This window comes from Streptomyces sp. NPDC006739 (assembly GCF_042869815.1).
Lineage (GTDB): Bacteria > Actinomycetota > Actinomycetes > Streptomycetales > Streptomycetaceae > Streptomyces.
In genome coordinates, this window is sequence record NZ_JBIAGM010000025.1 from 1 (window position 1) to 57,671 (window position 57,671).

The window sequence follows — 57,671 nt, forward strand, 5'->3', positions numbered from 1 at the left end:
GAGGCCCTGTTCGTATGCGCCCAGCACCCCGCGACCACCCGATCGGGACTCCCGTTCGACGCGCATCTCTCAAGATCGAAAAGACAACAGCTACTCAGGCCCCCGACGACAGGGCAGCTTGGGGCGGTGCGCGAGGGCCACTTCGCTTCTGGCCGACCGTTCCGGCAGACGCAAATTCTTCGCATTAAGCTGCATGCATGAGTTCCCGAGTGACCACACGCCCCGGCGGGCGCAGCGCCCGCGTCCAGCAGTCCGTGCACCAGGCCGTCCGTGATCTAGAGGCGGAGGTGGGGCGGGATGCGCTCACCGTGCCGCTGATCGCCGCCCGTGCTGGAGTGACGCCGTCCACCGTCTACCGGCGCTGGGGGGACCTGCGGGAACTGCTGTCCGACGTGGCCGTCGAGCGGTTGCGCCCCGACGCCCCGCCGGCCGACCACGGCAGCCTGCGGGCGGACCTGGAGGCGTGGGCCGTGCAGTTCGCCGAGGAGATGTCCTCGACGGCGGGCCGCACGTACATCCGCGACGCCCTGCTGGGCGACCCCGGGCAGGGCAACGCGGTCCGTTGCTCCGACTACGCCGCCGAGCAGTTGAAGGCCGTCGGCGTGCGCGCGGCCGGGCGAGGGGAGGCCGTGCCCGGTGTGGAGACCCTGCTGGACGTCGTCGTCGCCCCTCTGATGTACCGGATCCTGTTCCGCCCCTCGGACCTGTCCGGGGCCTACACCGCCCGCCTGGTCGCGGCGGCGCTCAGCAGCGCCGTGCCCCCTCCGACCAGCTAAAAGCTAATAATTTGCGTTATGGGGCTCCGGGCGCCTAAAGTGCTTAATGCAAAAAATTTGCCTTAAGGCTCAGAGGTGCTTCCATGACCAGCGTCACCGCCCTGCCGTCCAGCCCCGGCCGCCTGCCCGCGCTGTGCCGCCGCGGCGCCTTCCCGCTGTACGCCTCGGTCCTGGTCGCCCTGCTGGCCGCGTCCAGCGCACCGCCCCCGCTCTACGCGCTCCACCAGGCCGCCTGGCACTTCTCGGCCATGACGCTCACCGTCGTGTTCAGCACCTACGCGCTTTCCCTGCTGCTGGTACTGCTGACCGCCGGAACGCTCTCGGACCACCTCGGCCGAGGCCCGGTCCTCGCCGGGGCGCTGCTGGCCGAGGCCGTCGCGATGGCCGTCTTCGCCACCGCCCAGGGGGTGCCCGGGCTGATCGCCGCCCGGATCCTGCAGGGCCTGGCCACCAGCGCCGCCGGAGCCGCCCTGCTCGACTTCCCCCGCCGCCCCGGCCGGGCAACGGCCGCCAACGGCATCACCCTGGTGACCGGCATGGCGCTCGGCGTGCTGGCCGCCACCGCCCTCGTCCAGTACGCCCCCGCCCGCACCGTCTACCTGCTGCTGCTCCTGCTCTTCACCGCGCAGGCCGCCGCACCTCTGCTCGCCCCCGAGACGGCCCACCCCCACCCCGGCGCCCGGCGCTCACTGCGCCCCGCCGTCACCGTCGCCCCCGCCTCCCGGCCGGCCCTCGCCCTCGCCACGCCCGGCATCGTCGCCGCCTGGGCCCTGGGCGGCTTCTACTCCTCCCTGGGCCCCTCGCTCGCCCGGCTCATCGCCCCGCACGCCGCCCGCGCCACCGGCGGCCTGCTCTTCTTCACCATGACGGCTGCGGCCGGCCTCGCCGCCCGGGCGTTGCCCGCCCGTGAGCCTCGCCGGTGCCGCGCTGCTGATCCCGGGAGCCCTGCTGACCCTGAGCGGCCCCCAAGTGCACAGCCCGCTCTCGCTGTTCGCCGGCGTCGCGGTGGCGGGCGCGGGCTTCGGCGCCGTCACCCAGGCAGCTCTGCGCCTGCTGCTGCCCCTGGCCGCCCCGGCCGAACGCGCCGGCATGCTCGCCGCCACTACGTCCTCAGCTACCTGGCCATGAGCATCCCCGCCGTCCTCGCCGGCCTGCTGACCCACGTGTACGGCCTGCAGACCGCCGTCTCGCTCTACGCCGTGACCGTCGTCCTGCTGGCCCTGACCGGCCTCACCCGCGCCGTGCGGCGGCCCCGCACCACCTGACCGGGTGCCGCACGCCCCTACCCCGCCCACCCGGAAGGGACCCACCGATGAGCACCACCACGCCCCGTCAGAGCACCCCCCTCACCACCACCGGATGGACCCTCGGTGACATCGCCGTGCGCCGCGTCGACGAGATCGAGCTGCCACGGGAGACCGGACCCTGGTTGCTGCCGGACGCCACCCCGGAGGTGCTGGACGAAGCGTCGTGGCTGCGGCCCGACTTCGCCGACGCCGACGTCCTGCGGCTGGCGAGCCACAGCTTCGCGGTGGAGGCTGGCGGGCTGCGGATCGTCGTGGACACCGGCATCGGCAACGCCAAGACCCGCGCCAACCCGGCCTGGAACGGTCTCGACACCGACTTCCTGCAGCGCCTGGCGGCGGCCGGCTTCCCGCCCGAGTCCGTGGACCTGCTGATCACCACGCACCTGCACACCGACCACGTCGGCTGGAACACCCGCCTCACCGGCGAGGACTGGGTCCCCACCTTCCCCAACGCCCGCTACATCACCAGCCGCACCGAATGGGACCACTGGGCAACCACCGACCTGGACGAAGCCCGCACCCAGATGTTCCGCGACTCCGTCCACCCCATCCGAGACGCCGGACAGTACGACCCCGTGGACGTGCCCGAGCAGGGGCACGAGGTGGCGCCGGGCGTCCTCCTGGTCCCCGCCCCGGGCCACACACCGGGGCAGGTCGCCGTCGAACTGCGCGGCAGCGACCGGCGGGCACTGATCACCGGTGACAGCATCCACCACCCCGTGCAGCTGTCCCACCCCCACGTGCACAGCTGCGTCGACACCGACCCAGCCCAGGCGATCCGCACCCGCGCCCGGCTGCTTGACCGTGTGGCGGACACCGACGCGCTGCTCCTAGGCACCCATTTCCCGCGGCCCACGGCCGGCACCATCCGCCGGGAGAACGGCCGCTACCGGCTGCTCGCCGAGCCGGGCGTCGAGATCCCGGCCACCGCGGCCTGATCACGCGGCCGGTGCCGCCCGGCCGCCCCGCGCGGGCCCCCGAGCAGCCGCAGCGCCTGCAGCTACCTAAAGCAAATCATTTGCCTTTAATCTCGGCTACTCCGCCGCTCCAACCTCGACCGAGAAGGAGAACATCCATGTCCACCGTCGAACTCACACCGCCGGAGGTCGCCCGCTGGGCCGCCCGCGCCGGACTTGTGCTGCCTGCCGAACGCCACGCCGCGGTCGCCGCGGTCGCCAACCACATCCACGGCGTCGTCGCGGTCCTGCGCGAGCTGGACTTCGCGGACGTCCCGCCCGCCGCCGCCTATCGCGCCGGACAGGAGCCGCACGATGCAGCCGTATGAGCTGTCCCTCGCCGCCGCCGCAGACGCGGTCCGTGCCCGGCGACTGTCCCCCGTCGAACTGGTCGACTCCGTCCTCGATCGCATCGAGAAAGTGGAACCGCACCTCGGTGCCTACGTCACGGTCACCGCGGAGGGGGCACGCCGGGCGGCGAGCGAGGCCGAACACGAAGCGGCGCACGGCCGTTACCGGGGACCACTGCACGGCATCCCCATGGGACTCAAGGACCTGATCGACGTCGGCGGGATGGCCACCACGGCCAGCTCCCGGGTCCGCGCAGAGCATCGCGCGACGGCGGACAGCACGGTCGCCGCGCGTCTGAGCGCGGCCGGCGCCATCCTGCTCGGCAAGACCCACACCCACGAGTTCGCGTTCGGCCTGACCACCCCGCAGACCCGCAACGCCTGGGACCACGGCCGGGTCGCCGGTGGCTCCAGCGGCGGATCCGCGGTCGCCGTCGCATCGGGCACCGCGACCTTCGCCCTGGGCACCGACACCGGCGGGTCGATCCGGGTGCCCGCCGCACTCAACGGGGTCGTCGGCCTCAAACCGACCTACGGCCTCGTCCCCCGACACGGCGTCACCTCCCTGTCCTGGTCGCTCGACCACGTCGGCCCGATCACCCACACCGTCGAGGACGCCGCCCTGGTCCTGACCGCGCTCGCCGGACACGATCCGCGCGACCCCGCCTCGCTGACCGAGCCCGCCACGGACTACCGGCCCGGCCCCGGCACGGACCTGACGGGGCTGCGCATCGGCCTGCCGCGCACCTACTACTTCTCCAACGTCGACCCGCGCGTGGAGACCGCCGTCCGGAACGCCATCGGGCAACTGGAAACCCTGGGCGCACGGGTCGTCGAGGTCGACATCCCGATGACCCGTTACATCCAGGCCACCCAGTGGGGCCTGATGGTGCCGGAGGCCGGGGCCTACCACGAGAGCAGCCTGCGCACGGTCCCCGAGCTGTACCAGGAGGACGTCCGCATCCTCCTGGAGGCAAGCGAGTTGATGAGCGCCGGGGACTACGTACGCGCTCAACGCGCCCGCACGCTCATGCGCGACCAGTGGGCCCGGTTGCTGGATCAGGTCGACGTGATCGCCGCGCCGAGCGTGCCGATGACCGCGGTCGGCGCCGACGAGGCGACGGTCACCTGGCCCGACGGCACGGTCGAGGGCGTCTCCGACGCCTACGTGCGCCTCTCCGCCCCCGCCAACATCACCGGGGTGCCCGCCCTGACCGTCCCGATCGGCCACGACCCGGCCGGCATGCCGATGGGCATGCAGCTGCTCGGCCGTCCCCTCGGCGAGCCCACACTCCTGCGGGTCGGCCACGCCTACGAGCAGACGCAGCCGGCCCGGGAACTCGCCACGGTGGCCTGAGCGTGGCGCACGAGCGCGCCCTGGCACTCCAGCCATACTTCGGGATCAGTTTGGCAAGTCGGCGCTGGTAGTACCTATGTGGGCCCGTCCCTGGTGCGTCCGGTCCCATAGCGACCAGCGCAGGGGGACCTGTCCCGGGGTGGTGGACACCTCTGAGCCCGGCCCCGGCAGGGGCCGGGGAGGAGGGATCTCTTATGGTGATGAAGGTCTACTCGTCGGCGCAGGAGCGCCAGCGGTTGGCGAGGCGGACGACGTGGTCGATGTCGACCTCGGTGGACGGCCTGGTGGAGCCCTTTCCGTCGTAGGCGCTCACCCAGGTCCCGGAGACGGCGCGGCACTGGTCGTCCTGGACGACGTCCTGGCCGTCACGTTGCAGGACGACCTCGCGGGTGTCTCAGGTGCCGTACTGGGCGATCCAGTGCGGGAACTTCGAGCGTGAGTAGCCGGTCATCGGATGCGGGGCGGCGACGGTGAGTTCACCGAGTTCCTTGCGGACGACCTCGGCCGGCGGCGGCTCGGGAAGATCCCGGCGCACGCTCGGAGCACCAACCGCGTGGGTGGCGGGCCTGGAGGACCCGGGAGGAAACGTTCGGCGAACGGTCATAGTGACCGCACCACGAACGCATCCGAAACCCAACGTCGGTCAGATCCCAGGCACCCGCCCCCGCGAGAGCATCTCTCACGGGGCAGGGGACGTGGAGCCGGTGAACCCGAAGTGGGCCATGCCGAAGCCCGTCGCCGCGAAGAACAGCCTATGATCACGAACACACCGAGGAACGCCAGCGGCAGCAACATCAGCGCGGACGATCCACCGGAGGCGGCGTCCGCGGTCACCGCCCGCTCCGGCGCCTCGGGCAGGTAGCGCACCAGGACCCGATCTCCCGTCCTCGCTGCCGCCGATCGCCGCGCCCAGGGAGGCCGACGCGTAGCCGTTGGAGGCCAGCTGGGCGGGGCCCGATCACGTCGCACGCCGTGGACGGCTGGTCGCGCGGGGTTGGCTGGCCGAGCGGCAGCCGGGCCGGATCAGGCCTCGGCGATGGCACGCGCCCTGTGCTGGATGATCGAGCGGACCTTCTACTCCCCGACCGGGCATCCAGGCCGGCACCGGCAGCAGCGGCCGGACCTGGGCCCATTCCGCGTCCGTCATGTCCGAGGGGGCATCGTTCGTTTCCTGACCTGGCTCAACGACACACCGAGGATCGAAAATGGGCACTGAAGGAGATCGCCGAGCGCCGCTACCCGGCCAGCGCGGAGGTATGGAAGACACGCTGCAGGTAACGCCGGGGGCCGTTCAGACTGCCGCCTGCTTCTGGTTCTTCTGCTGGCTCTGATCCTCTTCGGCGCGGTCGCGGATAAGAGCCCACCGAACGTTGACCCGTCGCCGGGCCTGCGCGAGCACGGCTGGGCATCGGAGTCAGCCGACAGCCGCACCATGTTCTGCCGCCCCCTACTCGTCCTGCTCGCAACCGCCGCACCGACCTTCGGCGCGACGGCCGGAGCGGCGGCGCCGACGGGGGAGGAGGCGGACACGGGCATCGCACCCTCCCCGGCGCGTGATCAGCTGTCAGATGGAGTCCGGGGCCAAGCCCGGGGCATCCCCGCACGGGGGCAGGAGGGCCGCGATCTCGTCTGCCGGGCGGGCTGTGTGCAGACTGAGCAGGTCGGCGATCAGGTCGTCCAGGGGTGGCCAGGGAATGTTCCCGTGGTCGTTGTAGAGGCTGACCAGGCCGTGCAGCGCGGTCCAGAGCATGAGGCCGGCCTGCCACTGCTGCTCCGCCGAGGGCTGCCTGCGCTCTCCCTCGGCGGCGGCCGCCAGGGAGGTCACGACGGCCTCGAGCGGTTCGGCCCCGGCGCCGTGCGCTGATCCGGGGACAAGGTCGTCCGGCATCCGTCCGCCGAAGAGAGTGCGGTAATGGCCGGGCTGGCCGATTCCCCAGCGCACGTAGGCCGCGCACCGGGCGACGAGGTCGGCCAGTGGATCTGAGGCCGACTGCGCGGCCTGGTCCATCAAATGGGCCAGTTCCTCATAGCGCAGCCGCAGCACGTGCTGGATCAATGCGCTCAGGTCGGGGAAGTGGCTGTAAATGCTGGCAGGTGCCACCCCGACCTCACGCGCTACCTGCCGCAGCGTCAGCGTCTCCGGCTGATCAAGGGTGGACAGCAGCTTCGCCGCGGCATCCACGAGCTGGGCCTTGAGAACCTGCCCCTGCCCGCGTGGATTGCGGCGACGGGGAGCGGAGCGCTCCTGAGACGACATCTTCGCCCCCTTCTGAGCGGTGCGAACAATTGAGCAACAGATGTTCACCGTACAGGCAGCTCACGCCTTGACATCACTAACCAACGGTTGTTTGCTTAAGTAGCCAACAGTTGTTCAGTTAAAGGGTGAATGATCATGCGCATAGCCGTACTCGGAGCGTCAGGGCGGACCGGCAGCGCGCTCGTCGACAAAGCGCTGGAACGGGGACACGAGGTCGTGGCCCTGGTTCGCACGCCGGCTAAGGTCACCGTGCCTGCGCCGCGGCAGGTCGAGGTCCGGAAGGCGGATGTCACCGTCCCGCAGAGCTTCCCCGACCTGACCGACGTCGACGTGGCCGTCTCTGCCATCGGTATCGGTAAGGGCGACGGCCCGGGCGCGCTGGTCGCCGGGGCCAAGCTGCTCGCGGCGGCCGACGTTCGCGCGACGGTATGGCTCGGCGCACTGGGCTCGGGCGTGTCGAGTCGATCGGGTGGGCTGATCTATGCGGGGGTGATGCGGATGTTCGTCGGCTCGGAGCTGGCCGAGAAGGTCGAGGCCGACCAGATCGCCCTGGATGCCGGCGCTACGGTGTTCCACGCCCCGGACGTCACTGATGGCCCTCTCAGTCCTACCCGCCACATCGTGCCACTGGCGGACCTGCGGCGTCCGCTGCTGCCGCCCCGAATCTCCCGGGTCACGCTGGCCTCCTTGTTGCTGGACGAGGCGGAGACGGGCCGGCACGGTACCGGAATCGTCGTACCCCTGAGTTAGTCATCGGTCGACGCGGCAGCCCCCGTTGCCCCCAGGGCGGGTGCGAACCACCATCGGCAACCGCGATCGCGGTTGTGCAGACGGCCGCGCCCGCACCGACGCGTGACAGGGGGCTGCCCCTCGTCCGGCACGCCGAGGTCAACGAGCACCGGCCGTCGCGGTACCCCGAACAAGGTCACCTGGGCGAATCAGGCACCGCCTGGTGCGAGTAACTGCATTGGAAGGTCATCATGAGCAACTTCTCTGGAAAAATCGGACTCGTGACGGGTGCTGGAAGCGGACTCGGCCGCGCGACGGCGATCGAGCTGGCCCGGCAGGGCGCCACCGTCACCGTCACCGACATCAACGAGGCAACAGCCGTCGAGACCACCGAATTGATCAGGAAGGACGACGGAGAGGCACTGGCACTCAGCGTCGACATCGCCGACGAGGACGCGGTGCGGACGGCCGTCGAACGCACGGTCGAGGCGTACGGCGGCCTCGACTTCGCCGTGAACAACGCGGGCCTCGACTCGCACCACCGGCAGCTCGACCAAATGAGTCTGGAGGAGTTCGAGCGCGTGACCCACGTCAACCTGGGCGGGACCTTCCTCTGCATGAAGTACGAGCTGCCCGCCCTGCGCAGCCGCGGCGGCGGCGCGATCGTCAACGTCGCCTCCAACGGCGGCCTGTACGCGATCCCGACCGCCCCCGCCTATGTGGCAGCCAAGCACGGCATCGTCGGGCTCACCAAGGTCGCCGCCGTGGACTACGCGCCGCACAACATCCGCGTCAACGCCGTCTGCCCCGGCCCGACCCGTACACCCGGCTTCGAAAGGGTGGCGGCCGGCACCGACTTGATCGCGATGCAGGAGGCGATCACCCCGCTCGGCCGGATGGCCACATCGGAAGAGGCCGCCGCAGCCGCTGTCTGGATCTGCTCGGACGCCGCGTCCTACATCACCGGGAACGCGCTGTCGGTCGACGGCGGACGGCGGGCATAAGGGTCCTCGCGGTCGAGGAGTACACGGCCGCCGAAGCCCTCAGCCTGCCCGGCCTCGGAACGTCCGTGGCACGGTGAACAATTCCACCGATACAGGAGAGCGGGAGGCCGCCGTCCCAACTCAAGGAGCGCAGATGAGTGTCAGGAATGTCCCTGCCGACGCCGGCCAGGGCCCCGACAGCGTACTGGTCATCGACGACGACCCTGGTATCCGTCAGTTGCTGATCTCCGCGCTCACCTTCGCCGGATTCACCGTGGACGTGGCGGGCGACCTGACCGAGGCGCTGGCCCAGGTCGCCCGCCGGTCGCCCGACGTCGTCGTCCTGGACGTCATGCTCCCCGGGGCGGACGGCTTCGAGATCCTTCAGCTTCTGCGGGAACAGGGCATCACGGTCCCCGTGCTGTTCCTCACCGCACGTGACGCGGTGGAGGACCGGGTTCGCGGCCTGCGCCTGGGCGGCGACGACTACGTCACCAAGCCGTTCAGCGTCGTCGAGGTCGGCGCCCGCCTCCAGGCACTTCTCCGCCGCGCCCGAGGCGGCCCGCCCACCGCGGAGGAGTCCACACTGTGCTGCGCCGACCTCGAGATCGACGACCTGCGTCACGAGGTGCGCCGCGGCGGCGACGTCATCGACCTGTCGCCCACCGAGTACCGGCTCCTGCACCACCTCATGTCCCACCAGGACCAGGTGCTTTCCCGGTCGCAGATCCTCGAAGCCGTCTGGCAGTACGACTTCGGTGGCGATTCGGTCGTCGTCGAACGCTTCGTCTCCAACCTCCGCCGCAAGATCGACCAGGGCCGCACCCCGCTGCTGCACACCGTGCGCGGCGTCGGCTACACCCTCCGACAGCAGGCCGCCCGATGAACCTCGCCGGTCTCCACGGTCGCCTGCACTTGTCCCGCGCCAGCGTCCGACTGCGCATCCTGGCCGGACTCGCCATCCTGCTCGTGGCTGGGCTGACGGCCAGCTCGGTGACCAGCGCGCTGCTGCTGGAGGACTTCCTCCACAAACGCTACGCCCGCACCCTGCAGGACACCGCCGGCCGTATGCGGGCCGTCATCGCGCAGGGCCCCCAGGTCGCCAACGGCGACCAGCTCTCCGCTCTGGTGGGCCCGCCGCTGGGCAGCATCGCCGTCGACGGGCACGACCGGATCCTGCTGTCCACCGGAGCGGCCGACCTCGCTCCCCAAGCGCTGGTACGCGTCACCGCCGCCGTCCCCGTGGGTCGCGTCGTCGCTTACGACAACGTCGAGGGCCTGGACGACCTCAGCGCCATCCGCATCCCCAGCCCCGGCATCACCCTGGAGAAGGCGGACGAATCCGTGAAGCCGGCCGCGTTCATCCTGGCCATCGACACCTCCGTCGACGACTCCACCACCGACGCCCTGATCGCCCGCCAAGCGGCCATCGTCGCCGGCGCTCTGGTCCTGCTGCTCGCCCTCGCCGTCCTCGTGCTACGGCTGGGCATGCGGCCGCTGGCCAAGATGGCCGCCAGCGCCGACGCCATCGCCGAAGGACACCTGACCGAACGCCTTCCCACTCGCGGAAACCGCAGCGAGAGCGACCAGTTGGCCGAAGCCGTCAACCGGGCCTTCGACGCGCAGGCCCGCGCTGAGGCCACCGTCCGCTCACTGGCCGCGGACACCTCGCACGAACTGCGCACCCCGCTGTCCACCATCTCCGGCTGGCTCGACCTGCACCGCCAGGGCGGACTCACCGGGCCGCGGCTGGAGACCGCCCTCGGCCACATCGAGAACGAGGTCGGCCGCATGCGGTTGCTGGTCGAGGACCTCTCGCTGCTCGCCCGCCTCGACGCCGGCAGGCCCATCGAGCAGGACCCTCTCGATCTGACCGCGCTGGCCGCCAGTGTGGTGGAGGACGCGCAGGTCATCTACCCCGACCGCAGCATCACGCTGACCGCCGGTGGACCCGCCCCGGTGACCGGCGATACCGCCCGCCTTCAGCAGGTGCTGCGCAACCTCGTCGGCAACGCTGTCCAGCACACCCCGGCACAGACCGCCGTGCAGGTCGCCGTCACCACCACCCCCGGACACGCGCAGGTCGAGGTGGCCGACGACGGCCCCGGCATCGCACCCCAGGACCTGCCGCGCGTCTTCGAGCGCTTCTGGCGTGCCGAGGCCAGCCGCAGCCGCGCCTACGGCGGTTCCGGCCTGGGCCTGGCCATCGTGGAGGCGATCATCCATGCCCACCACGGTCAGGTCTCGGTGGAGTCCGCCGTGGGCGTCGGCACCACCGTCACCGTCCGACTCAACGCGCAGTGCACCGGTACCGCGCCGCGGGACTGACCGTCAACCCCCGCCTGGCGGCGCGTCCATCAGTGGATTTCCGCTGCACTGCGGCGTGCTCGTCTCCACGATGTTGCGGCCCTTGTAGTCCTCGGCACCGAAGCCGATGGGTCGCCTGGGGTGTATGCGGCGGTGGGCGCTCGAGAATGCCTTCCGGTGTAATCGCGGAATCAGCGGCCCACGCTGCGAGAGTGGCGTCGACGCACCCGAGCGCGGCCGCGATCAGCGAATGCGGCGCGGTTCGGCGGCGTCAGACGCATCCGTCCCCAGTCGCCGCGCGATCTCCGGTCGAAGCAGCGGATATCAGCGGGCGTTCTTCTCGTGGTGCGCCGCGGCCAGGGCAAAGTGGTTGGCGAGAAGCGTGACCAGCTTGTGCCCTCGGTCCGCGTCGTCGGTGTAGCGACGAGTGATGGTGCCGAGTGCATTGACGGCCGGCCGGATCCCGCCTCACCGTCTCCGAAACGGTCCACGCGCACGGCCTGCGGCACCGCCGCTACCGCGGCCTGGCGAAAACGCACGTCCAGCACGTACTCGCCGCTGCCGGGGCCAACATCATCCGCCTCAGCGAACAGTTCCCACCAGGCATTACACCAGCATCGCCGCCTCGACCACCCAGCCACTTCCAGCAGCTCTGCCGAAGGCTCCCACCTAGAGATCACCAACAGCGTCCAGAAGATGAGCCAGAGCCGCTGAACGTGAACAAAGCCAGGTGGGTGAACGTCAGCGGGCCGAGTGGGCCCCGGCCATCAGCGCGGCGAGGTCCTCGGGCTGCAGGAAAGAGGGGGGAGGGGGCGGGCCCCAGCTGAAGAGGCTCTTGGCTGCCTCCCAGACCTCGGGCTTCCACAGCGCGTCGTCTACGACGCAGTCCATGTCGGAGTAGTACTCGGAGAAGTTGCCGGCCGGGTCCTTGAGGTACCAGAAGAAGTTCGAGCCCACGTGGTGGCGTCCCAGACCCCAGATGTGGCGCTCGGGGTGCTCCCGGAGCATCGCCGTGGCGCCGCGGCCGATCTCGTCGACGTCGTCGACCTGCCACGAGGTGTGGTGGACGAAGTTGACGGGCGCGCTTGACACCAGGATGTTGTGGTGCTCGGTCGAGCAGCGCAGGAACGAGGAGAGCCCGGGTACCTCGTCGCTGATCTTCAGGCCGATGCCCTCGGCGAAGAAGCGCTGGCTGGCCTCCTGGTCCGTCGAGCCGATGACGACGTGTCCGAGCTTGCGCGGACGGACCCTATCCTCGCGCAGGATCCCCGGGGCGCGGCCGGTGCCGCGATCCGTGCGGCCCGGCCCGTTGTACGCCGTCGCCGGCGCCGCCGGTTGCTCGATGCGCGGGGTGACCGTCACCTCGACCTGTACGCCGGTGATCGGCTCGACGGCGGCGACGCGCGTGTCCGAGGCGTCCGCCTTCAGGTCGAGCTGGCGCAGCCGGGACTCGATAGCGCCGATGTCGTCGGGGTTCTCCGCGCCGATCGACAGCGCCACGAGTCGACGGGCGGGTGAGGCGACGAGGCGGAGCTGGCGGCCTCCGTCGGCGGTGGAGAGCCAGCCGTCGTCCTCGCGGGTCAGCCCGAACTCCTCGTAGTACCGGGTCGTGGCGTCCAGGTCGGGGACGCCGATCGTGACCGAGCTGAGTCGGTGCAGGACCATCAGGGGACCTCCTTGGTCGCCTCGGCGACGAGGCGCTGGCGCAGCTCGCCGATCCCGTCGAATGGTGTGCCGCGCAGTTGACGGATCGTAGGCGGGGGCGGACGCGGGACCGGGGTCGACCCCGGCGGATCGCGGGAACCGGACCTGCCCGCCGATCCACGGTACGGACATCAGCCGCCGACCTGTGCGAACTTCTCAGTACGGCTGCTCACCCCGCAGGTCTCCGCCGCCTTGACAGCGATAACCTACACTTGTTTACTCATCTCGCCAACAGTTGTTCAGTCACGAGTTGGGCCGGGACTGCACCGCGGTGGTCGGCGCGACCGGAAGGACCGGTCGTCGGCTCGTCGACTCCGCCCTGGACTCCGCGCCGGACCGCTCGCGGATCTACGACGCTCCGTCCTGTCGCCGCGCTCATGCCGGGCGCGGTGCGGGTTCTTTCGAGGACCGGTGCCGGACACCGGGGGTGATCCACGCGCTTCCCCGTCGGACGCCGGGACCGCTCCGGTCCCAGGGGCCGGAGCGTTCGTGACGTCGGGGCGGTACCGCACACGAAGGGCGCGGACCGTCAGACAACCGTCAAGCGCAGCGCGGGCCGGCCGTCAAGTGGGCCGGTGAGGATCACTGTTGGCACTTCCACTATCTGAAAGGGATTGAGTCATGGCTTCGCTCCTGTACCGGCTGGGCGCCTTCGGCGCTCAACGATGGCGGACGATGACGGGCGGCTGGCTGTTCGTCCTCGGGGCCGTCGTCGGCCGGGGAGCGGAGTTCCACGGATCGTTCCAGAACAGCGGATCCGTCCCCGGCTCCCCGGCCCAGACCGCGCTGACGAGGATGGGCCGGCCCTGGCCGGACCCGAACGGCATCGGTGATCCGGACGCGAGGCGCTCGGGCGGGTCCCGCGCTCGATCCGCGTGGACGAAAGTTTGCTGACGGGCGATCACCCAGCTGAACACCGAAGGATCCCGCGGCCGCGGGTCGCCTTCCAGCGGATCACGTCCGTTGCCCGACGGCCGACGGACGTGATCCGCCACCGCACGGCCGAGCGCGTCTTCGGTGTCGGCCAGGCCACACCATCGTCCCCCTGTGGACGTCACCGCTCGCTGTGTGCCCTTCTTACCAGCGACTGAGCAGAGAGAACGGATCATCATGCGTATTGCAGCGCCCGGCGCTCGGACATCAGCCGCCGCGTCCGCGGGACGGCTTGCCGTCAAGGTCCCGGAAATCACGGCCCTGTTCTGGGTCGTCAAGATCCTCACCACCGGGATGGGCGAGACCTTCTCGGATTTCCTTGTCGGCCACCTGAATCCGGGACTCGCCCTGGGCTCGGGCGCGACCGCGTTGGCGATCGCGTTGATCGTCCAGTTCCGCAGCGACCGCTACCACCTCTGGATCTACTGGTCGGCCGTGACCATGGTGGCCGTCTTCGGCACCATGGTGGCCGACGCCCTCACCTTCCTGGTCGGGCTTCCGTACCCGGTGACGACGGTGGGGTTCTCGATCGTGCTGGCCGTCATCTTCGTCCGGTGGTACGCCCGGGAGAAGACCCTGGATGTGCACAGCATCACCACGCCGCGCCGGGAACGCTTCTACTGGTCGATGGTGATGACCACCTTCGTCCTCGGCACCGTCGCCGGCGATCTGACAGCCGACATGCTGCACCTGGGGTACCTGGGTTCGATCGTGGTGTTCGCCATCGCCATCGCAGTCCCGGCCGCCGCGCACCGCTGGGCGGAGCTGGGCACCGTTACCGCGTTCTGGTCGGCCTACGTCATCACCCGCCCGCTCGGCGCGTCGATCACCGACTGGCTGTCCTCGTCCCGTCAGGACGGCCTGGACCTGGGGTTCGGCTGGGTCAGCCTCGGCGCGACGATCGTCATCGTCGCGCTGCTCGGACTGCTGACGACGCGCGGCGATCGCCCGGCCGCCAGCCTGCGCTCCGACGTCGTCCGCCCCGCAGAAGCGGACGCCTCGCTGTAGGTTTCCATCGTGCTGGTGACGACGTGCCGTCGCGGTCGGTCGCGCGCCGGAAGGGACTCGGCATGGAGATGGTCGCGCCGCAGGAGCCGATCAGTCCGGGCGGCGGGCACGGCCGACGCTTCGGTTGCTGGGGGAGGTCGGTGGAGCCGATATCGCCCAGCGTCGCCGCAGGCACCCGTCATACGGTGGCGGCTGGCGGCGGAGGCGGGGCAGGCACCGGGGCGGGAGTCAGGCTCACGTCGGCGCCCTGGCGGCTCACCGGGGGAGACCGTCGCCTGGCGTGCTCCCCCTCCGCACCGCCTGCACTCTTCGAACAGCGGTCGCGTGCTGAAGTCGACGTGCCGGCTGAGCGCCGCGACGGCACCCGGTACCCCGGGTGATGGCCTACTCGCAGACGATCTTGCACATGAGGAGCGCAGGCCTGTTCGCGCCCTTCCGGGGCATTGTCGGCGACGCTTGAAATGTGAGCCGATTCCGGAAACCAAGCGCCGCCCCTGGAAGGGGCTTGCCCGGATCAGAAGGAGCCTGTCGTCCAGGTCCTGTTCCGGCACCTCGACAAGTTCGCTGCCGAACGCGAGGCACGTCCGGCGCTCAGAACTCAGATTGAGCGGGACACCGGCCGAGCCTCCGTCTCGCCCAATCTGCACCAGCGCTGATCACAGCCCCGAGGTGGTTCACCTGCAGCGAGACGGGTCACTCTGCGGTTTGCGCCACCACACGGCCTCACCTCATCGAAGTCGACGCCTTCGCCACCACGCAGCGAACCGGACCACTCCCGTCCGTCCAGCCGCACGGACAGGGCGGGCGGCAGAAAACAGTGCCTGTGGGCGAGGACGGTGCCGTGCCGACGCCTGAGCCGGTCCAGACGGCGGTAGCTCTGGAAGGCGACGGCGGCTTTATCGCTCAGGCGCGGCAGGTGGCCGCCTCGTCCATGGACCTGACCCGGCTGGTGGTGAGCGAGCTGGTCACCAACGGCCGAAAGTACGCACCGGGCCCCGTGTTGATGGAGTTACGGATCGTCGGGGACCTGGTCGAGGTGAGCGTGTGGGATGCCTGGGAGCGTGTCCCAATAATCAGCGCCAGGCCTGTCATCGGGCGATCGCACCACCTGTCCGAAACGCGATGTCGGATTACCGCCAGCGTTGGCGTGTCGCTCACGAAAGAGTCAGCGACGGTTCGTGTTCCTGTTCGCGGACCTGTCCGTCCGGCACTTTGCGAAAGGCACAGCGCATGCACGTCGTCCCAGGGCTCAAGGTCCTGTACTTCGGAACTCCGGTGGTACTGATCAGCTCACTCAACGAGGACGGCACGGCGAACCTCGCGCCGATGTCCTCGGCATGGTGGCTGGGCCAGTCCTGCATGCTCGGTTTCGACAACAACTCCCAGACCACCGCGAACCTGCTTCGGGAAGGCGAGTGCGTGCTCAACCTGCCCTCGTCGGCGATGGTCGATACCGTCGACCGGATTGCGCTCACCACCGGAAAGCCTGTCATGCCGGACTACAAGGCGAAGCAGGGCTACCGGTACGAGCCGGACAAGTTCTCGACCGCGCAACTGACGGAGCAGGCATCGGACCTGGTCCGGGCCCCCAGGGTTGCGGAATGCCCGGTCCAGATGGAATGCAGGGTCGTCTCAACCCATCCTTTCGGCGGTCCCGAATCATACGCAACCGCCTTCGAGGTCGAGGTGCTTCGCGCCCATGTCGAGGAAGACCTGGTCATCCCGGGGACGCACTATGTGGACCCGCTCGGCTGGGACCCGCTGATCATGAAGTTCTGCGAGTTTTTCGGCGCAGGACGCAACGTTCACCCGTCGAGACTCGCTGAGGGCTGGAACATGCCGCACCAACTCCAGTCGACGACCGTCTGAGTAGGCATCCGGCGGCCCTCACCCCGCATCTCGCGCGTACGAGGGGTGTGTCAACTTAACGGCCCTGTCTCACATTCGGTGGTGACGGAGCGTGCTGTTATCCGAGGAGGATGCGGTGCCGGAGCAGGGTGAAGCCTGCTCGTCCGTGCATCTGGCGCGCGATCCGTTTGGTCTTGGTGTTGACGCCCTCGGTAGGGCCGTTGCTGTACGGAAGCGTGAGCCCGGCGATCACGGCGTCGATGTCCCGGTCCAGGCCCCGGGTGAAGGCGTGTAGGTGGGGCAGGTCGGCTGTTCGGACTTGGGCGATCCAGTGCGTGAGCGCATCGGCGTTGTCGGTATGGGGCGTAAGGAGCGGGGCGAAGTCTCTGATACCTGCGGCCAGTTGGGTCATCTCGGGGCAGGCGGCGGTGAGCTTGGCCAGGAGCTCGTGCTGCTCGGGCTTGAGGTTGTCGGGTCTGGTCAGCAGCATCCGGGCGAACCGGCGCGGCGAGATATGGCTGCGGTCGGCGTCCGCGCGGCCTTGGTTGATGTACTTGTGCAGAAGGTTCAGGCAGCCCGTGAAGCCGAGAGTCTTGATCTCTTCGAAGAGGTGCTGGACGGGGACGCCGGGGTCTTCACTTCGGCGTTTGCGCAGGTGCTCGCGGTAGGGATCGACCAGGCCGGCACGGTACTTGGGGACGCGGAGCATGCGCTCGGGCCGGTCGGCGCGGGCGTAGCGTTTGACGGTGTTCAGGGCCAGTTGCAGGCGGCGGGCGCATTCGAGCAGGCCCACGCCCTTCTCGAGCAGGCCATGAACCTGATGCCAGCGTTCGAGGGTGGTCTGAGCGCGGGGCCCGTCGTAGATCGGCGCGTCCAGCACGGTGGCCCAGCAGGCACTGTGTGCCTTCACCTCGCTCAGGGCGGCTTCGCACAGGTTCTTCCATAAATGCCAGCGATCACCGACTTGAACCGCGTCAGGCAGAGCGCGGCGGATGGCCTCGGCGTATGTGGTTGAGCCGTCGCGGCACACGACCTCGATGCCCGGATGCTCGCGCAGCCAGGCTTCCAGCATGTCGGCCGTGCGGTCGGGCAGTACGTCGATCCGCTCATGGGTTCCGGCGTCGATCACCACGGTGGCGTAGCGGTGGCGCCGGCGCAGGGCGAAGTCGTCGACGCCGATCACGCGGGGCATCCGCCCGGTGGGCAACGGGATGCGCAGCAGGGTGCGCAGGGCCGTGTGACGGGACAGGCCCACCGCGAGTATCGCCAGCAAACGTGATCCCGCCCGGCCCGCTAACTCTTTGACCACGGCCTTGACCTGCCTGGTCAGACGAGCGGTGCGTCGCTGGTATCGCTCCAGCACCCCGGGCACCTGTTCGCGGAAGGTGTGGCGGCAGCCCCGCGTGGGGCACACCAGACGCCGCACCCGCACACGGACCACCACCCGCCGCCCGTCGACCGGAACGTCGGCCACCGTCCGCCAGTGATAGCCGTGCACCCGTCCCGACGAGGCCCCGCACACCGGGCAGACCGCGGTGTCCAGCGGCGTCCGGGCCCGCACCACGATCCGCTCACCCTCGTCGGCAATATCCTCGATGACCAGCGGCGACAGACCCGAAAACACCGTCAGCACAAGCTCGTTGACACTCATCACATGAAGGTCAACGACCCTGACAACTCTCCGTCACCACCGAATGTAAGACAGGGCCAACTTAACGGCTGATCGCGGTTGTTGGGTTATCGCTGGTCGGTAGGGGGCAGGCGGCCATCGAAGGCGATCCGAAGGCGATCCGAAGGCGCTCAGGGGTGCCTTTCAGCGCATCGTCCGGCGGCGGCGGCCCTTGCCGGCCGGGTCCAGGCTCATCAGTGCCATGTAGACGCCCTTCAACGCCGCGGCCACCGAGGGGAAGTGGCCGCGGGCCCGAACCGCCTTGCGGATCCTGGCGTTCACGCTCTCCATCGCGTTCGTGCTGCAGATGACCTTACGGATCTCGACGTCGAAGGACAAGAAGGGAGCCATCTCGGCCCAGGCGTCGGACCACAGCTTGATCACGGCCGGATACTTGGTGCCCCACTTCTCGGAGAACTCCAGGAACCGTTCGGTGGCGACGGCTTCGCTCGGCGCGGTGTAGACGGGCTTGAGATCCTTGGCGACCTCGTCCCAGTCCTGGCGAGCGCAGTAGCGGATGCTGTTGCGAATCAAGTGAACGATGCACGTCTGGACGACCGTGCGGGGCCAGACCGTCTCGACCGCGTCCGGCAGGCCCTTCAGCCCGTCGCAGAGGAGCATGAGGACATCTTCAACTCCGCGATTCTTCAGCTCGGTGAAGACCTGGAGCCAGTGCTTGGCGCCCTCGCCGCCGTCACCGGCCCAGATCCCGAGAATGTCCCGGGTGCCCTCGACCGTGACGGCCATCGCCACGTAGAAGGACCGGTTGGCGACCTTGCCATCGCGAATCTTCACGTTGATGACGTCCACGAAGACGACCGGGTAGACGCGGTTCAGCGGGCGGGCCTGCCATCCCGCCATGCCCTCCATCACCTTGTCCGTGATCGTGGTGATGGTCTGCTTGGACACCTCCGCCCCGTACACCTCGGCCAGATGAGCCGATATCCCCCCGTGCGTGAGGCCCTTCGCGGACAGGGAAAGCACCATTTCGTCCACGCCGGTCAGACGGCGCTGCCGCTTGCGGACGATCTGCGGCTCGAAGGTGCCGGCGGTGTCGCGGGGCACCTTCACCTCGACCGGGCCGACGTCGGTCAGCACCGTCTTGGCCCGGGTGCCGTTCCGGCTGTTGCCGCTGTTCCTGCCGACCGCGTCGTGCTTGTCATAGCCGACGTGATCGGTGATCTCGCCCTCCAGGGCGGACTCCAGCACCCGCTTCGCCAGCTGCTGCAACAGACCACCCTCCCCGGTCAGCTGCAGCCCCTCCGACCGGGCACGCTGGCGACGAGCTGCTCGTCGGACACGGGCACAGGCTGCCCCAACTGGGCACTCTCGACAGGCTCCATTGTCTCCAACTCCACTGCGGTATCAGTCACTTGCCGTCTCTCCCTTGATCGTCGGATCCGCCGTTAGATTTACACTCCGCCGCTCAGGGGTGAGGCCCATGCGGGGTCGTGCCATGATCTGTTCGTCAAGCGAGTGAGTAGATAGTCCGCCGTGCTGGATGCGGTGTCCTGTGGAGCCCCGACCGCGATGAGGGAGGTGCTGACCCTTTCGGAGGCACCCTCCGAAACATCCGGATCGCCCAGGAGGGGCAGGGTCAGCAGGAGGCGGGCGGCGCAGTCGTCGACCCCGGCGGCCCCGGGTGCTGGGTGGTCCGCGATCTTCACGAGGTCGGGCCACGGCAGCCCATTTCCTGACGGCTCCCCTTCCCAGCCGGCGATCTGTTGCACGCCGCCTTGGCCTTCCGGGACGAGCAAGTAGTCGGTGCCGTAATCGCCGACCAAGTTGCGGTAGACCACGACGATTCCGGGGCCTTTCGCGGCCGGCACCCGGAACACAGGCCACCAGTCGGGATCCATGAGGGTCTCGGACAAGGCTTCGGTATCGGCACCATCATCGCCGAACCACTCCGGGCTGGGACGCCCAACGCCCGTCCCGCCAGCGCAGATCTCCAGTAGGTAGTTCGACCAGAACCCGGGGCGAGTCAGTAGAGACTCCCCAGCAGCCAACGGGCCGTCGTCGTATCCTTCGATCAACATCCCGCAAGCCTGTCACCTGTCGCTGATCAGCTCGCACCGGGGACCGGCGCAGGGGTCCACCGGTTAGGGGCAGTCGTTCATGCGGGTCGTATCCCTTGATGTGGTGTAGCCGATCACGGCTCAGGCGCACGCCGGGGGCGTGACCCTGCGTGGTCTCTTCTCCCTGCCCGCAGGGCGGGCCACACGCAACTCTCCGAAGTGAACGGCCAGTTCAACTCAGTAGGTGCAGGGTGGGCCCTGTCTCAGCATGACTTACTGCGACTGCTGGAGTCACTACTTTCGGGGACGGGCTCGAACTCGTCCGCGGCGTGGCTGAGCGGATGCTCCAGGAACTGATCGAGGCCGAAGCCACCGCGAGGATCGGCGCCGAGTGGAACGAGCACACCGACACCCGGACCACGTTCGGCAACGGCCACCGCAACAAGACCCTCAGCACCCAGGCCGGCGACCTTGAACTGGGGATCCTTAAGCTGTGGTCCGGGAACTTCTTCCCGGTGCTGCTCGAACGCCGACGCCGCATCGACCAGGCCCTCTACGCCGTGATCATGGAGGCCTACGTCCACGGCGTCGTGAAGTCTCCCGGATCTGCCAGGACCTGGACGGCCAGCTGACCGCGTTCCGCACCTGGCCGCTGAACCACGTCCGCTTCCCCTACGTCTACCTCGACGCGACCTACTGCAAGGCAAGGGTCGAGCACCAAATTGTGTCCCGGGCCGTGGTCTTCGCCACCGGCATCACCGAGGACGGCGGCCGCGAAGTGCTCGGGGTGATGATCGGCGACAGCGAGACCGAGCTGTTCTGGACCGAGTTCCTGCGTCACTTGCGCGAACGCGGCCTGACCGGCGTCCGGCTCGTCATCGGCGACCACCACCTCGGTCTGGTCAAAGCTATCCGCAAGGTCATGCTCGGCGCCGCTACCAGCGCTGCAGGGTCCACTTCCTGCGCAACACCTTGGCTGTGATCAGCAAGGACGCAGGCGAGATGATCGCCGCGACGATCCGCACGATCTTCGCGCAGTCGTCCGCGGACGCGGTCCGCACCCAGCTCGACACGGTCGCCGACATGCTCGGCAAGCAGTTTCCGAAGGTCAAGGAGATGCTGCTGGACGCGAAGGACGACCTGACTGCCTTCGCCTCCACGCGCGGCTACCCGCCCCGACCTGGTCCTGCGGGACTTCCGCCCCGATCACAGCGCGACCGACGCCCGCTGGTGCGGCGACATCACCTACCTCGCCATTGACGAGGGCTGGCTGTATCTGGCCACCGTCATCGACATCGCCTCCCGCCGAGTGGTCGGCTGGGCCACCGCCGACCATCTGCGCACCGAGCTGGTCGCCGACGCCCTACGAGCCGCCTGCCACCAGCGCCGCCCCGACGGACCGGTGCCTAAGTCTTCGATGAACAGCTACGCTCACTTGAACAACCCGATGTTGCATCGACCGGTTGAGCTCGCCCAATACGGCTCCAGGGCCTTCGCCGGCCTCTGCGACCAACTCGGGGTCACCCGGTCGGTGGGCGCGGTCGGCACCAGCGCCGACAACGCGGCCTGCGAAAGCTTCCACGCGTCCCTGAAACGCGAGACGGGCGCCCGAGACTATGGCGACGCGGGCACCTGCCGCAGGACCGTCTTCGCCTGGCTGACCCGCTACAACACCCGCCGTCGGCACTCCGCCAACGGCCACCTCAGCCCCAACGAATACGAACACCGACACCACACCGCTAAACTCACGCTCGCCGCGTGATCAAGCCGCGTGCCCACCTTCACGGGGGAAGGCCCGACTCCCTCGGGTCTTCCTTGATCTGTCATGCGATGGTCACGTCACGGCTGCTCAAAGCGAGTTCGCCATCGTCCGCTGGGCAGGTCTGGTTCCTTCCGCTCAGGATGGGCTGCTAGATCTGCTGGCGGCCTACCATCTGCAGACGCAGGTCGAGAAGAGTGAGGTCATCGCCGATGTGGATGGGTTGCCGGACTAAACCGCCCCGGGTTCGAGAGAGATCTCAGCCGATCATCGACCCACTGCATCCGGTCGCGGCTGGTGAGACGCAGGGAAAGCAAGCGGCGCCGACCGCTGGAGGAGGCCGGAACAGTGGGCCGTGACAGTATCCGCTCCGTACACGAGACCGGCAGTCGCAGCACCTGGTGGTGGGCTGCGTTGCGCCGGACGCCGGTGGCGGTCTGGAATGACGATGTAACGGACTGGGCCGCCGCATTGACCTACTACGCGGTCCTCGCCCTGTTCCCCGTACTGCTGGTCATCCTCTCGGTGCTGGGGCTCACCATGCCCGCAGCGAAGCCCGAAGTGATCGACCGGGCCGTCCGGGTCGCCCCCGCCGCATCCCGTGACCTGCTCCGCAGCACTCTGCTCCAGATGGCAGGCCAGTCATCCGCAGCCTGGCTGCTGGTCTTCTTCGGCGCTGTAGGGGCCCTGTGGTCGAGCTGCAGCTATCTGAGCGTTTTCCGACGCGCCCTGCATGCGATGCACCACGTCAGCTCGCACCGGCCGGTGTGGCGGACCGCCCCCCGCATTGTCATCACGGCAATGCTGTTGATCACTCTGCTCCTGACCACCACGCTCGCTCTGCTGCTCAGCGGCAGCTTCGCGCGCCGTCTGGGCCGGGCACTGAACATGGGCACTGTCCCTGAGACCGCATGGGACACCCTGCGCTGGCCTGTCCTCGCAGGGGTGGCCATCGCCCTGGTCCTGCTGCTCTACCGTTCAGGTCCAGGTCCCTCGCGTCCGCTGCGCAAGATGGCGCCGGGCGGCGGTCTGGCGATCGTGCTCCTACTGGCTGTCTCCCTCGGCTTCACCGTCTACGCAGCGCATGTGAGCACCTACCACCGCCTGTATGGCTCACTGGCAGGCGTCGTCGTCTTCCTCGTCTGGCTATGGCTGTCCAACCTGGCACTTCTGGTAGGCGTCCAGTTCAACGTGGAGTTGGCGAGACAAGCGGGTGACGCTCACGTGCGTGGGCCCCGAGAGGCCTGAGGCCCGGCTGCAGGGGGCCTTGATGGGGTTCCGGGAATTCGGGCATGGCGAGCAAGACGGTCGAGGCTCTGCTGTTTCCGGGAGTCGATGTGTGAGTGGAGCGCGTCGGCGACTTCTCCGACGTCCTGCTGGTGGAGGCGGTGTCCACCGCTCGCCCGGGCCGGTGCCCGGGCTGTCGGAAACAGGCGTGGCGCACGCGCAGCTCGTACCAACGTGACCTGTATGAATACCCGTTGGGCTCTCGTCGGATCACAGTACGGCTGCGGTCCGTTGATACTTCTGTGACCGGAAGAGCTGTTCCCGCAAGACGTTCGTCGAGCAGGTGCCGGGCTTGTCCAAGCGGCATCGCCGCTCCAGCATCGGGATGACAGGCTGGTTGGGGTCAATCGCGATCGAGCTCGGCGGATGTCCGGCCGTGCGGTTGTGCCGCCGCTGGCCGCGGGCCGGATCCGGCTGCTCGGGCTGCTGATGGCGCCGACGGTGCCGGCCCGGACCGCGCGCCGAGAGTGTTAGGGATGGATGAGTTTGCCGCGGAGAACGACCAGCCCGTCCACAGATGACCGCGCCGGGCCGGGGGGAGTAGCCCGGCAACCGTGCTTGCTCGCTGTTTGGGAAGAGTAGTGGTACGGCCAGCGAACTGAAGGCTGCCATGGTCGTCGAATCTGCCGAGCGGCAGGGTGCGCGGAGAGGCGAGTGTGCCGGTGATTGCGCCGACGATCGCTTCGGTGGTCTCACGCACCACTGGTGGAGAGTCGGTATTCGAATTTGCCGGCTGTATTACGCGGTGCGCGGGTACCAGGGCCGCAAGGAGGAGCCGAAGAGCTTCGGCTGGCGGACTTACTGACCTGATCGTCCGGGCCCGCAACCGGCTCGGCGGGCCGATCGTGCTCGCGGGGGAGGAGGTCCGCCTACACCTGACTGCCCGGATGCGGCACTTGATCTGCGCCGACACCGGGCGGATCACCATACTCCAGCTGTCGGTCTACGCTCCGGACCTCAATCCGCAGGTACGGGTCTGGTCGCTGGTCAAGCGCGGTCTCGGCAGTCCGGCCGCCGCTGACCTCAGCCAGATCACACGCGCCGTGCAGCACCAGCTCAAGGGCATCGCGTACTGTTCCGAACTCATCGATGGCTGCCTTGCGGGCACCGGCCTGATCACGGATGGTTGAGCAATACTGCAAACTCATTCGGAAGGCGAACTCGGCGCCAGGAGCAGGGAGCCCAGCAGGCCGCGCGGAAGGCCGGTGGCCGGCCCTCCCGCTCTCGTGCCTGACGCGGGCAGGTCTTCCGCCCGGCGCGGGCAACCCTTACTGGCCCTGGGTAAGCCAGAGCACAGCATCCGTGAAGGCCGAGGGCGAACCGGACAACCCTGCACCCGAACGCGTTCGTTACGATCGGGTTATGACTGCGAGAAGAGAGCCGATCAGCCGCCGGGAGCGTCCGGCGAAGCCCGCCCTGTCCCGGCGCTGGATTGTGGACACCGCCGTGCGGATCATGCGGGCGGAGGGGCTGGGGAAGGTCACGATGCGTCGCCTGGCGCAGGAGCTGGACACCGGTCCGGCATCACTGTACGTGTACATCGCCAACACCGCGGAACTGCATGCGGCCGTTCTGGATTCCCTGCTCGGCGAGGTCGACCTGACCGGGCGGGACGGCGGTGGGGGCTGGCGCGAGCAGCTCCGTGCCGTTATGACGTCGTACACCCAGGTGCTGTTCGAGCACCCGCAGCTCGCGCGGGCTGCACTCGTCGCCCGCCCAAGCGGTGAGAACTACGTGCGCCTGGTGGAGCGCATCCTCGATCTCCTCTCGCAAAGCGGCGCCGACCGCGAGCAGGTCGCCTGGGGGGTGGACAAACTGCTCCAGGATGCGACAGCCACAGCTGCTGAGCACTCCACCCGTGAGCACGACCCTGCCTCCGATGAGGACTGGAACGCCACCGTGCGTGCCCTGCATGCCGTGGACCCCGCCACGCACCCGGCGATCACCGCGCACATGCCCGCCCTGATCGGCGGCTCGGTGCCGGACAGGATCCGCTGGAGTTTCGACGTCCTCGTCAACGGCATCACCCACACACCCGTCCCGGGCGCAGGGGACTGAGCCCGGGGCGGGGGCCCGCCTGACGGCGGACGCCGCCAGGAGGCACGGAAGTCCTCCTCGCCGCCCGCCGCTACCCAGCATGGAACTTGTTCGTAGCGAACATGTTCGTTACGGTGGCAGTGGCCGAGGCACCCCTTGCCGCCCCGCCGTGCACGCCGCCCTTGCAAGGAGCCTTGCGGCGTCGGCGGCGATGACTCGGCGCACCGAGGTATTCCCCTACTGCTTCCGGAGGCCCCCCTTGAGCACCAGCCATTTCCCGATAGCGATCATCGGCGCAGGGCTGGGCGGCCTGACCGCCGCCCGCGTCCTGCACGTCAACGGCATCGAGTCGGTGATCTTCGAGTTGGAGGCGTCGGCGGCGGCCCGTACGCAGGGCGGGATGCTCGACATCCACGAGACCAACGGGCAGAAGGCCCTGCACGCCGCCGGCCTCCACGACGACTTCCTCAAGATAGTCCACGAGGGTGGTCAGGCCGTGCGCCTGCTCGGCCCCGACGGCACGGTGCACGTGGCCGAGGAGGACGACGGCACCGGCGGCCGGCCGGAGGTGGACCGCGGCGACCTGCGTGACCTGCTGCTGAACTCCCTGCCCGACGGCACGATCCACTGGGGCCGTAAGGTCACCGGGGCCCGGGCGCTGGGCGACGGGCGTCACGAGGTGACGTTCGCCGACGGCTCGGCCATCACCACCGATCTCCTGATCGGCGCGGACGGCGCCTGGTCCCGGATCAGGCCGCTGGTCTCCAGAGCCTGGCCCGCCTACACCGGCATCTCCTTCGTCGAGACCGACCTGTTCGACGCCGACACCCGCCACCCGCGCAGCGCCGCGGTCATCGGCGGCGGGTTCTTCATTGCCCTGGGACACGAGCGTGGTGTCCTCGCCCACCGGGAGACCGACGGCAGCCTCCACGTCTACACCGCGCTCAAGGCCGCCGAAGGCTGGCTGGACACGGTCGACTTCACCGACCAGGCCGCCGCCAAGGCCGAGGTCCTCGCCCACTTCGAGGACTGGGACGAGGGCCTGCGCGCCCTGGTCGCCGACGCGGACACGATCACCCCGCGCCGTATCCACGCCCTGCCCGTGGGGCACCGCTGGGACCGCGTCCCGGGCGTGACGCTGCTCGGTGACGCCGCCCACGTGATGTCCCCCTTCGCCGGTGAGGGCGCCAACCTTGCCATGCTCGACGGCGCCGAACTCGCCCTGGCCATCGCCGCCCACCACGGCGACACCGAAGCCGCCCTGGCCGCGTACGAGGAGGCCCTCTTCCCGCGCAGCGAGGAATCCGCCGCCGAGTCCGCCGCCAACCTGGACACGATGTTCGGCGAGCGCGGCCTGGAGCAGATGGTCGCCTTCTTCACCCCTGGCCCGGCAGCCCAGTGAGGCCCGCGCTCACGGCCGCCGCGCCCTCAGCCACTGAACCTCCCGCATCCAGGAGCACCTCATGACCGCACCCCATCAGCGCACCATTCCAGTACGGGCAGGCCTGGACCTCGAAGTGCGCGAGGCCGGCACCAGCGGCAGCCCGGTCCTCGTCCTGCACGGCGGCCCCGGCCCCTCCAGCATCTCCCCCCTGATCGACCACCTCGCACCGGATCACAAGGTGGTCGCGCCCACCCATCCGGGCTGGGAGGGCACCGTACGGCCTCACGACCTGGACTGCGTGCCCGCCCTCGCGGCTGCCTACCTGGACCTGCTCGGCCACCTCTCGCTGAACGACGTGACGGTGATCGGCACGTCCTTCGGCGGCTGGGTCGCCACCCAGACCGTCCTAGAGGACCGCGAGGGCCGGATCTCCCGGCTCGTCCTCATGGACGCCATCGGCCCCGTCATACCCGGCCAGCAGATCACCGTGCCCTCCGGGCCACCGGCTCCGGCGGCCGGAGGACCGGCGCCGCAGGGCGGACCGTCCGCGCAGTCGATGGCCGCCATGCGCGCCTACGCCGGGCCGGCCATGGCAGATGCCGGCTTGCTGCCCCGCCTTTCCACCGTCACCTGCCCAGTCCTGGTGATCTGGGGCACCGACGACACAGTCGTCACCCCCGACTTCGGCCGCGCCTACGCCGTGGCGTTCCCCCACGCGCGGTTCGAACTCATCCCCGGCGCAGGGCACCTGCCCATCCGCGAGAAGCCCGAGACGGTCTTCACCCATCTCGACTCCTTCCTCACCCCCCGGGCCCCGGCCACCAGCCACTGAACCCCTGCCCTCTGACTCCCCGCCCGCGGGCCGACACCGGCACCGCCCCTCGGCAAGCGGGCGCCCATGGGGCTCATCACGCGCGGTCGCAGACCGACCGCCCGGGGGCGGGGAACCGACCGTCCCGCCACCGCCCGGTGGGATGCGGCAGGCCGCCTGTTCGCTCAGTGACCGGTCAACGTCGCGCATCCCTGCGAGAAGTCTCATAGAAGGCGGATAGCCCGCAGGTCAACGACCTACACCCCATGATCAACGGATGTGCAGTCACCTCTTCGTTCGCTCTACCGCTCCTCGTCAGCACGACGTACAACGCCACCGGACGCGGTACGCAGGGGGCGCCGCCGTCGCGCCGCCGGGGGAGTCATCGAAGCAGGCGGTGAGGGTAGAGGGTAGTGACCAGCCGTTCGCAACGAAAGGGATGCCCTGCTATGCCCGAGACACAGGACGTCGTCGAGCTCATCCTTCAGGATCACCGGCGCGTGGAGGATCTGTTCCGTCTGATGCGCAGTGTCGATGCCGACCGGGCCGCCGCGCTCCGTGAGTTCGCGGACCTGCTGATCGCGCACGCGGTGGCCGAGGAGGCCAAGGTCTATCCCGCCCTGAAGAGGTACAAGAACATCGACGACGAAGAGGTCGAGCACGGCGAGCACGAGCATGACGAGGGCAACGAGGCCCTCCTGGACCTGCTGGAGGTGGAGGAGGTCGGCTCCCAGGAGTGGGACTCCAAGCTGGAGAAACTGGTGGAGGCCGTCACCCACCACGCGGACGAGGAGGAACGCACCATCCTCAACGGAGCACGCGAGAACGTGGCGATGGAGCGGCGTGAGGAACTGGGAGCGGCGTTTTGGCAGGAGCGCGAGCGGCAGCTGAAGGCCGGCTGCGGCTCGGTCGACAACGTGCGCCGCATCGTCAACTCGTGACTGCACCCCGGCGCGGGACATCCCGCGCCGGAGCCGAGGCCCCGGCCCCCCGGGCCCGGCCGCACGTCACTACCACCACCACGAACTGCCTGACCACTACCAGCAGTACAACCGGGACCACGCCCGACTACGCGCTCCTGGCGAACGCGCATTCCCCCAGCTGAAATCCTGGCGCCTCCTTCGTCGAGCCCGGTGCTCGACAACCGCATCGGACGCATCGTTGCCGCCATCCACACACTCCTGACCTGCGGATACGAAGGATGAAAGAGGTTCACTCAGCTGGTGGTCAGCGAGCTGATCACCAACGCCCGCAAATACGCCCCGGGCCCGGTGCAGCGCGAGCCGGTCGGCAAACACATCACCGCCCGCAGCGCCCTGGCCGACGACCCCGGCGGCGCCATCTCTGGGCGCAAGCCCCTGTGGCTCGCCTCACGCCTGGCGCCCCACAGCGTGGCGGTAAAGAGTCTCGTCGTGTCGGTTGACGGGGTGAAACCACCTCTGTCAGGCACGCCCCTGGGAGGCCTCCTCGGATGGGTGCGGTTCGGGATGGTGCATGGAGGCCTCCGCGACCTGCTTGAGCGCCGATGCCGTGGCAGTATCACCGACCCTGGCCGGTTGCTCGTGCGGGTGATCTGAGGGGCGGCCCTGGTGGAAATGGGAGGGCGCCAGCCTGTCGCCGGCACCGTAGGACTCCGTGTCCGTCGTTTCCGGGGGCGCAATGCCGGTATCGGAAGCAGCCGGCTGCCTGCCGTCCGTTGCCATGTACGCCCGGTCGGACTCGGTACGGCTGTGCCAGCCGCTGGGCATACGTCCGCCTGGGATCTTCACGAGGGCGGGTCGGCCAGGTGAGGGGTCGGGTGGTGGCTGGTGCGGACGGCCAGGGCGGCGACGTCGTCTTCGGCATGCCGGGCGTCAAGGCGGTCCAGTACTTCGTCGAGCAGTTCATGGACGGTGCTGTCAGGCGACGGGTGCAGGCTGGTCAGCCGGGCGAGTGAGTCGTCGATGTCCTCGCCGCGGCGCTCCACAAGGCCGTCGGTGAACATCAGGAGCGTCTCACCGGATGCCAGACGACGGGTCGACAGGTCGTATCCGCCGAGCCCGGTCCCCAAAGGAGGCCCGACCGGGACAGAGACCAGCTCCCCGGCACCGTCTGCGGAGAAAACCACCGGGGGCAGGTGGCCGGCGCTGGCGAGGGCCACGGCACTCCGGGCTGGATCGATCCGCGCCAGCAGGCACGTCGCGGGCCGTCTGCTGCCGTCGTCCGTGACTGCGGCATCCAGCTGGCGCAGTACCCTGTGCGGCGGCAGGTCGGTCGAGGCGATGTACCGGAGCGCCGAGCGGTACGCGTTCATGTCGACGGCCGCGTCGAGTCCGTGTCCCATGACGTCCCCCACGACGAGCAGGGTGCGCCCGTAGTGGAGCCGTACGGTCTCGAACCAGTCGCCTCCCACCAGGACACCGCTTCCGGAGGGGAGGTAGCCAGTGGCCAGGTCAAGGTTGGGGTGCGGCTGCCCCGGATCGGTGAGCAGCGTGCGCTGGAGGTTCATCGCCGTGTCGCGCACCTGGGCGTGGGCGCGGGCGAGCCGGACGTGGACGGCGGCCAGCCGCGCCGCGAAGTTCGCCACGGCCGAGTCCTCGTGCAGGAAGGGCAGCCGTGCGCGCAGCGCGACAGCGGTGCCATACAGGCGGCCTTGGCTGATCAGCGGCACCGAGAGGGCGTACGGTGGCCCGCCCGAAGAGGCGATCGGTTGCCGCTCGTCGTGTGCCCCGGCAGAAGCGGCAGCGTCAGGGCCGGGGCCTGCGAACAGGCCGCAGGGATCGTCCACCACGCGGACGGCGACGTCCGGTCGGTCGGGATCCGCGGCCCCACCGGCCAGATCCACGGATGCTGCGTCGCACAGGTGACGACACAGGAAGCTGGCCAGTTCCTCGCACGTGGCCTGCTCGTCCAAAGCCGTGCCGATCGTCTCGACCGCCCGCTCGAACAGCACCAGCCGCGGCGGAGCCGGCTCTCCCACCGGCCCGCCGTGCTCGCCACCGCCGCTCCGGATCACCTGCCGTCCTGCCGCCTGTGCGCCATGGAAAGAGCCATACCATCAGGTGAGCGGCACGGAACACCGCATCGACGCACCATCGTCACCCTACGCTTTCGGCCTCTTGGTACCTGACCGACGCACAGCGGGAGAACCGGCACCACGGCGGAAGGCGCCCTGTGCGACGGGGTGCGACTGGTGCACGCTTAGCAGGTGCTCAGCAATCCAGGGGCGGTGCTGCCGGCGGCACAGCCCGTGCGTTCTCCATCTCCCGTGAACCGGTAGGAAAGCCCCGTCATCGAGCTTCTTTGCCGTGACGACTATCTTGGTCGTGCGCAGTTCCCGGGGCTGACTGGATTTGACCGGCGGCCCTGCCATCACGTCAGTATGCGCCGGACGCAGTGGGAAACAGGAGGCATGTCCGAACGGAGACCACCACACCTTCCCACGGCACACTCGGTGCGTCTGGGGGTTCTGCTGGCCATTGTCGGCGGGGGTCTCGATGCGTACACGTACGTCGGGCGGGGTGGTGTGTTCGCCAACGCGCAGACCGGTAACGTCGTCCTGCTGGGCGTCGCCGCCGCGGGCCGCCAGTGGTCGGAGGCCCTACGTCATATTCCGCCGATCATCGCCTTCGTCCTGGGCGTGCTCGTCGCGGAGTCCCTCAAGCGGCCCCGGGTGGCCGCCAGAGTGAGGTGGCCGGCCCGAGCGGCCCTCGTTCTGGAGATCCTGGTCCTGTCCTGCGTGGGCCTGCTGCCGTCAGGCAGCGCCGACACCGCCGCCACCGTGCTGGTGGCCTTCACCGCCTCTCTGCAGGTAGCCACGTTCCGCAAGCTGGTGGACACCGCCTACAGCACGGCCATGACGACCGGCAACCTCCGCACCGCCACGCAGAGCGCCTATCTGGCGGTCGTCGAGCGCGACTGGGACGCCGCCCGCCGGGCCCGCCGGTTCTCTGCCGTCATCTGCGGCTTCCTCGCCGGTGCGATCGCAGGTGGTTTCCTCACGCACTGGGAGGGTGTCCACGCGGTGTGGGCGCTCGCCGGCCTTCTCGCGCTGGGACTGGTGCTCTTCGTCCACGACGAACATGCCGCCGCACGGGCCCGCCGAGCCTCGGAGGCTGAAGCCTGAGCGCCTGCCGGTGGGCAAGAGCCCTGCGCCTCGTCCTCAGCGCCGGGATCCCGGCCATACCCTCCGGGAGGGTGCCGGGTGTGTGCTTGGCCAGGTCGAGGGCGTTCTCCATGTCGGTGAAGGGCCGGCGGGTGCCTTGGCGGGCGGGGAGGGGGCCGCAGGTGATGAGGCTGGCACGGCCGGCGAGCTGGGCGCCGCGGACTCCGGTAAACAGCGGGGTTGAGGCGACTGAACTGCTCCTCACCGCCTCTCCCGTGGAACCGCTCACCACCTTGCCGATGACCCTGCACCCCTCCTCCAGATCGAGGGTCCGCGCCTGGAAGGGCCACATCCTTGTCGGGGTGGGCCGCCCCAAGCAGGACGAATCCCGCGCGGCATGGCTCCAGCGGTTGTCGCAGCAGCTCGGCACCACCTACCCGGCCCTCGCGGGCGTCCGCCTCCGTCGCGGGTGGGGCGGTCCCATCGATGCCACCCCGGACGGGGCCGCTCTCATCGGCAGGGATCGCTCCCGCCCCTTCCTCTACGCGGCGGGATTCTCCGGCCAGGGACTGTGCCAGGCTCCCGCAGCCGGAGAACTCATCCGTGATCTCTATTTCGGCAAGTAACCCGGACTGCCTGTCCCCCCCGCCACGCGGAGACGATCCAGACAACCGGCCCGCCGTGAGGATGGACGCGACGCCCCCACCCACAGCCGACCAGCAGCGAGCCACTACAGATCATGAACTACAACTGCCGTGACGCTGTCGGAGAGCCGTCTGAGGGAGAAGCGCATGCAAGGTTCGAAGCAGCGGGAACTGGCAACGGAGCATCAGCAACCACGTCAGTCCCCGACCCTGCTCAGAGCGAGGCAAGGATCTCGCCACCCGGGCCGTGCACGTACCAGGCGAGGTGCGCTGTGAGCACGGCGGCGTCGACGGCCAGATCGACGTGCCCGATCAGTCGCGCCACATTTGTCTGGTCGAATTCCTTGGCGCAGCGCAGGTAGGGGCGATAGACACCGATCCTGTGATTCAGGAAGTGGTCCGCGTCGGTGAACCCTTCCACACCGTCCTGAATGACCACCTCAGGGATCTCCAGGACCTGGGTGAGCGCTCTGAAGGTGTCTCGCAATGGCGTGGAGTGGGCGTTCGTCAGATGGTAGACGCCGGTTCCCGTGTCGCTGAGCGTGATCTGGACGGCGGCCCGAGCAGCCGCGTCGACGGGGATGTAGTTGGTGCTGCCGTCGGACAGGCCGTTGATCCGCAGTGGCGACGGGAGTGCGCCGCCGGCGCCGCGTAGTTCCCCAACCGCGAGGGCGAGGCCCAGAGCGAGGTTGTACAGGCCGCTGGTGGTCATGGCGGCGAGGGTTCGGCTGTGCCCGATGACCAGGCTCGGGCGGAAGATCCGCACGCTGTCGAAGGGCTGCGCGCGGACCTCGCACTCACTGACGACCTTGCTGTACTCGTACCAGTTGTTCACGGCAATCGAGGGGTCGGCCGGGTCGGCGGCGATCCAGCCGTTGCGCCGTCCAGCTACCAGCGCGCTGCTGATGAAGTTGAACGTCGCACAACGTGCGGTCCTGGCGAGGTCCAGCGCGTTCCGGGTGCCGTCGATGTTGCGGGAGACAACGTCCTCCTTGCGCTCGTACTCGTATGCCATGGAGGCGGCGACGTGCCAGAAGTGGACCGCGTCGCCGATGGACGCCGCGCCGCAGTCCGGCTCGGTGATGTCGCCGGGGACGCCGTGGCAGCGCCCTTCGATCTCGGGTTCGAGGTCAGGGCGGCCGTAGGCCCTCGCGGCACGTCGGAGCTCCGATTTGAGCCGGGTGTCGGCATCCAGGCCGGGTCGTGGGCGGACCAGGCAGGTGACCTTCGCGTCGGTGCGTTCCAGCAGTTCCAGGACGATGGCGCCGCCAATGAGGCCAGTGGCGCCAGTGACGAGGTGGTGTTCCACGGCTTCTCCCAAAGACGAGTGTGCCCGATGTGCCCAGCGATCGAGAGCGACCAGTGAGCGGGTGAGCGGTGTGCCGTTGCGCCGGAGGCGGCCGCTGATCCGGTGTGAGCCCGTCAGCGGATGAGGATTTAGGCGCGGGCTCGCAGGCCCAGTCGGGGGATGTGATAAATGCGGCGGTTGTCCACCCACAGCCAGCACTCGGCGAAAACGGTCCGCTCGTCGGGGCGTTCCAGGATCCGGGCCTCGACGGTGACTTCCTTGTCGGTGGGCAGGACCTGGCCGCGGAACTTCCAGACCAGTGGGGAGACCACTTCGTAGCCGGGCGACCCGAGATACCACTGCAGGGCCTGGACGATGGCCTCGATACCGATGGAGCCGGGCATCACCGGGTCCTGGAAGAAGTGAGCTTTGAAGAACCACTCGCCCGGCTGTACCCGTTTGCGGGCCCTGACGTGTGCCGATTCCTGGTCCCCGACGGTTTGGAGGCCGGCAATCTCGTCCAGCATCAGCAGCATCGGGCCCGGCAGCCTGCCGCCGGGTGTCAGGCGGACCCGGGTGTCGTACGGCTCGGCCAGACGCCGGCGGTCGGCCTCGGTCGGGGGGAAGCCGACCTGGTTGGCGAGCGCGGCCGTGGTGAAGGATCCGAAGACGGCCGTGCCGTCCAGGAGGGGACGGTCATCAACCCCGGCGGTCACCGCGAACGACTGGATGATCATCCCGTTGAGTTCCGAGATCTCCGTGAGCTCGACGCGGGTGGTTATCCGTCGGTTCACCGGGCTCACGGTCGTGTGCAGGGCCAGGTTGCCGTCGAGATTGCGGAAAAGCATCTCGTTGTCGCTGCGGAGCATGACGCCTCCGTAGGAGCTGAGCCAACCGCACGGTTGAAGCGCGGTCTCCACCAGCACCGAGACGGGCATGACGCCGTCGGGGTTCTGGACGAAGTACCAGGCGTCAGCGGGAACGTCGTACTCGGCGTGGACGACGCTTCCGGTTTCCAGGCCGCCGTACGCGCCGCAGACGTCACGGATCCGGGTCACGAAATGGTACGGCGGGCTAGGGAGCCGAGGTGCGCGCCGGGTCCCGTCGAAGCCTTCGCCGATGCGCCCGAGCGCTTGGGTCTGCGGGCCTTGAGCATGGGCGAGCAGCGCGTTGTGGTCGAGGCGAATCCCGTCGATCTGCGCGGCGGGCCGCACGTCGGTCACAGGCGCGCTCGGCGACGGCCAGTCCGGGACCAGCCGGACAGCCAGTCCGGCGACGTGGACGGCCTTGACCCCGTCGGCGGTGAGCAGGACGTCAGCCGTGAGGGTGGGGTGGGGGCCCGCGCTGAACTCCCGTACGAACACCTCGTAGGCGAGTTCCTTGCTCTGCGGGGTCACCTGCCCGCGGCACACGATCCGGTAGTTCTGCTCGGGGACGGGTTCAAAGCGCCATGCGTCGCGGGTCAGGGTGCAGCCGGCGGCGGCGAGATAGAACGACATCGCCTGAAGGCAGCCGTCCAGCATGAGGGTGCCCGGCATGCACGGGTCGTTGTGGAAGTGGCCGTCGAAGAACCAGTCGTCGGGGTGGAGCGCCGTACGGGCCTGTAGATAGCCACGTTGCCAGGGGCCTGCCGCGGTGTCGAAGCACACCACCTCCGTGAGGAGCCGCATGCGGCCGGCCGGGATGCGCGGGGTCCGGACGTGTGCTTCGGCTGCCCGCCACTGCTCGCCGAAGCAGGCGGCAGGACGGCCCTGGCTGAATGCTTCGACCTCCCGCTCGGAGAACCGCTGCCGGGTGCCGCGGACGGGGGGCGGGTCGACGTGCCCGGGGCCGGCCGGTGCGGCCTGGGCATCCCACAGGACCCCGCCGCTCTGCGCCAGTTCCTCGTCGGTGAAGTAGCCCGCCTGCCCGTTGCGGATCGTCAGCATCGGCCTGCCGTCCACGCGGCAGTCGAACTCGAAGGTGAACAGTCGCTGGCTGCCGTTGACCACGTGGTCGGTGATCCGGATCTCGTAGTCGAGCAGTGCGCCGCTCGGCGGCGGTGGTGCGTGGTACACCGCTTCGGCGCCCAGCAGCCGGTAGACACGGCGGCCGCGGTTGTCCAGGTCCGCGCCGAGCCAGCTGATCAGCATCAGGTCGGCCTGTCCGGCCTCGATGACCAGGCCGGGCGGCATGCGCCCGGTGTGATCGAGGTACCAGGCCCCCGGGGTGAGGTCCGTCTCGGTCCATATCGTCCCTGTTGCCAGGGAGCCTGGGACGGCAGCGATCCCGGTGACCCGGTCTGCCAGCAGCAGCGGTGGCCGCGGCATACGAGTCTGCCGCTCATCGTGGTCCTGTACGGCGAACATCGGCCCGAACAGCCGGGAGACGTTCCCCTGGGCAAGGTATTCGAGGTCCTGCCGACTGAACTTCGGTCCCGGCCGCTCCTGCGATACGCCGGGCATCGGCACCAGGGCAGACGAGGGGACGGGCGGCGGCATCGGGGCAGACGAGGGGACGGTCCCGCGCCGCGGCCCGGACGAGGCGGCGTGTGGCGCAGGGGGAAGCGCGGCGGCGATCCGGGTCTGCTGCGCCAGGAACCGCACCTGTGCTTCCTGACTGGTCGCCAGATGACGGACGTGGACGGAGGCGACCTGGGCGAGTTGCTCGGCCAGCAGCGCCCGTACGGTCCGCGCCGGCGTCGGTGCTGCTGGTGCGGGAGCAGCTGGGCCGGGGAGAACCGCCTCCGCCAAGGGAGGTTGGGACGGGACGCCGGCAGGCCCGGTGTCCGGGCGGGTGGCCCTGTGCGCCGAAGGAGTCGCCGGAGCAGCTTGCCGCGGCATCGGGAGGTGGGCGGGAACGCGGAGGACGGGGTCGGTTCCCTCGGCTCGGCGCGGCCCTCCGGGCCAGGTCACGGGCACGCCGGCGGCGGCGAGTTCGGCGAGTGAGCCGAGCAGGCCGTCGAGACCGCCGCCGCGCAACGGGTCGAGGGCGACGGCGAGATGGGGGCGTGTCCCCAGAATGCGGCTGATCCAGCCCGTGCACAGGCTGCCAGGGCCGTGCTCGATGAAAATCCGAACGCCGTCGCGGTAGGCATCCTCGATGCAGGCGGTGAAGTCGATCGTGCCGACACACTGGTCAGCGGTGGCCTGCGCGGCCCGCTCGGCCGTCACGTCGTAGGGCCGGCCGGTGGCCCCGCTGTAGAACCTGACTCCGGGAACGGATCGCGTGGGCAGCAGGTGCAGCTCGTAGAGGCGGTCGCGCACGGCGGCTGTCTCGGGGACGTGGGCGGCCACGTCGTAGTCGAGGAGGAGCGCGTTCGGCTCGCCCAGACGGGCCAGGGCGGCGGCGCACGCGTTCTTCTCGCCGCCGAGCACGCACAGTCCGGGCGCGTTGACCGCCATCAGGTGGACGGCGGGCAGGTCCGCCAGGGCCGCTCGGACCCGGTCGGCGTCGGCGGTGACCTGGTAGGCGGTCCACCGCGTGCCGTGCACGCCGGTGTCCTTCCAGGCGGCACGAACGGTGTGCATCGCACCGCCCAGCTCGGCGGTGAACAGGCCGGAGGTGCGGGCGGCAGCGTACAGGCCGGTGCAGTCCGGCCAGGCGCCCAGCGCGGCGAGTGCGGCGGCTTCCCCCGAGGAGTAGCCGATCGCCGCAGCCGGATGGATGCCGAGGACCTTGCGGGTGATCAGAGTGTGCAGGACCGAGAGGAACGCCGCTCCGCTGATCTGGTCCATCGCGTCCCCGGGACGGCCGTCGTCGCGGTAGGCCCAGCCCACCAGCGGTTCGAGGGGGCCCAGCCGCTCTCGCACCGTGTCGATGAGTTCGGGGAAGGCCTGCAACAGCTCCCTCCCCATGCCCGGATAGGCAGCGGAGCCGTTGGTGTAGACGAAGGCGATCTGCCCCTCCAGCGGTGTGTCGCGCAACGCGACACCTCGGGGGCGGATCGCGCCGCTGTGCAGCCACTCCCGGATCTCCGGCGCCCGTCGGGCCGCCGCGTCGGCCGACTCGGCGACCACGGCGAGCCGAGCGGGGCCGCTGTCACCGCCGCGGCCGGCTTCCAGGGCTGACAGCGCGGCAGCCCGGTCGCCCCCGGCGAAGACTGTCACCTGTGCCGCTGTCGGTGTCCAGCCCTGGACGTCCGCCCCCTGCAACCGCGTACGTCGCAGGCCGCCGTCGCATCGGACCGTCGTGACCTCCGCACTGCGCAGCGCGGTGAGCGCCGAAGGCGAGCCGGCGGGCATCCGCTGGTGGTGCAGGGCGAGTACGCCCGCGGCCACGGCGACCAGGCCACGCGCCGCATGGCTGTGGCCGAAGAGCGTCGCGGGGTCGAAGGCAGCACCCTCGCCAAGGACGAGATCGGCCGGCTCGCCTGCCGACTCGGACAAGAGGGCGAGCACAGGATCATCGTCCCTGACGGCGTCCTCCAGGCGCTTCAGGACCAGCACGACCGCTGCGTCAGCAGGCCGGTCGGACCGCCCCAGCGCGCGTACGGCTGCTGCGTGGACCTGTTCGGAGGACAGGTCGACGGCCCCGACGACGGCTGCGTCGACCTCTCCGCAGCGCAGCGACCGGATGGCGAGATCGAGAGCGATCAGGCCGGACTCCTCCTCGGCGAGCACCGCGTAGGCGGGGCCGAGCAGGTCGAGCTGGATGCTGATGCGATTGGCCGTGCCGTTGGCCATCGTGCCTGTCAGGCGTGCCCCGCTCAGGCGGGGACCGATCGGCTCGGCGAGACCTGGGGGCCTGCCGTGGTGGGCGGACCAGGCATCCAGCCGCCAGCGGGCGGTCAGGCGCGCGCCGTCCGGGTCGCATCCCGTTCCGATCAGCACCGAGGTGCGGCGGGGAAGCCGCACGTCGGCCACGGCCTCCTGGGCCGCTGCCAGCACCAGCAGTTGCTGGGGCAGTGCTTCCTTCAGGTCGTTCGGGGGGAACCGGAGCCCGGTCAGGCCCAGTTCGACGTCCTGGCGGCTCATCTCCGGAGCCTGCCCGGTGAACAGGGCGGTGCGGAAGTCGCCGACCCCGGTGCCTGAACCGGCGCGCACCCCGAGGGCGACAACCGCGATCTGCGGCGGCTGCTCAGGTGTGGTCCGCGGGCGCCGGGGACGGCGCGGGCCGTGGGGGGTCGCGATTGCGTCCGGCGGGTCGATGACGAGGTGGGCGTTGTTGCCGCCGAAGCCGAACGCGCTCAGCGCCGCGCGCCGCCGGCCGTTCCACGGTTCCGCATGCCGGAGCAGCCGGAAGGGGGTCTCGTGCAGGGCCTCGATCGGGGAGTCGATCCCGGGTGTGCCGGGGCGCAGCCCGGAGCGGAACGCGCCGAGGATCTTCAGCAGCGCCGCGATTCCCGCGGTCGCCAGCAGATGGCCGACGTTGGCCTTGACCGAGCCGATGGCCAGATCCGCCGCGTCCTGGAACACGGCACTGCTGCTGCGGACCTCGATGGCGTCGCCCACCGCCGTCCCGGTCGCGTGGCATTCGAGCAGCGTCACCGTGGACGGGTCCAGGTCGGCTGCCGCGTATGCCGCCCGCATCGCCTCCTCCTGGCCGCGCGGGGAGGGGGAGAGGAAGCCGCCGGTGTTGCCGTCGTTGGACAGGCCGATGCCACGGATGATGCCGAGTACGGTCCGCCCCGCCCGGACCGCGTCCCGGTGGCGCATCAGAGCGACCAGCCCGGCGCCTTCACCCGGGATCATGCCGTCGGCGCGCTGGTCGAAGGGGAGGGGGCGGCCACTGGGGCTCAGCGCGCCGAGTGAGGCGAATCCGACATGGATCTGCGGTCCGGCGGCTCCGCTGACCGCACCGGCGAGCATCAGGTCGGCGGACCCGTCCTGCAACCGGTCGCAGGCCATCTTGATCGCGTAAAGCGAGGACGCGCACGCCGCCTCCAGGCCGAACCCGCCTGCGCCCAGGCCGAGCGCCCGCGCGGCGCGGACGATCGGCGTCCCCGAGCAGAAGCGGTCCGAAGGATGCGGCTGTCGACGCCCCGCGGGTGCGGACCGGCCGTCCGGGCCGTCGAGACCCAGTCGGTCCAGCCACACCTGTTCGGCATAGGCAGTCAGACCGCGCCAGGCGAAGCCGAGGTTGCCCATGATCAGACCTGCCCGCGCCGACGGGCCGTCCCAGTCGGCCTCACGTAGCGCCTGCTGTCCGGCGTGCAGGATCCACCGCAGAGCCGGATCCCAGCCGGCCACGGACTCGGCGTCGACCGCGAACCCGGACGGGTCGAAGGCCTGCTCGAACCCTCGGACGAGTCCCGAAACGGGCCGAAAGCCCTTGGGCAGCCACTCCACCACACCGAGATCGGACCAGTTCTGCGGCAGACCCCACTCGTCCGGGGCCACCTCGCTCAGGTTCACCCGTCCGTTCTCGACGCCGTTCCAGAAGGCGGCCGGATCGAGCGCGCCGGGAAGCACGCACCCCTGCCCCACGATCGCGATCGGTTCGAATGGCACTTACTGGTCCTCCATCGATGCGGCTTCGCAGTGGTCACGGGCAGGGGGCGAGGGTGAGCCCGAGCAGTTCGGCGTAGAGGGTCTGGTCCTCGCGCAGCAGGGCGATGTCGCAGACGGCAGGCTTCCCGGCCCGTCCACGGCTGTGCAGCAGACAGTGCAGGGTCCGGCCCGCGGGACCGAACCGGTGCCTGCGGTACTCCTCCAGGCCCACGGATGCGACGGAGCAGCCGAGCACGTGGTCACCCCACAGGACCGCGAGGTGCAGGACGGCGTCGACGGCGATGGCTTCGAGGTGCGGCACTTCCCCCGGCACTCCACCGCCACCGAGCTCCAGCAGGGCGACGGCGCCGGGGTCGCCGACCCGCACGCCGGCCGCCGGCATCCGCAGCACGGCACCGCGGCCGACCACGTCGTCGCCGGCCTCGCACCCGTCGAACGGGGGCAGATACGGATGGTCGGGCCAGACGCCGCCGCCCGGGACCCCGCCGAGCCGGGCGACTGCCTCGACTCGAGAGGGTGCACCCAGCAGCCGCAGCTCCAGCCGATCGCGCCGGGGGAAGCCCTCGACGCGCACACTGCCACGGACGCCTGGTGACGCGGCGTCCCCCGGCGCGTCGAAGGTGATGTCGCGCAGTGTCACGATCGGCTCTTTCGGAGCTCGGCAGCGCGCGGCCGCGGTGAAGAGCTCCACCGCCGTCGCCAGTGGGTGGAGGCCTGCTGGGAGGCTGAGGGCGCCGGGCCCAAGCGCTTCCTCCTCCCCGGTGGCAACCGGTGCCTCGGCCCTCAGCGTCGGCGGATCGGGAAGCTCCCCGACCGTCAGGACGACATGCGCGAATCCCCGTCCGGTCTCCAACTCCGCCGCGAAGGCGCCGGCTCCGGTGTCCAGCGGGATCAGCTCCAGTCCCTGCTGCTCGAACCGGGTGGCGATGTCCGAGGTGACCATGCCGCCGTCCCAGGGGCCCCAGCCGATGGAGCGGACCAGGCAGTGCGGCCGCCGAACGCGTTCGACGGCGGCGATCTGGCCGAGAACCTCGTTCGCCATCGCGTAGTCGCTCTGGCCCGGGTTCCCCGCCCACGCCGCGATCGAGGAGAACAGGCAGAGCAGTCGCAGCGGGTCGTCCCGGGTCGCGTCGAGAACCACGCGCAGACCGTCCAGTTTGGTGGCGAGGACCGCCTCGTACTGGTCCGAGGTCTTGTCGGCGATGCTCTTGTCGTGCACCACGCCCGCAGCGTGGATCAGGCCGGTGATGGGCCCCAACTCCTCCCGCACCGCGGCGAGTGCGCGCCGTACCGAGGGCGCGTCGGTGACGTCCAGGGGGAAGTACCGCACCTCGGTGCCAAGGGCCCGTAGGGCGGCCAAAGTCCGGCGCACCTCCCGGGCGGCCAGAATCCGGCGTGCCTGAGCAACAACCGCCGCCGGGCCGGAGTCCGGAACGCGGGCGGCCAGTCGGGCCACCAGAGCAGGCTGGTCCGCGGCGGCCTCCAGCCCCGGGGGCTCCTCGGTGAGCTCGGTCCGGCCGAGCACGGCCAGTCGGGGGCGGTACCTGGCGGCCAGTTCGGCGAGAACAGCGGGTGTCACCCCGCGGGCGCCGCCGGTGACGACGATCACGCCGTCCTCGTCGAGCGGGGCTTCCACGGGCTCGGGGCCGCGGGGAGTGGCAACCATGTCGAGGGTCAGGCGTCGGCCGTCCGGGGGCAGGCCGACGTTGAGGGCCGGCCCCCCTGACACGAGCTCAGTGACGATGGCCTCGGCGACCGCCGCGCTGTCGCGGTCGCCGCGGGCGCAGTCGATGGCTTTGACGCCGGCCTTAGGCCACTCCCGCGCCGCCGTCCGCGCCAGCGCGGCAATGCCGCCGAGCCAGGCACGTTCCCCCTGCCCGCCGCTCAGACCGAAGTCGCCGCCGGTGTCCTGAACGACGGCGAACAGGCCACCGTCCGTCGCCATCGCGGCGGCAACCTTCTGGGCCGCCGTGAACACCCCGCGCATCGCCGCCAATCCGTCCTCAGGTGTCGCAACGGGCGCCATGCCACCGAGCAGCAGTACGGCGTTCGACCCGCTCAGCGAGCCGTCCTCGACCGCCTCGACCGCCTCGATCCCGCGTGCGCGCAGTCCGGGCACCACGTCCCGGGCCAGCCCGCTGCCGCCGTCCACCACGTGGAGGACGACTCCTGTCAAGCCACCCGCCCCGACGCCCGCGGACGGCAGTTCCACGGCCCGCACCACGCGCCGTCGCAGCGCCGGCCGGCTCCGCTCAGCCGGCGCGTCTTTCACCCTCCTCGGCCGAACCCTCACCCGTGCGCTCTTTCCCGTGCCGGCCCGACCCGGAGGTGCCGGTGGCCAGCTCCTCGACGATCGCGTTGACGGTACGCAGCTTGAACAGGCCGGCCAGCTCGGGGGAATCGGCGCCGGGCAGCCCAGCGACGCGCTGCCGGACCGCGGAGAGGATCTGTACTTTCTTGATCGAGTCAACACCGAGCTCCGACTCCAGGTCCATGTCGGCACTCAGGAGCTCGACGGGAAACCCGGTCATGTCCGCGACGATGCCCAGCAGCAGTTCAGCGCTCAGCACGGTGGTGGGCGGCTCGGAAGCAGCCGCCACGGGCGTCGCGGCGCGCGAAGCCGGGGGTGCCGGAGCTGCCGGGGGTGCCGACGGGGCGACGGTCTGCGGGACGACGAACGACGCGGGCGCAGCCGGGGCCATGATCTCGGGCGCCGGGACCTGGATCGCCGTCGTCGGCACAGGGCTTTCGGGCGGCGGGGGCGCTTGCCGGACCGGGGCGGCGAGCGGCGCGGTCACCCCCGTCGCAGGGTCGGCCGCACCCGGGTTCCCCGGACCTGCCAGGCGGCCCAGTGCGTTGTCGACGAACTGCAGGTACGACTGGTGGCCGGTCAGCAGGGCCTGCTGGAAAGCTGCCTGGGCCTGGGCGGTCTGCCGCTGGGTCTCGGCCAGCACCTGCAGCCATCCCGGGTCGGGTGCGGTCTGGTACTGCGGCATCGGCGTGCTCGCTTTCTCCATGGACGCGGACGTGAACGAAACAGGTTCGGGAGCCGCCGTCGACTCGGGCCGGGACTCCCTGGGGAGAGCGGCCCAGGACGATGAGGCCGGTGTGCGGACCGGTGCGACCGGCGCCGCCTCGGACGGCGGGCAGGGGCGTCCGTACTCGGCCCCGTTGATCTTGACGGCCGCTGCGCCAGCGGGCCGGGGCGCCGGATCCGGCGTGTGCCACAGGGCCTCGAAGTCCAGCTTCACGCCGTTGACGGCCAGTTGGCCCAGAGCGGTGAACAGTGACTCCACCGGACACGTGCCCCTGCGGTCGAGGTTGATCGCGAGATGCGGCCGCTCGCCCAGGATCGAGCGGACCATCCCGGTGATCGCCGCCCCGGCTCCGACCTCGACGAAAATCCGACTGCCTGCGGCGTACATCGCCTCGATCTGGTCGACGAAGACGACCGGCGAGGCACCGTGCACGGACACCATCTCGCGCAGTCGTGCCAGATCCGAGCCGTAAGGCTCGGCTGTCAGGTTGCTCCACACCTCGGTCTGCGGAGGCGACAACCGCTCCGCGTCGAGAAAGTCGCGAAGTGCCGTGTTCGCCGAGGCGACAAGAGGGGTGTGCGCGGCGATGACCACATCGAGCCGCCGCGCCCGGACACCGCGCCTGGCGAGCCGCTCCTCGAACTGCTCGATCGCGGCGACCTCTCCCGACACCACGACCTGGTCGGGCTGATTGTGGTTGGCGACCCAGATCCCTTCTGAGCCCTCCAGCTCCGCCTTGACCTGGTCGAGCGGGAGCGCGACGGCCAGCATTCCACCGGGAACCCGCGAGGCCGCGCCCATCACCTCCCCGCGCCGCCGGGTCAGGCGCAGCAGGGTGTCCGCGTCGTACACACCGGCAGCGTGCAGGGCCACCAGTTCGCCGAGGCTGTGCCCGCCCAGACGATGAGCCCGCAGTCCGAGCACGTCGAGTACCGCCAGCAGCGAGAGACTGTGTGCGGCCAGCGCGGGCTGGGCCCACTCCGTCCGGGTCAGCAGTTCGTGCTGTGCCGCACGCTCGGCCTCGCTGAACGCCGGTTGTGGGAAGACCACCTGGTGCAGCGGAACCGGCCCCAGTTCCCCTCCCGCCACCCGGTCCCAGACGGCGCGGGCGGCGGGGAAGGCGATGGCCACCCCGGCGCCCATGCAGGGATACTGCGACCCCTGGCCGGGGAAGAGAAAGGCGAGGGGACCCGGCTGGGCCTCCCCGGTGGTGTAGCTGACTCCTCCGGGCGCCGTCATCGGCCGGTTCGGACGCAGTGCGAGGAACCGGTCGAGCTTGGTTCCGGCTTCGGTCGCGTCGGCGGCGACCAGGGCCAGTCGGCATGTGGCGGTTCGGTCGAACGTCCGCCTGCTCTCCCGGGCTGCCTCGGCGAACGGCAGTTCGTCCAGCAGGTGACGGGCCGTGGCCCTGAGCCCGTCCAGCGAAGCGCCGCTGAACAGCATGAGTTCCTGCGGCAGCGCGTGGTACGGCGCCGGCTGGGGTCGGCCGTGACGCGGACGGTACTCCTCCAGGGCGGCATGGAAGTTGCTGCCACCGAAACCGAAGGCCGACAGCGATGCCCGGCGCGGCTGGTCGTCCGCCCTGACCCACGGCCGAGCCTGCGTGTTGAGGTAGAACGGGCTCTTCTCGATCTCCAACGCCGGGTTGGGGCGGGTGACCTTGATCGTCGGCGGAAGCACCTTGTGATGCAATGCCAGTACCACCTTGATCAGCCCCGCGGCGCCGGCCGCCGCTTTGGTGTGACCGATCTGCGACTTCACCGACCCGAGAGCGCACCAGGCGGTGTCGGCACCGTCTGTGGCGAAGACGTCCCGCAACGCGGCGAACTCGGCGGCGTCCCCGGCTCGTGTCCCCGTGCCGTGCGCCTCGACCAACTCGACCGTGCGGGGCGAATATCCGGCGATCTCGTAGGTGCGCCGCAGGGCCCGCGCCTGTCCCTGCGGTTCCGGCGCGTAGATGGCACTGCCGCGCCCGTCGGACGCCGTTCCGACGGCCCGCACGACCGCGTACACCCGGTCACCGTCGCGCTCGGCGTCCGCCAGGCGTTTGAGGGCGACCATGCCGAGGCCCTCACCGATCACGGTGCCATCGGCGTCCGCGTCGAAGGGCCGTACCTCGCCGGAGGGGGACAGGGCGGGGGTCTTGCTCATCGAGACGAACATCAAGGGGTTGTTGAGCGTGTCCGCGCCGCCGGTGAACATCACGTCGGCGTGCCCCAGAACGAGCTCGTTCACCGCGGCGTTGAGGGCAGCCAGCGAACTCGCGCAGGCCGCGTCGACCGTGCAGTTGGTGCCGTGCAGGTCGAAGCGGCTCGCGATCCGCCCCGCGATCACGTTCGAGAGAATCCCCGGGAAGCTGGCCTCCTGCCAGGGCACGAACTGGTCGGCGATGCGGTCGCAGGCGGCCTGCGCCACTTCCTCCGGAATGCCCTGCAGCCGCAGCGCCCGCAGCCAGACAGGCCGCTGGACACGGGCTGCCATGGTGCCGAACAGGGGGATCGAGCCGCTGCCGAGGATCACCCCGATCCGCTCTCGATCCAGTGGGCCAGCCAGGTTGGCTTCCGTGTCCGCCAGCAACCGGTCGGCCACGACCAGGCCGAGCAACTGTGTCGGGTCGATGGCGGGCATCGTCGTGGGCGGGATGCCGTGTGCGATCGGGTCGAAGTCCACAGCGGGCAGGAAGCCGCCACGTCGGCTGTACGTCTTGTCCGGAGAGGACGGGTCCGGGTCGTAATAGTCGTCGATCGGCCAGTGTGTCGACGGCACATCGGTGAGGAGGTCCTTCCCGGCGACGACATTGCGCCAGAACGACCGGACATCCGCGGCGCCCGGCAGCAGTGCGGCCAGTCCGACGACGGCAACGGGAACCGGATCATGGGCATGAGACTCGGGCATGGGCGGCATCTCTCTCGACAACCGGGCGGAAACATGGGGAGCACGCTCACGGCGATTCAGGTGAGGAGGCGGGGCGCGTACACACCCGTACACGGAACGCGGACGCCGTAACTTCGCAGTTGATGGGCGCGGGTGACCGCAGCCGCGCCCTCCATCAGATTGCGGGCGATCTGCACGACCGTGCAGTTCTGCGGCTCGGCCAGCGGGCTCCCGGCCACCCACCGGTTGAACGAGCCGATCGCGGGCCCGCACCAGACCTGGTAGTCCGCCCGTCTGGACGGCTCGCCGGTGATGGCCCAGTGGCTGGCCCGGCCAAGGTAGGAGCGGAAGATCAGGGCCATACGGTGTTTGGGGTCACGCTCGGCGACCGCGATCTGGCCCGGGTCGCGGTCCGCCCAGTACAGACGAGTGGCGGCCCACGCCTCCTCGAAGCCGGCCCGTAACAGGTCGCGTTCCATCCGGGCGCGAACCCCCGCGGGAATCTGCTCCAGTGAGTCATAACGGCAGTAGGCCTCGTAGAGCCCGGCCGCACGGCTCGCGTACATGGTGCCCCGACGCAGTACCTGCACCTTGACGCCGTACTCGAACATGTCGGAGGCCGGGGCCATCGTGACATCGGCCAGGTCCGCTTCGGTGAGCAGCCGCTTCACCTCGTCGGAGGTCCCGGCCTCGACCGACCGCTGGTTGACGGTCCCCGTCACGACGTAGTCCGCCCCGCAGGCGAACGCCGACGCCACAGCGAGCGGGTCGCCCAGCCCGCCGGCCGCACCGACCCGGACAGGCTCGGCATAACCGTGGCGGCGCCAGAGCGCGTCCCGCAGGGCCAGCATCGCGGGCAGGATGACCGTCAGCGGACGGTTGTCGGTGTGGCCGCCGCTGTCGGCCTCAACGGTGACGTCCGTCGCGAGCGGTACCCGCCGGGCGAGCGCGGCCTCGTCAGCGGTCAGCCGCCCCTGATCCAGCAGGACCCGGAGCAGCTCAATGGGGGCCGGAGACATGAACTTTTCGGCCACCTCGGGGCGCGACACCTTGGCGAACAGGCGGGTCCGCCGGTTGACCTTGCCCTGAGCGTCCGCGTGCAGACCGGCCGCGGCGCACCGGACGACCGCTGGAGTGAGGTCCATGAAGGCGGAGACCGACACGTTCACCACTCTGTAGTGGTGCATCAGATCGATCACCTGGTCCTCGTAGCCCGGTTCGTTGGGCGAGTGGAGCAGGTTCACGCCCCAGTTGGACGAGTGACGAAGCGTCTCGGACAGTTCCTGGAGACCCGCTTGTACGCGCGCCATGCCGAGCCCGCCGGCGCCGAAGAAGCCGAGCATGCCCGCGCGGGCCATGGCCACGACCATGCGGGTGGTGGAGATCCCGTGGGCCATCTCGCCCGCGATGTACGGGAAACGGACACCGTGCGTCGCGCCGAAGGTGGGATCGCCGAGCCACTCCGGATACATGACGGGAAGCGACCCGATCACCTCGAAGCCGCTGCCAGGACGCAGCTCTCCCTCGCCGGCGACAGCCCGGACCGCTCCGTCGCTCAGAATTTCCAGTCGGCGACGCGGGTCGGCGAGGAGTGCTCCGACATCGCCAGGCGTGACGGATGCTGACCGCGGTCGCGGGTGCGGGCGCAGAGGATCACGAGAGAGAGGGCGAGTACGCGCAGCAGCATCGGCTTCTACCGAGTCATCGAACATGTCCGAAAGGACCACGCTCGCCATCCCTTGAAATAGTCAATCACGTTGGAACGGGACGGTCGACGAGGACGTAGCCGAAGCCGAGTGTGCCCGGGCACGCTGCGCCGACGCGGTCGGCGGCCGTGGTTCACGCACCACGAAACGTAGAGCAGCGTGCCCGACACCCGACAGGTCCCCGTTCGGGGATATGTGCTTGACCTTGCGGTAGGGCCTCCTCTCCCTAAAGGGGGCGAAAGACCGTCCTGGGGATGACGCCCATGAATGGGGACTCGAATCCATGAGAACTCTCGGCCCACACTGAGCCCGACCGGACCGCCACCAGAAAGACGGGTTCGATGAACAACGGCATCACGCACGATTTCACCGGCATGACCTTCGTCATCACCGGCGCTACCCGGGGGATCGGTGCCACCACCTCGGAAATGGCTGCGAGCTACGGAGCCAATGTGGTGGTGTCGGGAACGAACGCGGACGCCGGCGACGAGGTCGTGGCCAAGATCGCGGCGAACGGAGGCAGCGCGGCCTTCGTCGCGTGCGACGTGGCCGAGGCAGACCAGGTGAAGGGGTTGATGGCCGCTGCCGCCGACACCTTCGGCGGCATCGATGTCCTGCTCAACAACGCTGGGATCCACGAGAGTTCACTGACGGGCGACCTGTCCATAGAGGAGCTCGGGATCGACGTCTGGGACCGCGTGCTCGCCGTGAACCTCCGGGGCCCCTGGCTCTGTTCGAAGTTCGCGGTCCCCTACCTGAAGCGGAGCAAGCGCAACCCCTCCATCATCAACACCGGTTCCACCGGCTCGCTGCTCGGCTTCCCAGGTTCGCTGGCCTACGGGGCCAGCAAGGGCGGCTTGAAGCTGCTGACCAAGAACCTCGCGGTCGAGCTGGCGCGGTACGGCATCCGCGCCAACTGCGTCTGCCCGGGCCCCACCGAAACCGACATGGTCGCCGACTACCTCGCCGCGGCCGACGACCAGGACGCGGCACGGCGCTCCATGACCGCCACCCATCTCGTCCCCCGGCTCGGCCGGCCCGACGACATCGCCCACCTGCTGTGCTTCCTCGCCAGTGAACAGGCCTGCTTTGTCAACGGGGTGGACTGGCTCGTCGACGGGGGCGCGCTGGCCTGGCGCGGAGCCAACGCCTGACCCGATCGCTCCTGACCATCCCTTCGCTTCCCCGCCGAAGAGAGGCTCTCTCGGGCGCTACAACACCGTGTACTGCTGCGTCGAGATCCGAGGGGAACCGATCATGTCGGCCATCCGTAGCTGTAGGCGAGGCCGGTTCGAGTGCCGGGCCGCGGACCGCAAGCCCTGTGGCGACCCGGTGAACCCTCAAGAGCGCGGGGAGAACCGGTGGACGGGAGGAACGCAGGGCCGTCCACCGGTCTGCGTCCTGGAAGGACGTGCCGTCACGGAAGGAGCAGTTCATGTCCCGTTGGGAGACCCTCGTCACGCGTCTGTCGCCGCCGGGCAGGGGCGAACAGCCCGGTACCACGCCGGAGGAACTCGACAACCCCGTCCTTGTCGACGAGTACGACGGGCTGACGCTGCTGCGCCCCACCGAGCAGGCCGTACCCGGCCCGAGCGAGGTGGCGGAACTCGCTCGAACCCTGGGCGGCGAGGCGGGGCGGACCGTTGCCACCGTTGTGGTCGGAGTGGACGGCCCTGTGCCCCCCGCGCTGTGGTCACGGCTCGGGGACGTCCTCGACTCGCTCCGGGACGACGGTACGACCACGGTCCGCCTGGTGGTCTCCGGAGCGGGAAGCGGCGACGCGGACAGGCCCGCTCTGGCACAGCGGATCGCCGACACGTGGGGGATGGGTGTGATCGCCCCCGACGGCACCGCCGTGCTCGTCCCCGGCGGATCCCTGTTCGTCCCCGACGCCCCTGAGCCGTCCGGCGGCTGGCGGCTCTTCCAACCCGGGACGGAGTCGACACCTCTGGGGGCGCGGCATCCGGCTCCTGGCTGGCAGACGGCCCTCGCTGCGCTGCCCGACCGTACCGCCTCAGGGTCCGAGGTCTGGCCCATTCCCGCCGGTGTCCTCCTCCAGCCGTCGGGCACGCGGCCACCCGCGCCCGGCGCTCTCTGCTATGCGGTGCCCGTCGACGTCGGTCGCCCGACCGTGCTGGTCGGCGTCCCCGGTGCCGGGGCCCTGGTCTCCGTCGACGACCTTGCCGCGCTGCTTGCCGCGCTGCCGCCGTCGGTGCGCGCGCAGGTCCGCTTGGCGCCCGGCGCCGAAGGCGATCTGTTGCCGACCGCCCAGCAGGTCACCGACGCGCTGGGCATCGAGGTGGAGGTGCTGACCGGCCCGCCCCTGGCGGCCCCTTCGACGGCGCAGTCCGGGGAGGCGGTCGCTCCTGGGCCGGTCCTCGTCGACGCCACAGGCCGTCCGACGTGGCGGCCCTACGTCGAAGCGGTGGTCTGCCGCCCCACCGCGTCCGGTGTCGACGCCGACGGCACCGGTCCTCGGCTGGTTCGCTGGCGTCTCCCGGTGCCGGACGGCGAACCCCAGGACGCCGGCGTGGTCCGCGTGTCGGAGCGGTGGCAGGTCACCGTGAGCCGGTCGGGGCTCGCGCTGGGAACCGTGGGACAGCGGCTGCCGCTCGCAGAACGCCCCGTGCGCGCGGACCAACTAGCCGTCGAGATCGGACCGTCGGATCAGCCTCTCGACGAATCCTGCTGGTCCGCGCTGTCGCAGGTGCTCGACTACCTCGACGCGGGGGCACGCGAGTACGCCGTCATCCACGCTCCCGGCCGCTCGGCCGAAGAGTCCCGCATGCTGCGCAGACTGGCCACGCAGCACGAGGTCCGGATGCTGTGGCCGCAGACCGCCGGCGCCGACCCGGACGCCTTGCCCGAGCCGGTGACCGAGCAGCCGGCCGGGACTCCCCGCCCGGAGCCCACCGCGGCGGACGGCTTCTCCCTCTACCACGATCGGATCGGACGTATCGTGCAGGCCGCCAACGCGAGCCGGTACGAGGACGCCACGGCCCTCGCCACGTCTCTGGAACGAGAAGCGTTGGTCGCCCACGGTCAGGAGCACCCCACGTCGCTGCAGATCCGTCAGATCAGAGCGCACGTGATGCGGCTCAGCGGGCACAGCGCCCTGGCGGCGGACCTCTACCGGCGCGTGGCGGTCAGCCTGCTGGTGACCGCAGGCCTGGACAGCGTCGACGCCGAGCAGGCCGCCGCCAACGCGGACGCCTGCTGGAGGGACATCGGCGACATCACGCTCGCGCTGCGCATCGCGCCGTCGATCATCGCGTTGCGGGAGAAGGTGCCGGGACCGGATCGCCGTCTGCTCAAGGCCGCGCAACGCTATCGCGCCCAACTGGGCGCCGCACAGGCCCTGCCGACTGCCCCTGAGACTCCGTCCGCCGTGCCGGTCCCGCTGGCGTCCCCGGCGACCGCCACACAGGAGGTACGGCGTCCTGATACGCAGCGCGAACTCGTCACCGCGGCACCCGCTCGGCCGTCGAAGACCACGGGTGTTCTCTCCGTGGACGAGTCGGCGGTCGGCCGTCCTTCCGATTCGGCAGCCCCTACGTCCCGCTCGGCCGTGGCAGGGGGTTCCCGGTGAGGAGACGGAACGCCGTCCTCGCCCTCACCGCACCCTGACGTCCAATCCGAGAGCGAGCGGCGATGACCCCGACAAGCACCGCCACGGCCCACACGGGTGACGGGCCGATACGGATCGAGGAGCACGACAGCTTGGTGCTGCTCCGCTCCGCGCAGGATCCCGCCCCCGTGAGCGGCCTAGACGAGCTAGCCCATGCGCTCAGTTCGGCGGGCGACCGGACGGTCACGCTGCTCTCCGATCCGAAAGCGACCGACGAGCCGGACTTCTGGCCCAGCGTGGGCCGACTCCTCGACTCGCTGCGCGCCTCCGGTCACACCACGGTGCGCCTGGCCCTGACAGGCGCGGGCGAGGAGAGGTCGGGACAGCCGTCGCCGGCCCGGCGGATCGCGGACGCCTGGGCCGTCAAGGTGGAGGCACCCGCCGGCCCGGTCCTGGTTGCGGCAGGAGGCACGATGTACGCCCCTGCCGGCCCCGACGGACGGGGCGGATGGCTGGGCTTCGCGCCCGGCGCGACGCCGGTGCCACTCGGCGCGCGCTGTCCCGAGCCCGTATGGCAGAGCGCGCTCGACGGCGTTCCCGGCGAGGCGGCGGACGGGTACCTGATCGAACACATCCCCGCGGGCCTGTTGGTGCGACCCGGGCGTCCGGCCGAGGGCGCGTCCGCAACCGGCGCGACCGCGTATCACACCATCGCGGTGGACCCCCTCCGTCTCACCGTGGTGGGGGACGGCCCGCCGGGGGACAGGTCGCTCTGGCCGGCGCTGGAGTTGCTCCTGGACTCGTTGCCGCATCAGGTGCGAGCGAGTACGGCCCTGCTGCTGCCCGAAACCGCCCTGACACCGGACGGAGTTCACGCCCCCGCCGCGTTGCAGAACCGCTACGGTGTGCACACCGTCCGGGCCCTTGCCACCCTGTACGAAGAGCGCGGTGGATCCGTCGAGGTGCCGCCAGGGCAGGATGTCGTCCCGTCCGGTCGTCCGGCGCGCGCAACGGTGCCCTCGCCGGTGCCGCGCACCACGGCGGACCCGGTCGCGAGGCCCGACCTGACAGATGCGTGGGACCACCTCAGCCGGGGACGGGAGGCGGTCCCGGCCCCCCGGGAAACGCCGGCTCCCGATCTGCCCCCGGGCCCGGATCTCGAAGCGGCCTGGGAGCAGCTGAGCCGACGCCCCGAAGCGAAGGCCGCGTCCCTGGACGCGCAGGCTCTCCGGTCTGGCACGGCCCGTCCCGACGGCACGGAACGGGTGCGGCCGGTGCCCGGGCGGCCCTCCCTGCGTGCCGGCTACCGCAGCCGCCCGGCGGAGCACGCGGCCCTGCGACTGCTCGCGGGACCGGCCTGGGAACGCCACGCGCCCGTGGTCGCCCGCGCCCTCGGCCGTCTGCCGGCTCTGGCGGACGAGGAACGGCAGGCGGCGGAGGCGGAACTGACGGCGCTTCGGCTCTATCTGGACGAGCCCGACGGACTTCTCGACCACCGCGCGCTGGCCGCGGCCTGCCACGGCCGCGACGACCGGCTCCTGCCGTTCGCGGCCTGCCTGGTGTCGGCGTTGCGCCGGCTGCCGACGCACCGTGGAGCGGTCCTGCGCGGCGCGGGCTCGGCGCTTTCGGCGGAGGTGGACCCGGAGACCGATCCGCTTCGGCCCGGCACCGTCCTCAGGGACCGAGCCCCGCTGAGCGGCGTTCCCGCCGCCGGAAGAGCGGGCTGGCCGCGTGGCCCGCGCTATGCCATCTGGTCGGTCACCGGGCGTCTGGCCGGCAGGCTCTTCGACGACCCCGCCGAGGAAGTGGTATTCGCACCCGGCACGCCCTTCGTGGTCCTCGACGTACGGCGCACCGGTTCGTCCCCGGTCGTCCTGTTGCGTGAACTGCCGGCGTCGGGCGGGGCCCCCGCGCACGACATGGTCAAGGACGCCCAGGCCGAACTGGGCGAGGCCGACCGGGCCGCGCTCGCCGGGCTGGACGAGGCGCTCCGAGGCCGCAACAGCCCCAGTGGCTCCGGGGGTTGGCCGCAGCGGTGCGCCGGCCCTGTGGGCGAGGGCCCCTGACCGGCCTCTTTGCCCGAAACCGGTGTCGGACACGTCCCCTGCCAGGCAGGGGACGTGTCCGTTCGTCATGCTCCGCGGCACGCGGCGCGCCGGGACACCGTCCGACGCCCGCCGGGGACACCGGAAAGGGGATCTGTCCGCCGGTGCCGGTCGCTGCGAGGCTGATCGGGCAGGTATCGCGCCACCCGGAGAGGAAAAGTCATGTCGACAGACTTCAAGGTGACACCGGAGATGGTGTCGCAGGCCGCGACATCGTGCGACGGCACGGCGGCCGAACTCCAGGCCCAGCTGGCGGACCTCAAGACCTATGTGGTCAATCTGGAGGCCTCGTGGCAGGGCATCGCCCAGAACACCTTCCAGGATCTCATGCAGGAGTACGACATTTACTCCCGCATGCTCCACGACGCGCTCACCGACATCGCCAGCGGCCTGCGCGGCAACTACGTCAACTACACCGACGCCGAGCAGCAGAACATCAAGTCGATCAACACCATCCAGGCCGACCTCTCGAGCGCGAAGCTCAGCTGACGCCCGGACGCACCGCTGGTCCCCGCCACAGAACCCACACCATCAAGGAGTGATCATGTCAGGAAATGTCGACGGCGCGAATCTCATGGTCAAGCCGGACCTCGGCGGCGCGGGCACCCACATCAACGCCTGCGCCCAGACCATGGCCGACGAATTGGCGAGCCTCGCCGGCAAGCTCCACCCGGTCCTGGACGGAACGGAATGGTCCGGTACGGCACAGCAGTACTTCGACGGCCTGGAGTCGGAGTGGAACTACGCCGCGAACGGCCTCTTCGGCCCGGACGGCGTGCTCGGCCAGATCGCCAACGCCATGCAGGTCAACTGGAACAACTACTCCGAGGCCGAGTACTCCAACACCAGCACCTGGCGGCACTCCTGACCCGTCGCGCAGGCGACGGATGACCCCCTGACCCTGAGGAATCGTCACTGTGGATGAGCACTGCCGTATCACCGTCGTGGGAGAGCGCCGGAAGGTTGATCTCGCGGTCCCCGCCGGCGCTCCGATCGTGAGCTACGCCGACACCCTGGCTCGTCTGTGCGAGCAGGACGAGGCCGACATCATGCCGGCGGCCTGGACCCTGGGCGCGGCGACCGGGAGCGCGTTCGCCCCGGAGTGGTCGCTCTCGGAACTGGGCGTCACCGACGGCCAGGTCCTCTACCTGCGGGACGCAGCCGCCGACGAACTGGACGACCCGGTCGTGGAGGACGTCGCCGTGCGGGTGGCCGAGGTCTCCCAGGGCGTGCTCGACCGCCGGTGGGACGTCCGTTCCCGGACGTACACCCTGGTGGCGCTCGCCCTCGGCTGGCTCGTCGCCACGTTGTTCGTGCACGCCGTGGGGCACCGGTCCGGCACGGGACTCCTCCTGGACCTCTCGCTGGCCGCGGGGCTCGCCCTGCCCCTACTGGCCTGGGTGGCGCTGGAGCGGCACTGGTCCGTGCCGACGGGACTGCGGATGACGTTGGCCCTGTGCGCGGTGCCGGCGTTGGCGCTCGGCGCCTGGTCCGTCGTCTCCGCCTGCGGGGGCCGGGGACTCGGTCTGGAGGGAGTCATGACCCGGACCGGCCTCGCCCTGGCGGCTGTCGCCGTGGGCGCGCTGCTCGGCGCGTTCCTCGCCTCCGTGGCGGCGCCCGGGGTGACCACCTCCGCGACCCTGTTCACGACGGTGCTCGCGGTGGTGCCCTGTGTCGGCCTCGCCGCGCTGCGGGCCGATGGCGTCCAGGCGGCCTCCGTGGTCGCCGCGGTCGCGTTCGCCCTGCTGACCGTGGTGCCGACGGCCGTGACCGCAACCGTGGCCTACTCCTGGCGGCGGGTCAGCATGCGGGTGCAGGAGGAGCCGCGTGACGACGAGGTCGCCGTCGCGGTACGCGCCGCCACCGTCCTGCTGGTGCTGTGGACCGGAACTCTGTGCCTGGTCCTGGCCGGCGCGCTCGTGGTGATGGCCGCGTCCACGTCGCTGTACGCCAACGTCGCGGCCGTCCTGCTGGGGCTCGCGGTCCTGCTGCGTGCCGGGTCGGCGCGCCTGGTGGCCGAGGTGGTGCCGCAACTGCTGGCCGGCACTGCCGGGCTGTTCACGCTGCTGGTCAGCGGTCCGGAGCGCTTCGGCGTGGCGAGCTGGGCGGGCCCAGTGGTGAGCGTGCTTCTCGCGGTCGTGCTGCTGGTCTACGGATTCCGGCGCATGATGCGCCGCCCGGACCTGCCCGCGATGGCACGGCCCCGCTGGCTGGCCGGCCTCGGCTCGGTGCTGGCCGCAGGGAGCGTGGCACTGGCGGTCGCGACGTTCGGCGCGTTCGGCGCGATGGCCGGCCTCGGACGGCACATCTGACGGTATGTCACCGCGTGGCGCGGCAACGGTGCGTCACCGCGCCGCGCCCGTTCGGTCGGTGGGCGGCAGGAAGGGTGCGCCGCGGTGTCAGGCGGCGGACGAGTAGCCGGAGGCGAGGGCGCCTGCGGGGACGCCGCGCCCGTCGTCGTGGAGCAGGCCCAGCTCGATGGCCTTCCGGGTGAGGTCAGCCTTGTTGCGGACGTTCAGCTTGTTCCTGATCCGCTTGACGTAGGTGTTGACCGTGGCCTCCGTCAGGCCCATGCGCCGCCCGATCTGACCATGCGTCAAGCCGGTGGCCAGCAGCCGCAGCGCCTCCTGCTCCCGGTGCGCGAGCGCCGGGACAGGGGTGCCGGCCGGCCGCCGCAGTTCGTGGTGGAGCCGGGTGGCGAGACCGGACGCCACATACAGGCCGCCCAGCGCCACCGTCTCGACCGCGCGCAGCAACTCCTGTTCGCCTGCCTGCTTGCTGACGCAGCCGAAGGCCCCCGAACGAAGTGCCTCGGTCACCGGCTGCCAGCCCGCGAAGTCCGCCACGACCAGCACCCGGCCGATCGCGGCGAGCGTGTCGACGGTCCTGGCGAGGGACGGGTCGGGCTGTGCCGGAGCGCCGTAGACGATGACGTCGAGGCGCTGCGCGGCCGGGTCCGGCAGGCCCGTGGGGTCCGCGGCCAGGGCGACCACCCGCAGCAGGGAGCTGCCGGAGAGCAGGTTCTCCAGCCCCAAGCGCACGAGGCTGTGCTGCTCGACGACGGCGATCTGAGGAATCTGGGGGGACATGGCGCTCCTGCCATTCTCAGGTTCAGTGAGTTCCTGAGTACGAACGTAGCCTCCGCGTCAGGTGTTTTCTGCGCCCTGGCCCGGGTGAAGAAAAACACGTGAACCTGCCCGCGACCGCGTCCGTAACCCAAGGTAGGTGCCCGATGGCCGAGTTGGCCATCCGTGTGTCACGGGGCTGGCTGTAGTCCCATCCCTTTTCCCAGAATTCCGCGGACCCATGACAATTAGGGGTGCTTTCTCGCATGATTGATGAGGACTGGCGCGAGTTCTCCTCCGCATTCGCCGAATCCGTACGACCGGAGGACCCACGGGGCCGGACCGGCAGGCGCCTGCTCGTGGTCAGCGTCTCAGCGGTACTGGCCGTCGCCCTCGGAGCGTTGGTCTACGGCGCGCTCGGCGGCCCGGCCTTCGCACTGCCCAGCGAGGTCAAGCCGATCGCCCCCAGCCCGGACGCCACGCCCTACCAGGCCGGCGGCCAGAGCTCCGGACAGGTCTGGAAGGCCATCGCCGGCCCGGCCTGTGCCGCGAGCAGCGACGGCTCCACCAGCTTCGCCGCATACGGCTACTCCACCGGCACCGAAGCCGACGGGACCGCCGCCTGGACCGACTCGGACAGCGGCGGGTACAACGGCGAGGCGTGCACCGGCGGCTATCTCTCCATGCCGGTCTCCGGCAAGGCCGACGCCTACGACGCCACCCACTATGCGCTGTGGAAGTACAACTTCAGCTCCCACTTCACGGTCGCTTCCTGCCGCGTCTCCAGCTACGTCCCGGCGAACTCCTCCCGCACCAAGGTCGGCGGCTCGCCCGCCTACTTCTACTACTACAACGACGACTACGCCCCGGGCACCACCGCGGACAAGCAACCCCAGCCGCTCGGTGGCTTCCTCGTCGACCAGGTCGGCGCGGCCCACCAGGGCAAGTGGTTCACCTCCCCCGCGTTCACCGTGCGGACCGGCAGGGTCACGGTCAAACTCGTGAACGCCGGGGCCGAAAGCTCCGCCGTGCCCGAGGGCGTGCACGTGGCCGCCGCCCAACTGCGGCTGACCTGCACCTCGACATGACCGCCGGACTGCGTGTCGCCCCACGCGGCTGGGGCACGTTCAAGACCATCGTCGCCGCGGTCCGCGAGGCCCCGGACGGGGCCGTGATCTCCGTCCAGCCCGGCACCTACACCGAGAGCGTGGTCCTGAACCGCGACATCACCATCACCGCCGAGAAGGGCCGCGGCACGGTACGGATCGTCGCCGGCGCCCACGGCCCCGCGCTCACCGTGCAGAGCCCCGGCGGCACGGTGCGGGGCCTGGTCCTGGAAGGACGCGACAAGGAACCGGCCGTCCTGATCACCGCGGGCGCGGTGGAGA

Annotated in this window: 42 protein-coding genes and 6 pseudogenes (1 of these 48 running past the window's edge); 33 read left to right on the forward strand and 15 right to left on the reverse strand. The window is 70.2% G+C overall.

The window, feature by feature from the left end; genetic code table 11:
- The first annotated feature begins 197 nt into the window (after positions 1–197).
- From ACFYMM_RS35135 to ACFYMM_RS35155, 5 genes are all read left to right on the forward strand, one after another.
- Positions 198–776 (forward strand): TetR/AcrR family transcriptional regulator, encoded by a 579-nt coding sequence (locus tag ACFYMM_RS35135; RefSeq protein WP_388394362.1) that lies wholly within the window; start codon positions 198–200, stop codon positions 774–776.
- Positions 777–859: 83 nt separating this feature from the next.
- Entirely contained in the window at positions 860–2,041 is a 1,182-nt protein-coding gene (locus ACFYMM_RS35140; RefSeq protein ID WP_388394363.1) for an MFS transporter, read from the forward strand.
- A gap of 47 nt (positions 2,042–2,088) precedes the next feature.
- The gene (locus ACFYMM_RS35145) at positions 2,089–3,021 is read left to right on the forward strand and encodes an MBL fold metallo-hydrolase (RefSeq protein WP_388394366.1); all 933 of its coding nucleotides are present in this window, start codon (positions 2,089–2,091) and stop codon (positions 3,019–3,021) included.
- 137 nt (positions 3,022–3,158) lie between these two features.
- The gene (locus ACFYMM_RS35150; RefSeq protein ID WP_388394369.1) at positions 3,159–3,368 is read left to right on the forward strand and encodes a hypothetical protein; all 210 of its coding nucleotides are present in this window, start codon (positions 3,159–3,161) and stop codon (positions 3,366–3,368) included.
- Complete coding sequence (locus ACFYMM_RS35155) at positions 3,355–4,746, forward strand: amidase (RefSeq protein ID WP_388394372.1); 1,392 nt, start codon at positions 3,355–3,357, stop codon at positions 4,744–4,746. Before ACFYMM_RS35150 ends, ACFYMM_RS35155 begins: the two co-directional genes overlap by 14 nt.
- 394 nt (positions 4,747–5,140) lie before the next feature.
- Here the strand turns inward: ACFYMM_RS35155 and ACFYMM_RS35160 are convergent, their stop codons facing one another.
- Together ACFYMM_RS35160 and ACFYMM_RS35165 are read right to left on the reverse strand one after the other, a co-directional pair.
- A complete protein-coding gene (locus tag ACFYMM_RS35160) occupies positions 5,141–5,281 on the reverse strand; it encodes a hypothetical protein (protein WP_388394375.1) in 141 nt (46 codons plus the stop codon).
- 65 nt (positions 5,282–5,346) lie between these two features.
- Entirely contained in the window at positions 5,347–5,715 is a 369-nt protein-coding gene (locus ACFYMM_RS35165; RefSeq protein ID WP_388394377.1) for a DUF3592 domain-containing protein, read from the reverse strand.
- Positions 5,716–5,731: 16 nt separating this feature from the next.
- Between ACFYMM_RS35165 and ACFYMM_RS35170 the strand changes: the two are divergent.
- A pseudogene (locus ACFYMM_RS35170) lies at positions 5,732–5,824 on the forward strand (TetR/AcrR family transcriptional regulator); the annotation flags it as partial.
- A 486-nt stretch (positions 5,825–6,310) separates the two neighbouring features.
- On the opposite strand, the gene ACFYMM_RS35175 reads toward ACFYMM_RS35170, so the two are convergent.
- Entirely contained in the window at positions 6,311–7,003 is a 693-nt protein-coding gene (locus ACFYMM_RS35175) for a TetR/AcrR family transcriptional regulator (protein ID WP_388394380.1), read from the reverse strand.
- Positions 7,004–7,138: 135 nt separating this feature from the next.
- On the opposite strand from ACFYMM_RS35175, the gene ACFYMM_RS35180 reads away from it, so the two are divergent.
- From ACFYMM_RS35180 to ACFYMM_RS35200, 5 genes and pseudogenes are all read left to right on the forward strand, one after another.
- Entirely contained in the window at positions 7,139–7,753 is a 615-nt protein-coding gene (locus ACFYMM_RS35180) for an NAD(P)-dependent oxidoreductase (protein WP_388394382.1), read from the forward strand.
- Between the two features lie 230 nt (positions 7,754–7,983).
- Entirely contained in the window at positions 7,984–8,736 is a 753-nt protein-coding gene (locus ACFYMM_RS35185) for an SDR family NAD(P)-dependent oxidoreductase (protein WP_388394385.1), read from the forward strand.
- 133 nt (positions 8,737–8,869) lie between these two features.
- Positions 8,870–9,601: a response regulator transcription factor gene (locus tag ACFYMM_RS35190; RefSeq protein ID WP_388394387.1), complete on the forward strand. Its 732-nt coding sequence runs from the start codon at positions 8,870–8,872 to the stop codon at positions 9,599–9,601.
- A gap of 29 nt (positions 9,602–9,630) precedes the next feature.
- On the forward strand, positions 9,631–11,043 hold the full coding sequence (locus ACFYMM_RS35195; protein ID WP_388394389.1) for a sensor histidine kinase: 1,413 nt from the start codon (positions 9,631–9,633) through the stop codon (positions 11,041–11,043).
- Positions 11,044–11,504: 461 nt separating this feature from the next.
- A pseudogene (locus tag ACFYMM_RS35200) lies at positions 11,505–11,849 on the forward strand (hypothetical protein); the annotation flags it as partial.
- On the opposite strand, the gene ACFYMM_RS35205 reads toward ACFYMM_RS35200, so the two are convergent.
- Entirely contained in the window at positions 11,764–12,687 is a 924-nt protein-coding gene (locus tag ACFYMM_RS35205) for a VOC family protein (protein WP_388394392.1), read from the reverse strand. The pseudogene ACFYMM_RS35200 and the gene ACFYMM_RS35205 sit on opposite strands and share 86 nt — an antisense overlap.
- Positions 12,688–13,347: 660 nt before the next feature.
- Here ACFYMM_RS35205 and ACFYMM_RS35210 point away from each other — a divergent pair.
- The 3 genes from ACFYMM_RS35210 to ACFYMM_RS35220 all read left to right on the forward strand — a co-directional run bounded on the left by ACFYMM_RS35210 (position 13,348) and on the right by ACFYMM_RS35220 (position 16,536).
- Positions 13,348–13,620: a hypothetical protein gene (locus ACFYMM_RS35210; RefSeq protein WP_388394393.1), complete on the forward strand. Its 273-nt coding sequence runs from the start codon at positions 13,348–13,350 to the stop codon at positions 13,618–13,620.
- A gap of 216 nt (positions 13,621–13,836) precedes the next feature.
- A complete protein-coding gene (locus ACFYMM_RS35215) occupies positions 13,837–14,667 on the forward strand; it encodes a hypothetical protein (protein WP_388394396.1) in 831 nt (276 codons plus the stop codon).
- Positions 14,668–15,897: 1,230 nt separating this feature from the next.
- Positions 15,898–16,536 (forward strand): flavin reductase family protein, encoded by a 639-nt coding sequence (locus ACFYMM_RS35220; protein ID WP_388394399.1) that lies wholly within the window; start codon positions 15,898–15,900, stop codon positions 16,534–16,536.
- 97 nt (positions 16,537–16,633) lie between these two features.
- Here ACFYMM_RS35220 and ACFYMM_RS35225 read toward each other — a convergent pair whose 3' ends face one another.
- The 3 genes and pseudogenes from ACFYMM_RS35225 to ACFYMM_RS35235 form a co-directional block, all read right to left on the reverse strand.
- Positions 16,634–18,166, reverse strand: a complete 1,533-nt coding sequence (locus ACFYMM_RS35225; protein WP_388394402.1) for an ISL3 family transposase — start codon at positions 18,164–18,166, stop codon at positions 16,634–16,636.
- 165 nt (positions 18,167–18,331) lie between these two features.
- Positions 18,332–19,456: pseudogene (locus ACFYMM_RS35230) on the reverse strand (IS256 family transposase); the annotation flags it as partial.
- A 140-nt stretch (positions 19,457–19,596) separates the two neighbouring features.
- The gene (locus ACFYMM_RS35235; protein WP_388394405.1) at positions 19,597–20,223 is read right to left on the reverse strand and encodes a hypothetical protein; all 627 of its coding nucleotides are present in this window, start codon (positions 20,221–20,223) and stop codon (positions 19,597–19,599) included.
- Positions 20,224–20,421: 198 nt separating this feature from the next.
- Here ACFYMM_RS35235 and ACFYMM_RS35240 point away from each other — a divergent pair.
- The 9 genes and pseudogenes from ACFYMM_RS35240 to ACFYMM_RS35280 all read left to right on the forward strand — a co-directional run.
- Positions 20,422–21,357, forward strand: a pseudogene (locus ACFYMM_RS35240) (transposase); the annotation flags it as partial.
- 31 nt (positions 21,358–21,388) lie between these two features.
- Positions 21,389–21,964 carry a DDE-type integrase/transposase/recombinase gene (locus tag ACFYMM_RS35245; protein WP_388394528.1) on the forward strand — a complete coding sequence of 192 codons (576 nt, stop codon included), beginning with the start codon at positions 21,389–21,391 and terminating at the stop codon, positions 21,962–21,964.
- 345 nt (positions 21,965–22,309) lie between these two features.
- Positions 22,310–23,209, forward strand: a complete 900-nt coding sequence (locus ACFYMM_RS35250; RefSeq protein ID WP_388394407.1) for a YihY/virulence factor BrkB family protein — start codon at positions 22,310–22,312, stop codon at positions 23,207–23,209.
- Between the two features lie 926 nt (positions 23,210–24,135).
- The gene (locus ACFYMM_RS35255; RefSeq protein ID WP_388394410.1) at positions 24,136–24,378 is read left to right on the forward strand and encodes a hypothetical protein; all 243 of its coding nucleotides are present in this window, start codon (positions 24,136–24,138) and stop codon (positions 24,376–24,378) included.
- Between the two features lie 232 nt (positions 24,379–24,610).
- Positions 24,611–25,306 (forward strand): TetR/AcrR family transcriptional regulator, encoded by a 696-nt coding sequence (locus tag ACFYMM_RS35260; protein WP_388394530.1) that lies wholly within the window; start codon positions 24,611–24,613, stop codon positions 25,304–25,306.
- A gap of 238 nt (positions 25,307–25,544) precedes the next feature.
- The gene (locus tag ACFYMM_RS35265; RefSeq protein WP_388394412.1) at positions 25,545–26,687 is read left to right on the forward strand and encodes an FAD-dependent oxidoreductase; all 1,143 of its coding nucleotides are present in this window, start codon (positions 25,545–25,547) and stop codon (positions 26,685–26,687) included.
- Between the two features lie 61 nt (positions 26,688–26,748).
- Entirely contained in the window at positions 26,749–27,501 is a 753-nt protein-coding gene (locus ACFYMM_RS35270) for an alpha/beta fold hydrolase (RefSeq protein ID WP_388394415.1), read from the forward strand.
- Positions 27,502–27,929: 428 nt separating this feature from the next.
- Positions 27,930–28,421, forward strand: a complete 492-nt coding sequence (locus ACFYMM_RS35275) for a hemerythrin domain-containing protein (protein ID WP_388394417.1) — start codon at positions 27,930–27,932, stop codon at positions 28,419–28,421.
- A gap of 273 nt (positions 28,422–28,694) precedes the next feature.
- Positions 28,695–28,838: pseudogene (locus tag ACFYMM_RS35280) on the forward strand (ATP-binding protein); the annotation flags it as partial.
- A gap of 407 nt (positions 28,839–29,245) precedes the next feature.
- Here the strand turns inward: ACFYMM_RS35280 and ACFYMM_RS35285 are convergent.
- Positions 29,246–30,475, reverse strand: coding sequence for a PP2C family protein-serine/threonine phosphatase (locus tag ACFYMM_RS35285; protein ID WP_388394419.1), 1,230 nt, complete (start codon positions 30,473–30,475; stop codon positions 29,246–29,248).
- Between the two features lie 438 nt (positions 30,476–30,913).
- Between ACFYMM_RS35285 and ACFYMM_RS35290 the strand changes: the two genes are divergently transcribed.
- Entirely contained in the window at positions 30,914–31,585 is a 672-nt protein-coding gene (locus ACFYMM_RS35290) for a YoaK family protein (protein WP_388394422.1), read from the forward strand.
- A gap of 64 nt (positions 31,586–31,649) precedes the next feature.
- Here ACFYMM_RS35290 and ACFYMM_RS35295 read toward each other — a convergent pair.
- Positions 31,650–31,814: pseudogene (locus ACFYMM_RS35295) on the reverse strand (ATP/GTP-binding protein); the annotation flags it as partial.
- 49 nt (positions 31,815–31,863) lie between these two features.
- On the opposite strand from ACFYMM_RS35295, the gene ACFYMM_RS35300 reads away from it, so the two are divergent.
- Positions 31,864–32,190: an NAD(P)/FAD-dependent oxidoreductase gene (locus ACFYMM_RS35300; RefSeq protein WP_388394429.1), complete on the forward strand. Its 327-nt coding sequence runs from the start codon at positions 31,864–31,866 to the stop codon at positions 32,188–32,190.
- 232 nt (positions 32,191–32,422) lie between these two features.
- Here the strand turns inward: ACFYMM_RS35300 and ACFYMM_RS35305 are convergent, their stop codons facing one another.
- From ACFYMM_RS35305 to ACFYMM_RS35325, 5 genes are all read right to left on the reverse strand, one after another.
- Positions 32,423–33,517 carry an SDR family oxidoreductase gene (locus tag ACFYMM_RS35305; protein ID WP_388394432.1) on the reverse strand — a complete coding sequence of 365 codons (1,095 nt, stop codon included), beginning with the start codon at positions 33,515–33,517 and terminating at the stop codon, positions 32,423–32,425.
- 128 nt (positions 33,518–33,645) lie between these two features.
- Positions 33,646–39,927, reverse strand: a complete 6,282-nt coding sequence (locus ACFYMM_RS35310; protein ID WP_388394435.1) for a beta-ketoacyl synthase N-terminal-like domain-containing protein — start codon at positions 39,925–39,927, stop codon at positions 33,646–33,648.
- A 34-nt stretch (positions 39,928–39,961) separates the two neighbouring features.
- The gene (locus tag ACFYMM_RS35315) at positions 39,962–42,103 is read right to left on the reverse strand and encodes an SDR family NAD(P)-dependent oxidoreductase (protein WP_388394437.1); all 2,142 of its coding nucleotides are present in this window, start codon (positions 42,101–42,103) and stop codon (positions 39,962–39,964) included.
- A 76-nt stretch (positions 42,104–42,179) separates the two neighbouring features.
- On the reverse strand, positions 42,180–45,860 hold the full coding sequence (locus ACFYMM_RS35320; protein WP_388394440.1) for a beta-ketoacyl synthase N-terminal-like domain-containing protein: 3,681 nt from the start codon (positions 45,858–45,860) through the stop codon (positions 42,180–42,182).
- A gap of 56 nt (positions 45,861–45,916) precedes the next feature.
- The gene (locus ACFYMM_RS35325) at positions 45,917–47,311 is read right to left on the reverse strand and encodes a PfaD family polyunsaturated fatty acid/polyketide biosynthesis protein (RefSeq protein WP_388394443.1); all 1,395 of its coding nucleotides are present in this window, start codon (positions 47,309–47,311) and stop codon (positions 45,917–45,919) included.
- Between the two features lie 575 nt (positions 47,312–47,886).
- Between ACFYMM_RS35325 and ACFYMM_RS35330 the strand changes: the two genes are divergently transcribed.
- The 6 genes from ACFYMM_RS35330 (at position 47,887) to ACFYMM_RS35355 (ending at position 55,530) form a co-directional block, all read left to right on the forward strand.
- Positions 47,887–48,699 carry an SDR family NAD(P)-dependent oxidoreductase gene (locus ACFYMM_RS35330; protein ID WP_388394446.1) on the forward strand — a complete coding sequence of 271 codons (813 nt, stop codon included), beginning with the start codon at positions 47,887–47,889 and terminating at the stop codon, positions 48,697–48,699.
- 281 nt (positions 48,700–48,980) lie between these two features.
- On the forward strand, positions 48,981–51,134 hold the full coding sequence (locus tag ACFYMM_RS35335) for a hypothetical protein (RefSeq protein WP_388394448.1): 2,154 nt from the start codon (positions 48,981–48,983) through the stop codon (positions 51,132–51,134).
- 62 nt (positions 51,135–51,196) lie between these two features.
- Positions 51,197–53,179 carry a hypothetical protein gene (locus ACFYMM_RS35340; RefSeq protein ID WP_388394451.1) on the forward strand — a complete coding sequence of 661 codons (1,983 nt, stop codon included), beginning with the start codon at positions 51,197–51,199 and terminating at the stop codon, positions 53,177–53,179.
- A 201-nt stretch (positions 53,180–53,380) separates the two neighbouring features.
- Positions 53,381–53,707 carry a WXG100 family type VII secretion target gene (locus tag ACFYMM_RS35345; protein ID WP_388394454.1) on the forward strand — a complete coding sequence of 109 codons (327 nt, stop codon included), beginning with the start codon at positions 53,381–53,383 and terminating at the stop codon, positions 53,705–53,707.
- Positions 53,708–53,762: 55 nt separating this feature from the next.
- Positions 53,763–54,086, forward strand: a complete 324-nt coding sequence (locus ACFYMM_RS35350) for a WXG100 family type VII secretion target (protein WP_388394457.1) — start codon at positions 53,763–53,765, stop codon at positions 54,084–54,086.
- Positions 54,087–54,135: 49 nt separating this feature from the next.
- Positions 54,136–55,530: an EsaB/YukD family protein gene (locus ACFYMM_RS35355; protein WP_388394460.1), complete on the forward strand. Its 1,395-nt coding sequence runs from the start codon at positions 54,136–54,138 to the stop codon at positions 55,528–55,530.
- Positions 55,531–55,617: 87 nt separating this feature from the next.
- On the opposite strand, the gene ACFYMM_RS35360 is transcribed toward ACFYMM_RS35355, so the two are convergent.
- On the reverse strand, positions 55,618–56,307 hold the full coding sequence (locus tag ACFYMM_RS35360; protein ID WP_388394463.1) for a LuxR C-terminal-related transcriptional regulator: 690 nt from the start codon (positions 56,305–56,307) through the stop codon (positions 55,618–55,620).
- A gap of 242 nt (positions 56,308–56,549) precedes the next feature.
- Here ACFYMM_RS35360 and ACFYMM_RS35365 point away from each other — a divergent pair, with 242 nt between their 5' ends.
- Together ACFYMM_RS35365 and ACFYMM_RS35370 are read left to right on the forward strand one after the other, a co-directional pair.
- On the forward strand, positions 56,550–57,371 hold the full coding sequence (locus ACFYMM_RS35365; protein WP_388394466.1) for a hypothetical protein: 822 nt from the start codon (positions 56,550–56,552) through the stop codon (positions 57,369–57,371).
- On the forward strand, positions 57,368–57,671 hold the start of the coding sequence (locus ACFYMM_RS35370) for a right-handed parallel beta-helix repeat-containing protein (RefSeq protein ID WP_388394469.1). 2,417 nt of this gene lie beyond the right edge of the window; 304 of the gene's 2,721 nt are visible here — the first part of the coding sequence; the start codon lies at positions 57,368–57,370; its stop codon lies beyond the right edge, outside the window. Before ACFYMM_RS35365 ends, ACFYMM_RS35370 begins: the two co-directional genes overlap by 4 nt.

Bases quoted from the DNA above. Each gene is read 5' to 3' on its own strand.
- ACFYMM_RS35135 (WP_388394362.1), top strand. From the start codon at position 198: ATGAGTTCCCGAGTGACCACACGCCCCGGCGGGCGCAGCGCCCGCGTC.
- ACFYMM_RS35140 (WP_388394363.1), top strand. From the start codon at position 860: ATGACCAGCGTCACCGCCCTGCCGTCCAGCCCCGGCCGCCTGCCCGCG.
- ACFYMM_RS35145 (WP_388394366.1), top strand. From the start codon at position 2,089: ATGAGCACCACCACGCCCCGTCAGAGCACCCCCCTCACCACCACCGGA.
- ACFYMM_RS35150 (WP_388394369.1), top strand. From the start codon at position 3,159: ATGTCCACCGTCGAACTCACACCGCCGGAGGTCGCCCGCTGGGCCGCC.
- ACFYMM_RS35155 (WP_388394372.1), top strand. From the start codon at position 3,355: ATGCAGCCGTATGAGCTGTCCCTCGCCGCCGCCGCAGACGCGGTCCGT.
- ACFYMM_RS35175 (WP_388394380.1), bottom strand. From the start codon at position 7,003: ATGTCGTCTCAGGAGCGCTCCGCTCCCCGTCGCCGCAATCCACGCGGG.
- ACFYMM_RS35180 (WP_388394382.1), top strand. From the start codon at position 7,139: ATGCGCATAGCCGTACTCGGAGCGTCAGGGCGGACCGGCAGCGCGCTC.
- ACFYMM_RS35185 (WP_388394385.1), top strand. From the start codon at position 7,984: ATGAGCAACTTCTCTGGAAAAATCGGACTCGTGACGGGTGCTGGAAGC.
- ACFYMM_RS35190 (WP_388394387.1), top strand. From the start codon at position 8,870: ATGAGTGTCAGGAATGTCCCTGCCGACGCCGGCCAGGGCCCCGACAGC.
- ACFYMM_RS35205 (WP_388394392.1), bottom strand. From the start codon at position 12,687: ATGGTCCTGCACCGACTCAGCTCGGTCACGATCGGCGTCCCCGACCTG.
- ACFYMM_RS35210 (WP_388394393.1), top strand. From the start codon at position 13,348: ATGGCTTCGCTCCTGTACCGGCTGGGCGCCTTCGGCGCTCAACGATGG.
- ACFYMM_RS35215 (WP_388394396.1), top strand. From the start codon at position 13,837: ATGCGTATTGCAGCGCCCGGCGCTCGGACATCAGCCGCCGCGTCCGCG.
- ACFYMM_RS35220 (WP_388394399.1), top strand. From the start codon at position 15,898: ATGCACGTCGTCCCAGGGCTCAAGGTCCTGTACTTCGGAACTCCGGTG.
- ACFYMM_RS35225 (WP_388394402.1), bottom strand. From the start codon at position 18,166: ATGAGTGTCAACGAGCTTGTGCTGACGGTGTTTTCGGGTCTGTCGCCG.
- ACFYMM_RS35235 (WP_388394405.1), bottom strand. From the start codon at position 20,223: ATGTTGATCGAAGGATACGACGACGGCCCGTTGGCTGCTGGGGAGTCT.
- ACFYMM_RS35255 (WP_388394410.1), top strand. From the start codon at position 24,136: ATGCGGCACTTGATCTGCGCCGACACCGGGCGGATCACCATACTCCAG.
- ACFYMM_RS35260 (WP_388394530.1), top strand. From the start codon at position 24,611: ATGACTGCGAGAAGAGAGCCGATCAGCCGCCGGGAGCGTCCGGCGAAG.
- ACFYMM_RS35270 (WP_388394415.1), top strand. From the start codon at position 26,749: ATGACCGCACCCCATCAGCGCACCATTCCAGTACGGGCAGGCCTGGAC.
- ACFYMM_RS35275 (WP_388394417.1), top strand. From the start codon at position 27,930: ATGCCCGAGACACAGGACGTCGTCGAGCTCATCCTTCAGGATCACCGG.
- ACFYMM_RS35300 (WP_388394429.1), top strand. From the start codon at position 31,864: ATGACCCTGCACCCCTCCTCCAGATCGAGGGTCCGCGCCTGGAAGGGC.
- ACFYMM_RS35320 (WP_388394440.1), bottom strand. From the start codon at position 45,860: ATGCCCGAGTCTCATGCCCATGATCCGGTTCCCGTTGCCGTCGTCGGA.
- ACFYMM_RS35325 (WP_388394443.1), bottom strand. From the start codon at position 47,311: ATGTATCCGGAGTGGCTCGGCGATCCCACCTTCGGCGCGACGCACGGT.
- ACFYMM_RS35330 (WP_388394446.1), top strand. From the start codon at position 47,887: ATGAACAACGGCATCACGCACGATTTCACCGGCATGACCTTCGTCATC.
- ACFYMM_RS35335 (WP_388394448.1), top strand. From the start codon at position 48,981: ATGTCCCGTTGGGAGACCCTCGTCACGCGTCTGTCGCCGCCGGGCAGG.
- ACFYMM_RS35340 (WP_388394451.1), top strand. From the start codon at position 51,197: ATGACCCCGACAAGCACCGCCACGGCCCACACGGGTGACGGGCCGATA.
- ACFYMM_RS35345 (WP_388394454.1), top strand. From the start codon at position 53,381: ATGTCGACAGACTTCAAGGTGACACCGGAGATGGTGTCGCAGGCCGCG.
- ACFYMM_RS35350 (WP_388394457.1), top strand. From the start codon at position 53,763: ATGTCAGGAAATGTCGACGGCGCGAATCTCATGGTCAAGCCGGACCTC.
- ACFYMM_RS35360 (WP_388394463.1), bottom strand. From the start codon at position 56,307: ATGTCCCCCCAGATTCCTCAGATCGCCGTCGTCGAGCAGCACAGCCTC.
- ACFYMM_RS35365 (WP_388394466.1), top strand. From the start codon at position 56,550: ATGATTGATGAGGACTGGCGCGAGTTCTCCTCCGCATTCGCCGAATCC.